Here is a 57671-nt window from a genome sequence, read left to right on the forward strand (position 1 = left end):
ACACCTAAAATAACTTTACGACCAGCAGGTGCTGACATGAGTAGATGCTGTAAATTATTAGCAAATACATCAATCGCATCCGCCTCAGCAGTCAGACGCTTTTCAGTCAATAAGCGATGTTCGATATGCGGACGCCATTTATCTTTCCATAAGCTGCTAGCAGCTTCTGCTAAAAACTCACGGCGCTCAGCTGGCGCTTTAGAATCGACATCGAAATGACTAATGATTTTTTCGATAAAAGGGGCATCTTCGCCTTCGATTTTGAGACCTAAGACGTTTTCTTGGCGACCGCGTAGCATCGCTAATAGACGATGGTTGGGCAGACGCGCAAGGCTTTCGCTATGCTCAAAGTAATCTTTGAACTTCTCGCCTACTTCACGCTTCTCGTCACTGGCCACGTTCGATACGATACTAGCCGTTTTAGCAAAACCATTACGCAGACCATCAAGCAAATCCAATGCCTGTGTCCACTCATCGACGATGATAGCTTGGACACCAGCCAGTTGCTTTTCAAGATCACTGAAGTCAACTTCAATCTCATTGCCGCTATCGTCAGAGATACTAGATGGCGCTTGATAGTCAGCCAGTGCATCTGTTGGCGTGATCCCTTGCGTCAAGACCGCTTGCGCAGCAACATCGAGACCAGCGGCGCGTGCTTTGGCAGCCGGTGAACGGCGACGCGGACGGTATGGCAGGTAGATGTCTTCAAGCTCAAGCTTAGACGTCGCATTATCAATACGGGTCTGCAACTCGTCTGTCAAATTGCCTTGTGTGCTGAGAAGCTCAGTAATTTTGAGGCGACGTGTTGCCATATCGCGCTCATAATTGAGCGATTTTTCTAAAGCACGTAGCTGCGCATCGTCAAGATTTTGCGTCTTTTCTTTGCGATAACGTGCAATAAACGGGACAGTGGCCCCTTCATCGTAGAGTTTGACAAACGCATTGACTTGAGCAGTCTTAATGCCAAGCGCGCGAGCAAGTTTGTCGTGAATATTCGCGTGTGTGGTTGCATCTAGGCCCTGTGTATTTGTCGAGGGTTGAGACGCCGTTAAGGTATCAGTGCTACTCATATCCGTATCAATCGTTGAGAAATGTAGTTTGGCATTATAGCAAAAGCTGCATGAATAAAAATCCTTTTTATATCTTCATTACTTATCATAGTCTTTATCGCTCAAATAATAGTCTTTATGGTTTAAGTTTTCATATAAACTAGCGTTAATCGCTACGTTAAACAAACGCATACAGCATTTATGTCTATGGATGATGCAATTGCCTGTCCAATCTTATACACTAAAGCTATAAGATTAAAAATATCAATCTTCCTCAAACCCTTCAATAAAGGTATGAATGGTCAGATTTGCTCTAAAAACGGTTTTTGTTACTATTACTTTTTTAGAATTTTTGACCGTAGCATTTTTGATTTTGTGTTATAAGTATTTAGTGGGATGGATACCACATAAATTGACTGTTAAATAGATTGATATGAACTCATAACAACCACTACCCTCAAGATGGTACTAGTATCTAATGTGTCGATTATCAATAACAATCATAATTTTTGACAATATAGTGGCTCTTGGCAATGACAATCTTTGGTAACAACAGTTTTTGGTAACAACACTATTCATTAAAGGATATCTGCATGACTGATAATAAAAGCACCGATAGCATGACCCAACGTATTTTAGTCGTCGATGATGATGCACGCCTACGTTCTTTATTACAGCGTTTTCTAGAAGATGATGGCTTTGTAGTACGGACGGCTCACGATGCCAGTCAAATGGACAAACTAATGCAGCGTGAATTGTTTTCTTTAGTAGTATTGGATTTGATGCTACCAGGAGAAGACGGTATCAGTATTTGTAGACGTCTACGTGATGACAACGGTGATATTCCAATCATCATGCTGACCGCCAAAGGTGGCGATGCGGATCGTATTGCCGGTTTGGAGGCAGGCGCTGATGATTACTTGCCAAAGCCCTTTAACCCAAAAGAGCTATTAGCACGTATCAAAGCGGTATTGCGTCGTCAAAACCGCGAGCTGCCAGGTGCACCAAGCTATCAGCTAGAAGTGGTTGAGTTTGGACCATGGACGCTTGATTTATCGACGCGTACACTTAAACGTGACGGCAACGTCGTGACATTGACGACAGGAGAGTTTTCTGTCTTAAAGGCCCTCGTACAGCATCCGCGCGAACCATTGACGCGTGATAAGCTTATGAATCTTGCACGTGGCCGTGAATGGGGCGCGATGGAGCGCTCAATCGATGTTCAAGTATCGCGCTTGCGCCGCCTAATAGAAGACAACCCATCACAGGCCCGTTATATTCAAACAGTTTGGGGTGTGGGCTATGTCTTTGTTCCTGATGAGTCAGAGTCGGATGCTGAAGCTGAAAACGGATAAAAGCTAAGCGCTTAGGAACTATGATGACAGACGATAACTCTTTTCCTCATAAATCTGGCGTTCGTACAGACCACCATTCAGCTACTCTAGATAAGCATAAAAGTGCTCATCGTGATAATGAAGATTCAGAGTCGAGTCATTCTTCATCAGAACACAGTCTGACTGCTGTACTTGAGCAATTAGACCCTGATAAAGATGCGGGCAAGGTAGATATCGGCGATATCATGGATACGCTTAACTCTAAAGGCTTTGGATCTTTAATATTTGCCCCCGCTCTCATTGCTATCATGCCAACAGGCGGCATCCCTGGGGTGCCGACAGTTTGCGGTGTTATAATTATTTTGATTAGTATTCAGATGCTCTTTGGTAAAGAGAGACCTTGGTTACCACAATTTGTTGATAATATCTCTTTTGATGAGGACAAACTGCACAAAGGTGTGAACATTGCATCAAAAGCCACAAGGTGGATCGACAAAGTCGTTAAACCCAGACTTAAGTCGCTAACCTCTAATAAGGCAAAAAAGGTAGCGGCAGCCCTTTGTATTTTTGCTGCCCTTGCTATGATTCCTCTTGAGCTCATACCTTTCGCGGTTATGATACCTGCGGCTTCTGTCATTTTATTTGCCATCGCTTTGATTACAGAAGATGGGTATGTGTTTTTAGCTGGCTTACTGTTGAATCTGGCCACTATTTATTTTTTAATTACTCAAGTACTTTTATAAAAAAACCAACCGCATCGGGTTGGTTTTTTATGATAAACATAACATAAGATTATTAGCGCAGTTGACTGTCTTTACTACCACGGCGATTAAATAGCTCTGCCGCTTTGGCATCTTGTTCAAGCTCCGTCTGACAGCCGACACAATGCTGAACACCAGGTACAGCTATACGCCGCGCTTGTGGAATTGGGCTACCACACTCATCACAAAACTCAGCGCTATCGCCTGTAGGTATAGCACTTCTGACACGATCTAATGCATCATTCACAGTTGCATCCATCTGTTCGTGCTCAGCACCATCTCTTGACCAGCCACCTGCCATAACTTATCCTTTCTTATTTAATAAAAGTCTTTAAGAACAAATAGATGGGGCTAAACAGCCTTGTTTTCAATACTGAAGAAAATAAAGCCAGTTATTATGCGTTTCAATCTTTTGGTTGTAATGCCACAACTTGACCGCGTACACCAATGCTGTCATCGCTCATCAGACAGACATAACCTGCCATGATATCCTCAGGTGTTTTAAGACTCATCGGGCTTTCACCCGGAAAAGCATGCGCGCGCATATTGGTACGCGTACCACCTGGATTGATACAGTTAAAGCGTAAACGAGTCGTGTTTTGCGTTTCTTGAGTGAAGATATCACTCATGCCTTCTACGGCTTGTTTTGAGAGCGCATATGCACCCCAAAATGCGCGTGGATATGTACCGACAGTACTGGAGGTAAAGACAATAGATCCATTAGCAGCGTCTTTAAGTAACGGTAATAGTGCTTGAGTGAGCATAAAGGTGGCGGTAAAGTTGACCTGCATCACCTTGGCAAAGGTATCGACATCGTACATCTCAAGCGGTGTCAGCTCGCCTAATATCCCTGCATTATGTAGTATGCCATCAAGTTGACCGATTTCTTTGACGATCAAACCTTCTAATTGCTGCATTTCAGAATAAGTGGCTTTCTCTAAATCCATCGGTAGCATTGCAGGTTGTTTACCGCCCAAGCTCTCGATCTCATCATAGACAGTTTCAAGCTTACTGGTAGTACGACCAAGTAATAGTACCGTTGCGCCATAGCGCGCATAGGTCAAAGCAGCGATACGTCCGATACCATCCCCTGCCCCTGTCACTAAGATGGTTTTACCATTTAGACAATTATCCTGCGGCTCAAAAGTACGAATATCATCATGGCTTAGAGGTTGATTCACATTGTCGCTCATAGGTTCGTCCACTACTTATCTATTTATAATAAAGTTTATGTTTGGAATATCTCAGACTGGTTGGATATCACTGACCAGAAATATCCAAACCAATACGCTTAAATTATATATATTCAAACTTGCTGGGGGATAATAACAATTTGCTCAATTGCTTGGGCGTATCGATAATATGGTCTGCGCCCCAGCTTTTTAAGTTGTTTTGATCTTCAGGAGGGATATACCCATAAGCGGCCAAAATCGTCGACATACCAGCAGCCCTACCAGCGTCTATGTCACGTATATGATCGCCTACATAAACCACGCAACCAGCAGCGCCACGGGGTATTCCAAGCTTTTCTAGGGCCATATACATCGGCTCTGGATCCGGCTTACTGCGTGAGACGTCATCGGGACATACCAAAACAGCACAGCGCTCATCCAATTGCATTACTTTGAGCAGTTGCTCTGATAAGTAACGCGGTTTATTAGTTACAATACCCCAAGGCACGCCTTTTTCTTCAAGCGCTACTAGTACCGTTTCCAACTCATCGAACACGCAGCTATCGACACAAATATCTGTCTCATAATCATCCAAAAACTGCTGACGAAAAGCCAGTAAGGCGTCTTCGCTCATCTCGATTTGATCATTATAACGTAGCATCAGCTGCACCATGGCCGATGCACCAGCAGAAACTTGCTCACGAATCTGGGCCTCAGGCGGGGCTTGCCAATTGTTTTGGGCACTCATCTTACCAATAATACGTACAAAATCTGCTGCAGTATCAATGAGCGTACCGTCTAAATCAAATAAAACAGCTTTTACAAATTGAGTCATATCGTCTGCTCTTATTAAAATTTATCTTCAATCAGTGGCTTTTGAACAGCCAACATATAATTAACATCGACATTTTGTGCCAACCAATAGCGTTTGGTTAATGGATTGTAATGTAACCCGATGATATCTTGACGACGAAAGCCTGAGTTTAATGCCATTTTATCAAGCTCAGCTGGGGTAATAAATTTTGCATAGTCATGGGTGCCACGATCTAGCAGGCGCAATACATACTCTGCTCCAATGATCGCAAACAAGTAAGATTTTGGATTGCGATTGAGGGTAGAGAGCACACAGACACCGCCTGGGGCCAGCAGATCATAACATGCTTGTACAATTGCACTAGGATCTGGTACATGCTCGAGCATCTCCATGCAGGTCACGACATCGAACTGACCTGCATGAGTGGCTGCTAAGCTCTCAACGGGTACATGCTGATAACGTAAACAGTCTTCTAAATGGCTTTGCTCTGCATGTAAGCTGGCCGCTTTTAAGTTTTCAGTACCCAAATCGATACCAGTGACATCAGCGCCGCGACGTGCCATCGATTCGGCTAATATGCCGCCCCCGCAGCCAACATCCAATACTTTTTTACCACTCAGACCCATCTCAGCCGTTTTCTTTGCGTCATGACTTTGATTACCGTCTTGATTGCTATTTTGATAGCCACGTTTGACGTTTTCTTCTATCCAATTAAGACGTAGCGGATTAATATGGTGCAACGTTGCAAATGCACCCGTACTATCCCACCATTCATTAGCAAGTTTATTAAACTTATCGACTTCGCTTGGATCGACATTGGTAGACGCGTTCCTCTGTGTATGCGTGGCTTCTACTTCGGTCATATCCGTATTATCTGGGATGTCGTTTGTCATCGTATCTGACTGAAGATCGTTAGATGAAGGGGGAATGGCTGAGCTCATGAGGTTTCCTTTAGTGTCATTACTTATCTATTATGCATTACTTATCTGTTGTGCGTTGTTACGCGCTGTCATGGGCTTTATGGTAGCATGAGCGCGCGCATTTTGCGTAAGGACATCGTGACCGATTATGAGGGGTATTGTTAACTTATGCCAAGTGAAATATGTCTCTCAATCATGGATTGACAGGTCAAAAACAACTGTTTAATTTGTTTATAGGTAAGGTTGCATAAATAATGTCTAACAGCTTTACAACGGTAGATTAAGAATCCGGTTCACAAACAGCCCTATTTTACGTTATGATAAGCAGCTTGCGCCTCGCGCTTTCTCAGCAAACATCGTCATTAAAAATTCAAACATTTATTCCCAAAGGAAGACGTATGAAACGTGTCATCACATTGACTGGTCTGGCTATTGCCATTGGAATCGCCAATATGGGCGCACAAGCAGCCGATTATGTCGCAGGAAAGGACTACCGTGTCCTAGATAACCCAGAGAAAATCAGCGGTGATGCTATTATCGTACGCGAATTCTTTTGGTATGGTTGCCCTCATTGTAACGTCCTTAATCCGCATATGGAAAAATGGGCTAAGACCAAAGACAAAGACGTGGCTTTCTTTAAGACGCCAGCTGCGCTAAATCCAGTTTGGGAAGCCAGTGCACGCGGTTTTTATGCCGCTCAGCTATTGGGTTATGAAGACAAAACCCACGATGCTTTGTTTGACGCTGTCCACAAAGACGGCAAGCAGCTGTTTGATCAAGCTTCACTAAGCAAATGGTACGCTACAAAAGGTGTTGATCAAAAGAAGTTTAATAGCTTATATAACTCATTTGCAGTAGGCACCAAAATCGGCCGCTCACAAGCGGGTGCTAAGCGCTATCAACTCTCTGGTGTACCAGCAGTAGTTGTGCAAGGCAAATATGTGGTAACGGGTGAAGGTGCAACCGTTCCTAAAGTAGTCGATTATTTGGTAGATAAAGTTCGCGCTGAAAAAAAATAGTTTAGTGAGCACCAATTACTATTGACAATAAAAAAGCCAATCGTTAACGATTGGCTTTTTTATGTTTAGTTGTTTTGTCTTAAAGAATTAAGTTTACGAAAAAAGAGCTTGTTTATGGATAAGCTTGTAACGGTACAAGCTCTAGAAAGTTAGACTGCGTGTCGAGCAAGCTCTTATCAGGTGTCAGTCTCTTTTCCCACGTTTGTATCGAACGCTTCACGATCTTTTTCTTTGAACGCTTTGAATTCCTCAAACGCTCTGAATTGTTTGAAGCGTTCAAACCTTTCAAACGCTTTGAACGCTTCAAACTCTTGGAACGCTTTAATAGACTCTTCTTCTTTGCTTTTTTCAATTTCTATCATCGCTTGAGTGCCCTCAAAGGCATATTGGTATAATGCTTTTATATCGGGTCTATTGCCGATACGCTGTGTACGTGGACGTTCAGGTGCATCAGTTTGTTCAGCGCCTGTCGCACGTAAGCACTGGCGTATTTGGGTAGGTGTTAGGATTGCACTACCGCGGGCACGCGCCATACCTTGCAATGAGGCCACGGCTCCAACCACAATAGGTGATGCAGACGACGTGCCTGAAAAAGTATCTGTGTACCAAACGTCCTCGTCTAAACCGCTTTGTAGATCACCATAGCCACACGTCGTCACTTCACGACCCCAGCCTTGTGCATCGATCAGTGCGCCGTAGTTTGAAAAACCCAATCTTGATCTATCTGGTCCATGATCGCGTCCATGAGTACCAGGCGGCGGTGCTCCTGCGCCAACGAAAATAGCGCCAGAATCTCGATTTGATCGGCGAAAAGAATTACGCCAACTACTTGGAAAATTGTTTGGTCGCACCTCATAGATATCATCATCCAGATTTTCAGCACCATTGCCAGCCGCTTCGACCACGATGATGCCACGACGAGTTGCCGCTAAAATAGCAGCATAGTCATCCTCCCACCACTCAATGGCAATATATCCTTTTTGATCTTCTCGAGCTTGAAAGTCATAGCGTGGCCCTGGACGATGAAGCTCTAGCAACAACACGTCACCGCTTCGTAACCGCGCTGTTGCACTGCGGATCGCAGCTGCCGATCCCATACTACCAAAGATTGACACTGCTGATGCCATAGCCTGATCACTGATGCCAGATACCCCAAATCGATTGTGATCACCAGAATATATGCCTAACACTGCCGTACCGTGATTGCGCCAGCCAAGATCTGGTGATTGAGTGCCACCAACTACGCCGCCTTGGAGTTGGCGTAAGTCTTCGTGAGTGAAGCGCCATGCTCCTTCAATATCAATGATGCGAACATTCTGTCCTCGGCCACCTTCACGTGCGTGCGCCCATTGGGCATTCACCCCTACAGGGCTGGGTTCTAAATAAAGTTGGTGCGACACAAAGTCTGGGGTCACAAGAGCAGGTACTTCATCCTGTATAGCGGCATTTTGTTCATCTAGCATCACAGGAGGTTCAGCACCAGGTTTTACATAAGAGGCTTCAACTCGGCTCAAACTGGCCATTGCCTCAGCAGCTTCTTGCGCCCTTTCTTGATCCACTTCCAGCTTATAAAATCGACACAGATTCGGCATCGGTATATCTGCCACGCCTTCAGCAGACTCGGCCATCATCTGTTGCTCAACTCTCTCCTCTGTACTGCCAAACATAGGAACCATATTAGCTTGATATGTATCTAATACTTTTTTTATATCAGATACTGGTTCTGCTGTGGTGGTCTCAAGACGCCCATCGGAGGCACGCAGTCCCACATCAGGCTGCATAATAACAATCGTCTCACGTGGGGCTGCAAGCGCTTTTTTTCCTGAACTATTTATCATAATTATCACTCCTATTAAGACAAAAATTGCTTAGCAAGGACTACTTAGGGAGGAACGTCAGTTGGCTTTTTATAGCAGGTATCAACGAACGTTAGCTCTAAAAGCTCGACAATCAATGTATTTACCTGTTCCTTATCAGGAACCAGCAAAGCTGCATACCGTAAAGCTTCCGCATCAGTGTCTATAGGAGGTTGTACGGTTACGTTGTGATCAGCGGCCCATTCTTTTAGCATCACAAAGGCGTGATACATTGGCTCATCAAAAGATGGATCCGGTACTGGATTCAAAATCACAGTTACTATTATAGGTTCAGCCAATGATAATACTCCTACCTGATGTATAAGGAACGATTAATAAAAGAAACGATGTTAACGTAACTGTACTTATCCAAAAAATAAATACACCTTAATATCATATAGATAGCATAGAAAATACCATAAGGCGAGATATGACTTGTAAACAACTTACTTAACCTACAATAAATATGTTGTTAGCAACACCGATAATAGTTCTTAAATTGTCCGACATAAAACGTACGGTTTAATATTTTTCCTTTATAAAATTCATTTTATATAAACGATATATAGCAAAAAGCCGACTAAACTTAGTCGGCTTTTATATCTTATGATTAGATATTTAATATTTTAGCTGCGTTAAAATCGCAACTTCTCGGATGTAACTGGCCAGATCTTGTTCTGACTCTACTAGTAGCTCGTCATCTTGCATGTGTTTGGCGTACTCAATCCAAAGCAGCAGTTGATATAAGCTGTTGCGCTCTGAGGCTTTGTACTGTTTTACAAACTGCTTGAGCGTACCTTCGTCGTTAATATTAAGCCTACCCCGCCAGCTTTCAATTTTAGCAATCTGCTCGTTAGGAAAAAAAGCATCAAACAATGCTTTTACCAGTTCATGGCGGTTTTCTTCGCTAATGAGTTTACCAACACGTTTGGTCTGGCGATTGCGGGCATTTGCACTGCTAATATCTGCCAATGCCATCAATTCAGCCATAAAGTAGTCACTAGCTGGTAGGTTTTTGAGTTGCTTTTTCGATAAGCTAGCAAGCGGTATTGATAATTCTTGCAAGCGTTCATGAGCTTTTTTAAGTTCAGTACGCGAGACGCGCATGTCCTGTTCTGACCAATCAATCATACAAGCTTTCCAAAATAATAAATAAAAATGAGAGATGGCTGGCAACCATTTGTACCAGCACAATTTTTATACTACATCATACATATCGCCTATCTGCTAATAGAACAGCGGCAATAAAGCTACCAACGGCGCTTTTCACGATGCTTTGCGGCCACTACCAAACCTTGAGGTAGACTCTTTGCAAGATAACGTTGCAGCTTATCGGTGATAAAAACAGAACGATGCTTGCCGCCCGTACAGCCAATAGCAACTGTCACCGTATGGCGATTGTTATGTAAAAAATCTGGCAACCAACGATCCAAAAATTTTGCAATATCGTCAGTCATCTCGGCGACCTCTGGATAATCAGCGAAGAACTCATCAACCTCTGGATCAAGACCAGTTGCGGTACGCAGCTCAGGGTTCCAATGCGGGTTTGGTAAAATTCTTACATCAAATATAAAATCGGCATCGATAGGACTGCCATATTTAAAGCCAAAAGATAGCAGATTGATCACAATCTTATTGTCTGCACCAATATGATCTCGCAGGCGCTCTTTTAGCTGATGAATGTTTAATTTACTCGTATCAATCTTTATATCAGCATAGCTGGCAATAGGCTCTAGTAACTCTTCTTCTTTTTTGATAGCAGCAGGCAGATTGTATGTCGGATAAGTAGAGCTTTCATACTCTTGTGCCATTAGAGGATGTACGCGGCGAGTGGCGTTAAAGCGTGCCACTAAAATAGTGTCCTGCGCGGTCACGTAGATTACTTTGACCGTCTGTTCGCCATAGGTTTGCTTAAGCATCTTATGAATAGAGGCAAAATTGCTTAAATCTGCGCGTGGAGTGCGGATATCGACACCAAGGGCAATACGGCGAATACTGCTCTCACCAACTAATTTATCGACGGCACTTGGTACCAAAGACAGGGGTAAATTGTCGATAGAATAATAGCCCAAATCTTCTAAAATATTTAATACCGAGGTCTTACCCGACCCTGAACGACCTGACACCACCAGAATACTGACGCTGTCATCTTGCGACTTGTCTGTTACTACTGGTCCTGACGTTACTTTGTTGTCTTGATTTGTCCCTATTGCTTCCATGATCCCACCATCCTAGTTTGTTCAATCACTGATGCATACGTTGTATAGTCGATACCAAATAAAATCGATACGTTGTAACATGATGCGTAACTGGTATAAATTCTTTCTGCTTGCTGTGTCTACGCTGACAGAGGCTGCAAAAAATTTATACCAGTCTCGCTGTATTGTTTTTATAGCGAATTGACCATATCTTATCGTCTACTTTGTCTACGAGCATGTTAAGCGTTTTCTGTCTTTTAGGTATTACCACACGTTGTGAATCCATCATTAAAACTACTCATTAATAGTGACAAACTCGTTATCTAATAGACGGGCTCTTCCCAACCAAGCGGCAACTAAAATAATAAACCGTTTTTCAACTATCTCGGAGCCTTCAGCAGTAGTTATTGAGACTAGCTGATCCGTTTTTATCTCTAGATAATCAATCGTGAATCCAGCATCAGTAAGGTACATGCGTGTCTCTGCCAATAATGCTTGCATCCTTTGTTGACTTAGCTTGCCAGTTGCTAGCTGCTGAGCCAAACGTTGGAGCGCTTGATGTAGTACCGACGCAATGTGACGCTCAGCGCTAGTTAAATACTGATTGCGCGAGGACAACGCCAAACCATCATCAGCACGGATAATGGGCGCGCCTATGATTTCGATCGGATAACTTAAGTCACGTACCAATTGCTTAATAATTGCCAACTGTTGATAGTCTTTTTGTCCAAATACTGCCAAATCGGGTTGGATAATATTAAACAGTTTAGATACCACAATCCCAACACCATCGAAGTGACCAGGACGCGACTGACCACACAATTGATTGGCAATAGCACCCGCAAGCACACAGGTCGGAGGCGGCAATACGGGATACATCTCATCAATACTCGGCGCAAAGATATAATCAGCATCGACTGATGTCAGCTTGGCAACGTCACTATCAAGTGTGCGTGGATAACTGTCAAAATCCTCTCCTTCCCCAAACTGAGTAGGATTGACAAAGATACTCACGATTACAATATCAGCATGCTGTTTAGCAAGCGTTACTAGCTCAAGATGACCTTTATGCAAATTGCCCATCGTTGGCACTAAAGCAATGCGCTGCTGCCCGCGATGGGTCTGTAAAGCAGTACGCATCGCTGAGATATGATGGTAAATGATTGGCATTATTAAATATTCTTCTTTATAAACATAAAAAGATGAGCGTAAAAAGCTAGAGCATACCTTAACTAAACTGGTGCTGCTCTGCTGGAAAACTGCTTTCGCGTACTGACTGCTGATAAAGCGCAAAAGCGCCTTCAATACTATGCGCCGTATTGCGCTCATCAGTCAAAAAGTCATGCACAAAACGCGGCACACGGCCATGTGCCATACCTAGCATATCATGCATGACCAATACCTGACCGTCTGTATCTGCGCCTGCACCGATTCCGATCACCGGCACTGCAACCGCTTGGGTGACTGCTTTGGCAAGCTCAGCTGGAACACACTCTAGTACAAGTAGCGCTGCACCTGCAGCGACGACTGCTTTGGCATCAGACAACAGTTTATCGGCTGCTGCATCACCGCGACCTTGGATTTTGTAGCCACCAAAAACATTGACTGATTGCGGGGTCAAACCAAGATGGACACAAGTTGGCGTGCCTGCTTGCGCTAATGTGGCGACCAACTCACAAAGCTCATCGCCGCCTTCAATCTTAATGACATGTGCCCCTGCTTGCATAAGTCTGCGACTATTGGCTACTGCGTCTGGCAGCGTCACATAGCTCATAAACGGCAAGTCAGCCAATATCAGGGCGCTATTGTTACTCTGCGCGACATTAGCCGTATGATATACCATATCGTCGACGGTAACTGGCAGTGTTGAGTCGTGACCTTGGACGACCATGCCCAAGCTATCACCTATCAAGATAGTATCAATCTGCGCCTTGTCCATCATGCGTGCAAACATTGAGTCATAACACGTCAGACATGTGAACTTAGTACCGTCTTTTTTAAACTTATTTAACGTAGATAACGTCGTCATATGACCCTCGATTAATCTGCAATGCTTTTAACTTACTAGTAATTGTTATTCTGCTTGTGATCAAAAAACTTAGCAATTTCTTAATATATAGTCATCCTAAACACAAAAAACACAAAAATTGTGATGCGCTATTGGGATAATTTTTCCTTGCTTGCTGTGCCTACGCAGACAGAGGCTGCGCAAAATTTATCCCAATAGCGCTATATTTACTTTATAGTTGATTCAATTCAATAATAAATTAACTATAGTAGCTTTAAATCTGTCCAATCTTTACTTTGTGGATAAGCATCTATCGACTTGCCGGCAACTACTAGCTCTGGAGCTAGCTCTCGTAGCGGTATTAAGACAAAATTACGTTCAAGCAGTCCAGCATGCGGTATGGTTAATTGCGGCTCTGCAATTTGCGCTTCACCATACAATAAAATATCGACATCAAGACTACGTTCACCCCAACGTCGTATGCGCGCACGCTTAGCTTGCTCTTCTAGCTGCTGACAAAATGCGAGCAACGCAAAAGGTGGCAACGTTGTCTCAAAACCAGCGACCGCATTAACAAAGTCGGGCTGATCTTGTGGTCCCATAGGCGCTGAGGCGTAGAATGAAGAAACACGAACGTCATATATTTGCTGATGTGCACGCATCAGTGCAAGTGCTTGCTGCAAATGCTCTATAGGTGAACCTAATTCATTAGCCAGATTGCTACCCAAGCCTACATAGGAAGTTACCCAATGGGCGTTGCCCGTATCGTTATTCATATTAGACATTATCGGTACTAGGCTGACGGCGGCGACGCTTCGATGGGACAGGCCCTTTATTATCAATCACTTTACCAGAATTAACCTTGCCGTTAGCAGCTTGACTGGTTTTATCAGACTTTGCTTCTGCAGTTTTAGCTGGTTTTCTCGCTTTCACAGGCGTAGTTGCTTTATTAGTACTTGCCTTGTTTTCTGACTTGTTTCCTGCCGTAGCTTCGGCATGCTTTACCGTTTTCTCAACTTTAGTATTAGCTTTTCCATTAGACTGAGTTGCTGGCTTAGGCGCTTTTTTGGCGTACTTAGGGGCAGTTTTTGATACAGGCTCATTATTAGCGCTGTTAGCAACGCTAGGCTCACGGCGGCGACGCTTATGCGGTATCGGCTCGTTATTCATACTGACAAGCGCAGGCGATCTTGCTATCGTTTGAGTGGCCTTTTCTTTAGAGGTAGAAGGTGATGGTTTGTCTTCTAAGTGCTCTGACTGATGCGCTTCCTTATTAGCCGATGCATTTTTAGCGACGGTCTTTTTTTGCTCAGGCTGTTGATGAGGCTTAGTCTTATCTCCAGCCGTCTTATGCTTATCGCTACCTGATAGCTGCTTTTGTAATGGCGGCACGACGCTTTGGTGTTCGATGACGAACAACGGCGCAGGTTGGGCGTTTTGCTGCTTATCCGACATTTGCTTATTGCTACTGGCAAGAGACAGTTTTTGTAACTGAGCAAGCTCATCAGTGGCTTGCTTTAATGGCTGCGTAACATCAGTTTTACCTTTATGGCTATCAGACTGCGTAGCTTTAGCAGACTGACTTGTCGCACGGCGGCGACGTGCTGGAATAGTTGATGAATCATTTACCATTGTCTGGTCACTACTACGGTCTTCGGCACTGCTACTGGATCTACCATTAACCTTGCTGTCCGACACGCTTTTTTGATTGGACGTCCATTTGTCAGCGGTATCTGCTGCTGACTTTTGACGATTGCGCCCGCGACCACGCTGAGATTTTTTGTAAGCGCCGCGGCGAATACTTTCATCAAAGTCATCGATCGCTTGCTGCTGCTGACGCTCAGATAGAGTCTGATAAGTCTGCCACCAGTCGCCCATACCATTGGTCGACTCTGATAATGGATGCTCAGCATCCCCGCACTGCTCACGCAATAACAAAAAGTCAAAACCAGCACGAAAGCGTGGATGTTCAGAAAGCTGAACGATTTGCTTGTTGCGCGGAGCAGCAAGCTTTGGCTGCAATATCCAAATATCACGGATAAATTGCTCAGCAAACTTTGGAATCGCAGTCTTAATACGTTGGCGATCAATAACCTTACCAGCCGCATACATCTGTGCTTCTGCAAAAGGCATGTTACGCTTTTTGGCTTTTTCTAGCTGATGTAAGTAGTTTTCCCATAATAGAGCTGCATAGAAAAATGCGGGATTGATGCTTTTGCCCGCTGCAATGCGTTTATCGGTATTGATGGCGACTTGTTTGACTAAAGCGCTTGGCTCAGATGGCGGATAGATAACCAAGCTGTCAATCGCACCCGATTCAAACAATAGCGGCAACAATGGTACTAAGTAGCCGCCAGTAAACATCTTTTGCGTTTCATCATAGAGACGATGCGGTGATATTTGCTCAAGCAATGCCCAATTATCATCGTGAAACTGCTGAGACAACTCTTCGTCAAACTCAAAGCCCAATTTGGCTTTGAAGCGTAACGCGCGCAATAACCTTACCGGATCTTCTTCGATACGAACTGGCGCATGACCTAATAGGCGAATGATTTTATTATCAATGTCTTCCAGCGCTCCGCAAAAATCATGAACCACGCCTTTAAGTGGCTGATAATAAAGTGCATTAATAGAAAAATCACGACGAGAGAAGTCTTGTTTGATATCGCCCCAGACATTGTCACGCAAGATCATACCATCCTGATTGGTATTGGCGTCACTCGTTGGTGGCCCGCGAAAAGTAGCCACTTCAATCAACTCGCGCCCGGAGTACACATGCGCCAACTGAAAGCGGCGACCGATAATGCGACAACGCTTACCAAAAACGTCTTTGATCTCATGCGGTTTGGCATCGGTGACCGCATCAAAGTCCTTTGGGCGCAGACCTAGCAAGGTATCGCGCACGCCGCCACCAACGATATAAGCATCGAACCCAGCTCGGGTTAATGTGGCAATCACTTCAGTAATGGAATTGGGTAATTCAGATTTATTTAGCTCTAATTGCTTGGCGGCACGCTCGGCCATGCATCTACTCCTCGCCGGTATTCTTTAACCACCACTGACGAACACAGCGTTTGTCAGGCGGATGTAACTACTAGTTTAACAAATTTTGTGCGTGGTAGGTGCGTTATGACATTTACTTACGTGCTATTTTGTCAATATTAGGGTTAATTAAAGCAAAATAATGCTATTAATCTTGCACCCTTAAACGACTTCGATTTTTCTCAACCGTTTTTGCGCCGATACCTTTGACCTTTGCTAGCTCATCAACGCTTTTAAAATCGCCAAACATGTCACGATATAAAATAATCGCTTGGGCTTTACTACTACCGATACCGTTTAGTGAAACCAGCTCACCTTCAGAGGCACGATTGATATTCACTGTCGTTTGCTCGCGCGCTTGTGTTTTAGCATTTTCCTGCGCCAACAGGTACTTATAAGCGCTTTGTGGGTTATCAAAACAAGGCGCTGCATTTGCACTACTGGCTATTATAGTAACCAAAATAAAGCCCAAAGTAGCGATCATTAATAAACGAACGAATGGGGCTTTGTGATAAGTACTCATAACGATCTTTCATGTCGTTTCGCTGCATCCCATAGTGCATCCATTTCTGTTATATCACTATCTTCCAAATGCTTACCAACCGCAGCCAGTTGTTCTTCAATATAACCAAAACGCGACTTAAATTTATGCACGCAAGTAAGGGTCGCTGTCTCAGCGTCAAGGTTTAATTTGCGCGCGACGTTGACTAGGGCAAACATGCAATCGCCCAGCTCTTTTTCAATCTCTCTAGTATTGGCTTCAATTTCAAATTTGGATTTCTCTATCAGCTCAGACTTTAACTCACTAATCTCTTCTTCAAGTTTTTCAAAAGCGCCTGCTACGCCTTCCCAATCAAAGCCTAACTTTGACGCCTGCTTTTGTACCTCTTGCGCTTGCATCAAAGCACTTCCTGCTTTGATATTATCCAAACGACGCTTTAATTTGCCCCGTGCCTCGCGCGCTTGCTGCTCCTCCAATTTAATCTCATTCCAGCGCGCTTTAACCGCCGCTTCGTCTGTTAGGGTTTCAGCCTCAAATACGTGCGGATGACGGCGAATCAGCTTCTCTTGTAGAGTGGTAATGACATCGCCCATATCGAAACGCCCTTGCTCAGCATACATCTGGCAATGAAAGACGACTTGTAGCAGCACATCGCCAAGCTCACCTTTGATATCTTCGTCATCATCGCTTTGTACCGCCTCGCCTAGCTCATAGGCTTCTTCAATGGCATAGGGAATGAGGCTATGATTGCTTTGTTTTTTATCCCACGGACAGTCAGCGCGCAATCTTGCCATCAGTGCTAACAAGTCATCAAGTTGCCCACTCGCTTCTGGAGTGCCTTGTACAGTTGTGGGAGGCAGAACTTGAAGATTCTTATCTAAACTGTCTTGGGGTTTTATGTCTTGACGGCTCATAACAGATACTCTTATCTTTTTATTATTGCTTATATTTACTACTCATTATCTAATGGCTCAACCCATTAAATTTGTTAGCGTAGTTAGCGTAGGCTGGATTTTTAACCCAGATTTGAGATTTTGCAAAATTACAATGCTGGGTTAAAAACCCAGCCTACAACTTTTATTTATTGTTGAATAGAATGACGTTAATTTCATAACGATTTTGTCATTAGTGTAGCATTGAATGCTTATTAGCTTATAATTGTGCTATCTACTTCGTTATTTTACCACTGCTTTAGCGCAAGGAATCTTGTCATTATGTCTACTTCTGCGACCACTAGCTACCAGCCAGCAACTGAATTTCATTCTATTACGATTAGCTCATTTAAAGCTTATGATATTCGCGGTGAGCTTGGGGTCAATCTTGATGAAGATATCGCTTACCGTATCGGGCGTGCTTTTGCACAGATTTTATATCAGCGTTATAACGCAGCAGCCGATCAGCAAGATAGCGATTTGACAGACTTACAACCTGCTATCGTTATCGGTAGTGATATTCGCCACTCAAGCGAGCAATTAAAACAAGCGACCCTCAAGGGTATTATCGACGCAGGTGTCGATGTCATCGATTTGGGTATGACGGGGACAGAAGAGGTATATTTTGCGACCAGTCACTACCAAGCGCTCGGCGGTATCGAAGTCACGGCCAGCCACAACCCTATTAACTATAATGGGCTAAAACTGGTAAAAGAGCATTCAAAACCCATCAGTGCTGATGAGGGTCTGGCAGAGATTCAAGCATTAGCAGAGACGGGACAATTTACCACGGCGCATCAGGCAGGAAAATTGCAGTTATTAGACGATAAAAGCGCCTATGTTGATCACGTTATAAGCTTTATCGATACTGACAAACTCAAACCACTTAAACTGGTTATCAACTCTGGTAATGGCAGTGCAGGCCCTGTCGTTGATCTATTAGTTGATAAACTGGCACAAGCTGGCGCACCGATTGAAGTCATCAAACTGCATCATACCCCCGATGGCAGCTTCCCCAATGGCATCCCCAACCCAATGATTGAAGCCAATAGAGTCGCTACCCAGCAAGCTGTCTTAGAAAACAAAGCCGACCTCGGTATTGCTTTTGATGGGGATTTTGATCGTTGTTTTTTATTCGATGAGAATGGCGAATTTATTGATGGCAGCTACGTCGTTGGCATGCTGGCACAAGCATTTTTGAATAAGTATCAACACCAAGAACAAGGCGAATCCATCGTCTATGATCCACGAGTAATTTACAATACCGAAGCAGTTATCGAAGCACATAATGGCAAGGCGGTCATCAGTAAGTCGGGGCACTCATTTATCAAGCAAGTCATGCGCGAATCGGGCGCAGTCTATGGGGGTGAGATGTCCGCGCATCACTATTTTCGCGACTTTTTCTATTGTGACAGCGGCATGATTCCATGGCTATTAACCATTGAGCTATTATCCACTACTGGCAAGACGCTATCAGAGTTGGTCACAGGCTATATTCACGCGTATCCTAGCTCAGGTGAGCTTAATTTTCGTCTGACTACCCATGATGCGCCGACTATCATTCGTGCTATCGAAGATAAGTTTGACGCTCAAAATCCGAGCAAGTCGATGCTTGATGGTTTAAGTCTTAACTTCGGTGACTGGCGTTTGAATCTACGCGCTTCCAACACCGAACCGCTTATTAGGCTTAATATCGAAACCCATGGTGATAAGTCGTTGTTAGCCGATAAGGTACGAGAAATAAAGGCATGGCTGAGCGAGCAAGGCGCGGTGTTGGCTTAAAACTTTGTCCACACAAAATAAAATCTTGGTTATAAGTTTATAGAAAAAGCGTTTGTTCCTATCTATAGTCAGTCCTATATAAAAGCGGTACAAAAATTACAACGCATGACTGGGTTAATTTTTTCTTGCTTGTAGTGCCTACGCAGACAGAGGCTACGCAAAATTTACTCCAGTAGTGCTGTATTTATCTTATAGTCGATCTACTATGTATGAATAAACGCTGATTATTTAGCGCGGCCAATACCTATATAATCACCGATCAGATTATCCATCTGGGTAAAGGTTAAAGCGTTTTGCGTATCAAATATAGGTTGCGCGGTTTTGTTGATTTGACTGATATCCAAATCCTTGTCCAATGGCCAGCTCATGATAAACAAGGCTTGAGTATCATCAAGTCTTGTATAAGGATCTTCAACTAGCGTTAATAAAGGCTGCTTGCCGTATAGTGTCTCTAATTCAGTCTGCGCCTTTTCGCTGTAGATAATCGTCTGAATATTATACGACCATAGCAATGCTAACAGTGGATGAATCGCTGATCCTACGGTGCGACCGGACCCTGACTTGTAGCTACCGCCCCAGATCATCACGGTCTTATTATCGATAAAACCATCGAAATATTGCCAGAACTTACGAAATATCAGCTCTTTTTGGTCTTCATTGATATCGAGCACTGACTGTAGCATCGGCATATCCACGCGGCTCGCCTGCCCCGATTGCTGTAGCTGTAATAGCTCCGTCGGTAGTGTATTACCACCAAAGCCCCAGCCTGCTTGCAAATAGCTACTCCCAACGCGCTCATCTAATCCCATGATGTGACTGACTTGCTGAATGTCGACGTCGTGACTATCAGCAAGGCGCGACATCTCATTCATAAAGCTTACTCGCGTCGCCAGCATACTCATGATGCTACTGCGGGCAAACTCTATCGTTGCAATATCGGCACTATGATTGACACGAGCTTGTTGCATCAAAGGCTGTAGCGCACTTAGATGCTGACGGCTACTGTCCGCTGTCTTTTCGCCAAGCAGCCATAGTGACGGTGTCAACATCGAGCTATAGGCAGCGCCATCTTGCAAAAACACAAAGGGTATGTAATATACCCATGCACGTTGCAAGCGCTGGGCAAGCGCTGAGATATGCCCTAATTGCTCAATACTACTCATGATAATCGGTAACGCTTGCTGGCGACTTTGATTAAACGCAGTCACCCAGCTCTCCTCCACCCATACTGACTTTATACTGTCCAAAAACAGCCAATAAAGCGCCACTTTTGAGCGTGGTTCACTGTCATCACTGGCGGACTCATAAGTATGCAATAACTGATGAGCACTACTTGGCAACGCTTGACTGATAATCTGCTCTTGCTGATCATACATCTGCCATAGCGCCTGCAAATGCCGCTCAAAGCCATATTGCTGCAACTGCTGCTCTAGCATCCCTAAGTCTGCATATAAGTGGACAGTCTGACCCAAGCTTGCCAGCACTACGGCACTGGTAATGGCCTCGATACCGTGACCAACGATAACGCAAACTGCAGGATTTTTGGATTGATGAAGCAGTTGAGCTGACATAGAGTGACCTTCAATATTTTTATGTTAATAACATTATCTGATTCACATTAAGAGAAGCGCTTGATATGTTGTAAGAGCTGATCAGTAGAGGTATCAAATAGAGCACTACCCTCTTGCTGCATTGCATGATGCACCGACTCAGCCATCTGCTTACCCATCTCAACGCCCCATTGATCGAACGGATTAATATCCCAAATACTGGCCATCACATAGACTTTATGCTCATACAGTGCAATCAGCGCCCCCAAGCTATGCGGCGTCAGCTCATCGATAAGTAGCGTCGTCGATGGCTGGTTGCCATGATAGTACTTGTATTTGTCCGCTTCAGACATGATATGGGCCGTAGCATCAGTGATAGTATCTTCAATCGCAGCGTTACCAAAGGCCAGTACGCGGCTTTGTGCCAGACAGTTGGCCAATGACAGCTCATGCTGCTGTTGCAATGAGGCATTGTGGACCTTATCGTCATAACGACGGACGCAGGCGATAAAGTCGCAAGAGACCTGCTGCGTCCCTTGGTGTAGTAGCTGATAAAATGCATGCTGCGCATTGGAGCCAATCTCGCCCCATAGTATCGGACAGGTATCATAATCAATATGATCGCCGTGCTGGGTGACCGACTTGCCATTACTCTCCATCTCAAGCTGGGTTAAGTAGCTTGGCAAATAGTTTAAGCGCCCATCATAAGGCAATACTGTATGCGCATTTACCCGCAAAAAAGTACTGTTCCAAACAGCAAGTAAACCTAATAATACTGGTAAGTTTCGGGCAAATTCCGCCTGCGCAAAGTGCTCATCCATACTATGAGCACCCGCCAATAAACCTTTAAAGCCAGACATACCAATACGAATCGCAATCGCCAGTCCAATCGCCGACCATAGCGAAAATCGACCACCGACCCATTCCCAAAGCTGCAACTGATGCTCAGGATGGATACCCCAAGCACTCATCTTCTCACCATTAGCCGATATACCGATAAAGTGGCGACGTAATACGCTACCCTCTGTCCCATCACGGCGCTTGGCAGTAGCAAGTAGCCATGATAATGCCGTCTTCGCATTGGATAACGTATCAACGGTACCAAAAGATTTAGAAGAAATGATAAATAAAGTGGTCTCAGGATTTAAATGCTTGAGCAAATTATCAAGATGAGTTCCATCCATATTGGAAACAAAGTGCACTTCGATATCCGTATCTGCCCACTCATCAAGTGCAGTCGTCGCCATCAGTGGCCCAAGATCAGAGCCGCCAACGCCGATATTGACGACATCGGTAATCGCCTTACCCGAAAACCCGCGCCACGTACCGCTACGGACCCGCTCAGATAACCTAGCAACCTGCGCCAGACTATGATGCACATCTGCCACCACATCTTGCTCATCGACTTGTAGCGTTGCAGTCTCAGGCAGGCGTAACGCGGTATGTAGGGCGGCACGCTGTTCACTGGTATTGACCATCGCCCCTTGTAATAGTGCTTTGATACGAGCTGATAAATCACAGCTCTTTGCTAGATGTAGCAGATTGGATAACACCGTCTCATCGATACGCTGCTTGCTATAGTCCATATAGAGCGCACCAGCCTGCGTGCTAAAGCGTGTGGCACGCTCATAATCTTGAGCAAACAAGGCGGTAAGCGACCACGGCTGATCTGCTAGGCTTTGCAACTGCTGCCAATACTTAGAGCGGCGCGCGCTATTATAGGCGTTATCATCCTTGATATTATTCATTAGTGATATTACCCGTCAGTTATTTAGCATCTGCTAGTTGCTGCTCAGCAAAATAGATAAATGCCTGCATATATGAGCGCATATCACCTGCATCATAGCTATCGCCGCGCATAGTCGTCACATTGACCCCGTATTCGTTAATAAGTGCATCAATCGCATCAGTCAGCTGAATCTCACCGCCGACCGAGGCTGTGGTATTGGCTAGATAATCAAAGATTTGATTGCTAAATACATAACGACCAACCACCGCTAAGTTGGATGGCGCATCGTCTAAGCTCGGCTTTTCTACAAATCCCGCCACTGCAAAACTAGCATTACTATCTTTTGTAGCAGACTTATCATTGATATCTTTGGCATCATCATTCTTTAACTTAGCGATACCGTACTTATGCACGTCCTCATCAGCGACTTTATCTACCAATATTTGCGAATGCTTATCCTTAGCAAAGGCATCAATCATAAAGGCTAAATTATCAGTGGTCATATCAGTGGTAAAGGGGTCGAGGACCACATCCGGTAATAGGACAGCAAAATCATGCGCGCCTATAATGGGACGCGCGGCCAACACCGCATGGCCCAACCCTAGCGGCTTACCCTGACGGATCATCGATACGGTCACATCGTCTGGTAGCCAGTTTAAGCTATCGGCAAGCTCGTCTTTACCTTTATAACGCAGTTGATTATCGAGCTCGGCATTGATATCGAAGTAGTTTTCAATTGCGCTTTTTTGTGCATGCCCGACTAAGACAATATGTTTAATACCGGCAGCGATGGCCTCCTCAACGACATAATGAATGGCTGGGCGATTGCCAAGCGGCAGCAGCTCTTTTGGTACGGATTTAGATAGCGGTAGCATACGGGTGCCGAAGCCTGCGACGGGGATGACGGCGTGGGTGATATTGGGCATGTTTGAATAATCCTATTAGCACTTATAATAATATGCGTAATCTACTTATTGTGGAAATAATTTAAAATACAGGAGCTATAGCGTATCATAATAAAATTTACCCGCTATCAAAAGATAGGTTGTATCAGCCCATGAATTTTAACCAATATATTCAACCGCTTCTGTCAGGCTATTGTATTCATTATAAACGCTCGCCACAGCGCTTAGCATTAGTAGTCGGTATGCAGCCGTGGCAGGATATGGTTGGAGACTGGGTATTTGAGCCAGCGCATATACAGATACAGCGGCATTTTAGTAAACGCTACTTTAACCTATGGTTAAAACCCTTTATCAAACTTGTAAATCCTGTCATTTATATATGGGGATATAAAGCGCCTGAATACTTTATTGACTATATACGAGAACAAGGCCTAGATATTTTCTTTTTAGAAGATGGTTTTATCCGCTCAGGCCCTAACGATGACAGCAGTACGCCGCCATTATCTATCGTCATGGACAGCCAAGCGCCCTACTTTGATACGACACGGCCGAACGATTTAACAGATTTAATCGCTAACTTCGACTTTGATCAAGACGGTTATAATGGGGAATTGGCACAGGAGATGCTAAATTATTACATCTCGCATCGAGTGAGCAAATATAATCATCAGCCCTATGTGGATGTGCAGCCTATCTATGGGGTTAAGAATAAGAAGCGAGTATTGGTATTAGGACAGGTACCTCATGATGATTCATTAAAGTACGGTGGCAGTGAGGGTATTACGCTGCTTGATGTGGTCAACAAGGCCATTGAAGAAAATCCTGAGGCCCAAATTATCGTGAAACCGCACCCGATGACGCTGGATGATCCGTCTATCGTCAGTGCGCTGACTGAACTAGATTGCCTTATCCTCACTCAGTCTATTCATTTAGTCGACGCGTTAGAGACAGTCGATCATGTCTATACGATTACTTCATTAGGTGGATTTGAGGCGTTACTTAGAGGCAAGAAGGTCACCGTATTAGGGCGACCTTTTTATTATCAGCTCTTAGAGACTAATAGCAACAGTACTTTAAAGAAAAGACAAACAGTTATATTTTATTTAATTCTTAAATACAACTTTAATATCACAAACCTTGCTGCGAAATAGTTCAATTATATAGATGGCTTTAAAATGCTAGCACTAAGCTAAAAACTCATTATAAAGCCTTATAGCATTAATCAGTAGAGCTTGCTGTCTATCCTCTCTATCAGAATGTAGAGGCAACATCGACAAAAATAACAAAACTGTTAATGGCATTATCGATTTAACCTCTATACCATTAAAAGACTTTGTAAGAAAGAAATGCTGAAACTCTTCTATTTCGGATGATAACTCAAAGCTTAGGTTGTACTGATAATCTTCTATAACTTCTAATTTATATCGATTGGCAATAATATGGTCATACAATCCTATCACAGAGTGAGTTAACTTAGCTATGTCGTACCTCTGATCACCATATATTGTAAAATTTCCATGAAAGTCCATCCCTCTTGGGTCAATCAACTTAATGTCATTTATTCTGGAGTCATACAAAATATTACTAAAGCAAAGATCACCGTGTAACACCGAGCTCTGTGTCGGTAAAGCTAATATTTTATCAATGCATCTAGAAATAATACTATTTAGTGAAGGTGACTCCTGATTGTTTACGACAAAAGACTTATCTAAATCGATATTATTTGAAGAGCTATACTTCATAATTCGTTGACAAGTCTTATCTACTACTAAATTCGTAAAACTTTTGTTGATGCTACCTAACAACTTTGGGTCGATTTCGACTTGACTACTTGAGCTGATAAAAGCTGCTATTTTGTTAATAATATTTACCCATTGATTATGATGTAATTTGCCATGCACGAAGAGTTCATTTAATGGCAAGTTAGGTAGATATTCTAAAGCATACGAAAATCCCTCTTCAGAAGTTCCTGAGTCTATTAGATGTGGAGTAAAACGCTTTAACTCGGCAGGTAAGCTCTCAAACCAATAAGCCTCTGCTTCTATCTTAGATGAGAAACTTCCACTTTTATATATGACATTTTCTATCATTCTTATCTCGTTGAAAGCCCTTTCTGTAGTCATCTCACCACGAGTTTTGAAGAAAGAGTTAATATGTCCGCAGTCATACCATTTATCAAATACAACTTCAGTTAACTCATATAGATCATGGTACTCGTGAACCGATTTAGTAAAATCTCCTCTATTAATCGCTAACAGTCTAATCAGTTTAGATACGTTAGAAAAGGAAAAGAAACCACACCATACTTTAAAGCTATTCTCACTAAGATTTAACGTACTAGCAGCTTCCCAGTTGTAAAGCTCATTGGTATAGCCGATACCTATACAATCTCCTTTTATACATTGCAAGCCTCTGATTAGAGTATCACCGTGAAGGAATCTTATCGGCTCTGATCTATATCGGGTATCAATTGTATTGAGCACATATAATATATTTTCGCCCAACGAGAAGTCGCTAGGTACTTGGATAAGATCGACTTCTAATTCCTCTAACAATAATTGCTCACTTCTATTTAGTAGATAGCTATCTGGTAATGATAAGACTATAGGTTCATTAATCTCATTTTTCAAAACTTGAACTTGGTGTTCTAATAATTTTTTATTCCCTATAGGCAGAAAACAAGGAGGTATTTTTCCGACCTCTGCTTGAAACTCTGGTATAACATATGCCCCTGAGTTTATAATAATCACAGCTTTTCCCCACTCATAATTCTTCTATACTCTTCAGGTGTTCCTGCTACCTGAGTAACTTCTTCATCAATTATCTGACCTTTTATTTTATAGCCTTCTTGAATCAAATAATTATACAGCGGGGCAACATACAACTCTCCAGCTTCTAACTTGTTATTCTCTAGCGAATCTTTATAAGCTTCATTAAACAATGATGTATTACTAAAGTAATAAAGCCCATTACTTGCGTATTGACTTATCCGTCTTTTCTCTGCAGTACTAGTTACAATATTACTCATATCTAACTTAGCGAAAGACCAATGATCCCCTTCTGCAATAAAAAGCTCTAAATACCCATCACATTGATTTATCCAATCAGGTTTAAGATAGTCTTTTCGTTGAGAATCAATATTAAAAATTAAGATATCCGAGTCAAACCTTTCAGGCAACTCTTTTAAACCAAGAGATACCGTTTCAGCCTGTCCTTTAGTCTCACGATCTAAAACACAAATATGGAAACTCTCAATGCCCATCCGCAAACATTCTCTATGAACAAAACTCGGAGTATCGTAAATATCTCTTACTATAAAAAGAAAGTAATCTTTCGAAAAATAGCATTTAAAAGAACTTAGAGACCATGCAAACATGCTTTCATTTTCTATAGGTAACTGGTATTTAGGAACGTTAAAGCCAGAGTCAAAAAAACGACTACTTAAACCAGCCATTGGTATAACAAAAGTACTCACATTATGTCTCCTTATTGTTATTGATTAGCTGGGTAATCTCTGTATAACTTAGTTCTGTAAATTCATTGGGTCTTATAGCCTTGTCGTCTATGTAAAACCCCTCAAATCCACACCAAGGTTTACCAGTATATAGTTCATCATACGGAACTTCGTGTTTGTTAAGCCAATCTATTATTATAGGTAGAGTATTTGCATTAATCTTACCAGTATTCCCTTCATACGTTCTCATGTTTCTACTGGTAGAAATAATAACCTCAAAACCAAGCGCTTTATACTCTTTCATTTTCTTAATTAACAGATGGTTAGGGGCAGCGTTAGGGTAATCGCCATTAGTAGTAAAGCTAATAGTATCATCGAGGTCAAATATTAATCTTTTCATTAGAGCTCCATATAATATTTAATTTTTTATCGACTAAAGGTGTTTAGAATTCAACACCAAAAGCTTCGAATATTCTATAGTCAGTATCATCAAACCCTCTACTTTTTGCATCCTCTAGCATTCCATCAATCAATAATCCCCTATCAACTACATCTAACTCTAGATAATCGCCATGTTCAACATATTTAGATCTATAAACCTGCCCGCCAGAACTAACTATTTGATAATCAATTGGAGAATGCGCTCTGAATCTTCCACAACCATACATTGTATTTGGCTGATTCTGATATAGGCTCAGGTTCTCAAACATTCTTAAGTACTGACCCATAATAATTCTATTTCCAACGGCTATTCTATCCCCACAATCATAAGAACGAAGAACATCTGCGGAGACAGCCTGTTTGCCTTCAAGCTCACTCATGATGCTAGCTATATCTATACTAATCTCCATATCAGGTCTTACTTTGATAATATACTCATAGCTTTCTTGTAGCCTATCTTCTTCTTCACAGAGAGTTTGGTAACCACAATAATTCATATAAAACATTTTAAGCTGGTTATTAAATGCATTATTAGACATCTTATTAAGCTTATATTCTTTAAAAACCTTATTTAATTCACTATCAGCCTCAGAATAAGTTCGAACATTCTTGATTGAATAATTAGTTCCTTCTGATATCCATTTATTTTTCTTAATTAGGCTGTCCTTAACAACAGATCCTTCTAAAAGTAACTTTTCGATGGATGGGTAACGCTGATACAGATGACTACCTAAGACTCCCTCATGAGAGAACAACTTAACAATATCCTGATCAAATATGCGGTAATAAGGTTTCGTAACCACATTATAGGGTATTTTAAATCCTTTCTTTTCCCAACATGAAATAAACACATCAAACTCGTACTCATCACTATTACTGAAATTTAGTTGGCCATTTTTTGTACCTCTAATTTGGCCCGCAATAATGACACCTACTTTCTTCTTACGTATGGGCCGTATTCTAGTATTCTGCTTAGTACTTCGAAGTAATAGCGTACTCGGATGGTCTTCTAGCGAATGTCTCGTACTCTCATCAAGAAAGGTATCTTCTACCTCTAAATTGTTAATGTTATAGTAGTTAAATAAGTGTAATAAATTATATTTAGCAGTATCGATATCATACATATCGTGTTGATATGCATTATAAGCTTTCTTGTAAAGTTCAGGATCGTAGCCTTTAAGAGTTGACATGTAAATTCTTATAAATAACCTTAAATACCAAGGATGCTTAAAATCAGCCAAATATAAGTTAAATAGATTAATTAACTTATTAGCATCTAATTCGTAGTTTTTACGCCTTTTACCATCCATTGTTTTCACTACATGTGAAAATATTTCTATATATGGAGATTTGAATGATTTTGGTAAATTAGTTGATTCAACTAGCTCAAAATAATTCTTTACTTCATCAGATTCAATACTAGAAGATAGCAACTTTACTTTATAAACTAACCCACGCTCAATATACCTAAATATATTACTACTAAGTAAATTCTCGATCAGCTCATCGTTACTTAGATATTTATATTTTCCAAATAGGACTTGGTAATAGGCTAAGTGTGAGTTTGATTCGAATTTTTGAAACGCTAGCCTCAATACCTCGTCGTACACGTCAACTCTTCTGTGCGAAAAAGATAAATCAAGAAAATATATATAATCATTGAAATGAGCTTCTCTACTATTTAAATACTCAAATAATCTTATAGCTGACTCACCTTTTTTTATTAAATCAGTAAATAAAACTAAGTTACGATCCTCTCTATCGACTTTATTGATATCAGAAAAGACCTGGATATTGTTATTATTGGCTCTCAACAAATCTTGCATCTGAGTTCTCAAAAGCTCTTTCATATAATCCTGATTGTTCATAAACCTCTCCAAAACAAATAATTTTTAATTTTTTAAATTTGAGTATAAAAATTGGTAAGCAAGATATACAAAAATAGTAGCTTTGACGTAATACCAATGACTCTTATTATATTCATCTTTTCTTATAACAGACAAGCTAATTGATATATAAATTTTTAAAGAATTTATGATTTTAATACTTAGGAATAAGTAAAAAAATGATGTAGGAATAAAATACTAAATCATTTTTTAGAATAGTACTAACATAAAACAGCTTTAGAACAAGAATCAGTTCAGTGTAGTCGATCCACTATAAGATAAGTACAGTTTTATTGGTATCAATTTTTCGAAACCTCTAAAATGTGAAGCGTACAGCAAGCAATAAAAATTTATATCGGTAGTCGGTAGAGCGTTATAACATTTATATTTATTTTATTTAGGGGTAAATATACTATTAGCCGTAGATACTTGAAAATAAAGTTGAATGGTTAATTATTTACGTTTACTCAAGAAAAAATATATTATCGAACTTCTCTAAGATTTTAGTATGAGACTTAATCATTTCAACTCCCTTCTTATTATTTTTATTATCCAATAGATTTTTAGTAAGAATATAAGCGATGGACATGGATTTACATTCTGGCGCTATTAAAGGCGAATAAACTAAAGCAGAAGAAGTTATACCAATTATACCCTGTACTTTCGATAACCTAATAACCTCCTCTATTAAAAAATCAGATTCCTTTATAACTTTAATTCTTCCCTTAGTTTCTCTTTCCAAATCTAGAAAACCTTTCATTACAAGCTCAGGTTCTTTTTTTGGGTGTAGCTTAACGAAAATATTTGATTCAGTAGATTCTATTAAATTTAATAAAGTTGTTTTTATGATGCGTAAATACTCATTTGTATTGACTCTAAATTTCTGACTAAGATATATATAGTCTTTAGGTTTGATATTATATTTATCAATAATTGATAAAGCATATCTTTTTTCGTCTTGAGTTGGTTTTTCAAAAGAAAGATAATAATTACTCTGACTCACTTTAAATGTTTTTTTTGTTAAGTCAGGAAAGCTCGTAAAAGATTCATCAAAATCAACAAACGGTTTATAAAAGCTTTTGAAATTTGAATTTGGATAAATATTTACTATTTTACTTTGAACTTCGGGACTGAAACATACCATCTTAGCTAACCTCTTAGCCTCAGTTACAAATTCTTTAGTCAATTTGTATTTTTTATACATTCTTTTAAAAACTTCAGTTTGACTCAAAGTCTCTCTAGAGAGCTTTCTCACTAGATCAAAATCGACTGAACCATTAGGTTCATAATTTTCATTTTCTTCAAGCCTATAAGTCCCTAGACCTTCTTCTATTAAAATAAGCTTAACTTTGTTGCGTTTGGCTATATTTGCTAGAATGGCATAATGAAATTGGAAGCTGTTTAAGTAAAGAGTTCTAGGATTAATTGCCTTTAAAATCTTTCTATAATTTGCTTCAATAAGCTTAATATTACTAAATAAGATGCTATTTGGATTAACCGGTAGCTTGTGAAATAGCACACCATCGAATGCATTTAAATTAAACATACCATGTATCAATTGTGGCACCGTTAGGTTTGCATCGGTATAAACTACCAATAAAAAACTATTTGTAATATTCATCTTCTCAATCAATCCTGTTACGTGTTTAAGCTGACCAAGATTTGATATAACAAACAAATTGCTTACATAATTTATATTTTCATGAGGTAAATCCTCTATATTTAAGTACGTTTTAGGTCTATATACTTTTAAACTCATACAAAATTCACCCTGGAAGTGGATTAACTATAAAAAATAACAACTTATTCTCAATATTACTATAATTTCATTAAATTTCTAAACACCACATATAGATCGATTAATAAATTATGGGATATACATAGATGGATTTCTATACTTGGATTTAAAGCTATCACGGATATGTATAAATAATAAAAACCTTACTGTACATTGTAGTAAATTTAGGTTTAGATAAGTATGCTTAAGCTTGTTTTTTTCTGAAATCCACAAGACAAAAATTAAAACCTTTATTATTTAACCTCTTGAATCAAAAGTAATCAATTAATTATTATACATTTCTTAATAAGTCTTTAGAGTCTAATGCTTTCAGATACCGCATTACCGCTTTCTTGTGCATTAAGTTTTTTTCGATATTCAAATGTTTTTCAAATTAACCATTATAAATTTAAAAATTGATCCTACAGGTATTTATAAATTTATCCACCCTTTCTTTCCTACTTCAAGTCAGTATCTATAAACACCCTTAACTATTATAATATAGTCAAGCTCACTTAAAAGTGTTATAAATTAATTATAAAACCAAATTGTTATTATAAAGACCATGACTTACTCACCAGATTTTCGTAGACAAGTTCTTAAAAGTATAGGTGACGGTATGAGCTATGTTCAAGCGGCTGAATTCTATAGTCTCAGCCCAACCATCATATAAAACTGGTCGAGACATGTTCATAGCAAAACAACAAGACAAACCAAACCAAACCCTATAAAAATACTAGATGATGTGCTACTTAATGATATCAAGGAACATCCTAATGATTAGCAGTACGAAAAAGCTCGTCGTTTAAACTGTAGTAAAACAGGCATTTACCATGCCTTAAAGCGCCTTGGTATCAGTCAAAAAAAACCTTAAAGTATCCAAAAGCGTGCCTAATAAAAAGAGCGGCGTATCACATTAAGTTAAATAGCTTCACACAGCAAGGCTACCCTATTGTATATATGGACGAGAGTGGCTTTGAGGCGAGGACTATTCGTCCTTAAGGCTATATATCGATAGGTAAATCTTGTATTGATCGCTATAACTGGCAAGCAAAAAGCGTGCTAATTTCATCGGTGCTCTCTATGAAAAGATGCTGTTTGCGCTTGATTACTTTAAGCACAACATTAACAGCAGCATATTCTACCACTGGTATAAATACACGTTAATTCCAAGTCTTAAAACCAAATGCGTGATTGTCATGGGTAATGCCCGTTTTCATAAAAATAAATGTATTAAAAACTACTTAATAGACATGGACATCGTATTCTATGGCTACCACCGTACAGCCCTGATTTAAATCCCATTGAAAAGAAGTAGGCACAAGCGAAGTTTCTACACCAAGATTGGATAGAAAATGATTTGCCTAAACTGTTTTATCATATGGATCGTATCCCTTTTATTCTGTATTGACTATATATCTGAATGTTGAATATTTAAATACTCTAAAGACTTTTGTAATTTCTTTATCTTATTTTTATTATAGATTAGAAATACTATCTTTGGATTATAAATTATGAGTCTAGAAAGTAATAACTTTATATAATAATATCCTCTCGACTCAACCCTAAGAAGGTTATTTTTTTTTAGCTTGAGGATGTCTACTTTTTCTCTTGGAATGAGAATACGTTTTCTAGCCCAACCACTATTTATTTTTCTAGTATTTTCTTTAAGTATATAACTAGTTAACTTTAAATTACTCTTGTGATAGTATTCTTTACTATCGAAATCCTGAAATGTTTTTCCGATTATTAAACTGATTTTATCGTAAACTACACCTTCCACAAGAGCTGAAGATGAGATACTCAAAAAGTACTTAGATTTCAAAATATCATCAGAGTCTAGGTCAGAAATAACTGTCACGTTATCATAACTGTTTAAAGTCGACCTTAATTCTATGAAATAATTATCTGAAGTGTTATCTCTAGCTTTATATTTAAATCTTACTTCAGGGTTGGATACTATTATTTTCTTTAGCAACTCTTTCCATCTTATTTCATCTTCAGCACTAGAGAGAATTTCTGTTTGTTCAAATATTATTGCACTCTCTTTTGGACTATTATTATTCACTACATGCGAGCATAATTTTAAGTTCAACCAACTCATTCCATAAGCTATACCATTATCTCTACATCCAAGAGCTTTACAAATCTTTTTGTATAGTTGGTAGTCCGCCTTTGAGTTCAACCAAACTTGGTCTGCATTTACTCTACTTATAAAGGCATCTAATTGATAATGACTAACGATACCAGGAAATATCGAAATTACCTTAGTTTGTGTACTGGCTAACCTACTAATAACATGATTTAGAAGGTATCCCCCCAAACAAGCAACGACATAATCATAGTCGACCAGAGAATCCAAATTGTCTTTTTGAAGATACAATATTTCTTTGAAATTTTTTGGATGATAAATTGCATCAATACCTATAAACACAGGTTGGCAATTATATTGTGCGCATACCCTTAAGGCTGTCGATTTGACAGCCTTAAAATGAGAGTCTCTTTTAAATAGAAAAGCAATTTTCAATGTCTAGCTCACTTGATTTTTTTTGAGCTGCTCACCTTTGCCAATATTAGTTTGAGCAGTTTTACCAATTAATGATTCATATTGGTCAACTAAGAAGTCTCCAGTTCCAGGACGACGTACCCATAAATTCTCTTCGGTAAAGGTTTCACCTTCCTCGATATCCTTATAAGCGACTACAGAAGCGAAAGCAAAATCAATTGTTGATTTTTCTTCAGCAACTGCACCCTTAGAACCGCCACGAGCTTTTGCAATAGCCTTGCTACCTTTAATAAGCTCGGCCATCCCATCAGAGTCCATAGAACAATTGATATCTGGACCCGCGCGATCGAAACTATCCGTGAAATGACGCTCTAGTACGCTAGCTCCTAATGCTACTGCTCCTAAGCATGCATAATTATCTACACAGTGGTCAGACAGCCCAATCACAGCATTAGGGAACGCCTCTTCCAATTCGGTCAATGCACCTAAACGTACCAATTCGTATGGAGTCGGATATACGTTCGTGCAATGTAAAAGTGAATATGGTACTTTTGCAGATTCCAATATTTCGACAGACTTTCGAATACTTTCAATACTATTCATACCAGTGGATAAGATAATAGGCTTACCAAATGAGGCAACAAGTTTGATAAGTGGATAGTTGTTACATTCACCCGACCCTATTTTATAAGCTTCTACACCCATACGTTTGAGACGGTAGGCTGCTTCTCTTGAAAAAGGAGTACTAATGAATATCATCCCTTTAGACTCAATATACTCTTTAAGAGCAGTTTCATCTTCTTCGTTCAGCGCACACCTTTCCATGATTTCATAGATAGACACGTCTGCATTACCTGGAATTACAGATTTCGCTTCTTCAGACATCTCATCTTCTACTACGTGTGTTTGATGTTTTACCATCTCTGCACCAGCTCTATGAGCTGCGTCTACCATTTCTTTAGCAACGTCTAAAGAGCCTTCGTGATTAATTCCAATTTCCGCAATAACTAACGGTTCAAAATCATAGCCGATATCGCGATTTCCGATTTTAAAGCTTGGTTTCATAATGTTCTACCTTTAATAATTAAGTTGGCTCTATCTAAATCTGCATGACTATCAATATCAATAGACTCCTCTTCATCCATTGCAATAAATTTTACAGGTTGGCAGAAAAAGGACTCATTTTTAATCAAGTTTTTGAAAGAAACGATATAAACAGCTCCATTGATACGTAATGCTTTTGGTAATAACTGTCTTGGAGCCTCTAAATCTGAAATATCCCTTATGGGAACCATTTGACCATCAACATCTTGAACGACAACTTTGTAAGGGTGATGTTCACATTCAGTCACCGATACTACAGAATTTACAGAGATATCGCTTTCGTATTCATCTATACAAGCCTCTATATTTTCAACTTCACGTAATGGACTAGTAGGCTGTAAAAGAATACATATTTCATTAGAAAGCTGCATCTCACAATATATATCTTTCAAAACTTCAATAGTTTTTGCACTGTCTGATGATGTAAGTTCTCGTCTTTCATGAACTTCAGCATCGTGTAGTAATGCTTCTTCCATTATATTTTTAGAATCTGTAGATACGATCACTCTACTAATGCTAGGTATAGATTTGGCTGACTTTATAGCTCTGGCTAATAGAGAAGTACCATCGACTAACTGTAAATTTTTATCTTTTATACCCTTTGAACCACCGCGCGCTGGTATAACTGCAATATATGTCATAGTTACTTAACCCCAGATTCATAGATCCACAAAAACTTTTTGAACTGGGATATCCCACATTCTTTTACTAACGATATGAGACTCAAATAGCTCAGTACTATTTCCCTTACCAAACCAAGTAGATTTCTCAACATCAAGTGTGTCAATCTTCGTAAGAGATTGCTTAATATCTTCTTCTGAATAAGCACAATCCAACACTGAAGGACCTCTAAAGCGAGAGTTTTGACGAGTACCTATATTTATACTTGGTAAGCCATAGAAAGGAGCTTCTCTTACTCCGGCACTTGAATTACCTATAATAAACTCCGAATTTTTCAGTAGAACTAAGAAGAACTCAAAGTTGATGGAAGGAAATATTCTAAAACTTGGATTGTCTTCATACGTTTCGATAACATCTAACAACTTCAAACTACCAGGATCATTATTTGGGTAGATAACTATATAGTTTCTACCTGAGCTATCAAGAACTCTAAATAGATTCTCAGCATATAGTTTAATATCTTTTTCTTCACTGGTTACAGGATGGAACATCACAATACCGTAGTTTTCGTAGTCAATTTCGTAATGTTTTTTTGCTGCTTTTAGACTAGGTAAACTTGCAGAGTCCATAATATCTAAATCAGGAGAACCTATAATAAAGATAGCATTATTATTTTCACCCATTTGAATCAGTCTTTGCTTAGCTTCGTCATTAGCAACCATATGAATATGAGAAAGCTTAGTAATAGAATGTCTTATTGAGTCATCGATAGTTCCTGATAACTCACCACCTTCTATATGACATACTCGAATATGATTAAGAGCTCCTACTGTAGCTCCAGCCAACGCTTCTATACGATCTCCATGTACAACGATCATATCAGGTTCGATAGAATTTACTAACCTTGAGATGATACTAATAGTATTAGACAATATAGAGCACATGGGCTCATCAATATGTTGGTTTGAGATAAGATAACTATTCTTATATTTCTGCTTTTTTACTTCATTGAAAGTTGAACCATATAGCTTCATCATATGCATCCCTGTTACTAAGACGTGAAGCTCAAAACCTTCCATACTTTCAACTTTATCCATTAAGCTTTTTATTTTACCGAAATCTGCTCTAGTACCTGTTACAAACAATATTTTCTTCATATACAAATTTCGTCCGATTTTGAATAAAAAACACCTCATTGTAGGGTTGTAGTAAAGTTTTTTCAAGGTGTTAATTTAGGGGGTAGAAGGGATCAAATCTACGTTGTTTACTCGTTTATTTACTTTTATCAATGTAAGCTTTAACTGATAAGCCTTACAAAATATTCATAATAGTAAATATATTTATGATCGGCCCTAAAACTTAACCAAAAATATTTGATTTTTAGAATAAAAAACCGATTATCGCCATAATTGTTTACTTTATCCAAGTTATCATAACAATACCTTAGTACGATAGCTTGGTAAGCTCTACTCGTAGCGATATTAAGATCTATTAAACATATTCTTTTTATCGACTAAAAAAAACACCCCAATATAGGAGTGTTTCTTCTAATAATATTTTATGCCTATATATCAGAACTAGATCTGTATTACCAACCAGTAACTTCTTTTAACTTATCACCGATTTTAGCTGGATCGCGAGTATACGCGATGCCTGCATCTTCAAAGGCTTTGAATTTCTCTTCAGCAGTACCTTGACCACCAGAGATGATAGCGCCAGCATGACCCATACGCTTGCCTTCAGGAGCCGTTACACCAGCGATGTAACCAACGACTGGCTTAGTCACGTTTTCTTTGATATAAGCAGCTGCTTCTTCTTCAGCCGTACCACCGATCTCACCGATTAGTACGATAGCTTCGGTTTGTGGATCGTCTTGGAACAGTTTTAGCGCGTCGATCTGGTTCATACCAGGGATAGGATCACCGCCGATACCGATACAGGTTGACTGACCAAAGCCAAGCTTCGTCGTTTGCGCAACCGCTTCATACGTTAGCGTACCAGAGCGTGAGATGATACCGACTTTACCTGGCTGATGGATATGGCCTGGCATGATACCGATTTTGCACTGGCCTGGCGTGATGACACCTGGGCAGTTAGGGCCAACCATACGTACATCATCTGCTTCTTCGATATAACGCTTTGCTTTTAGCATATCGATCGTCGGTACGCCTTCAGTGATCACAACGATAAGCTTTACGCCTGCATCGACAGCTTCTACGATAGAATCTAGTACGAATGGTGCTGGTACATAGATAACTGATGCATCAGCTTGAGTCGCTTCCATCGCTTCCGCCATGGTGTTAAATACTGGTAGGCCTAAGTGCGTTTGCCCGCCTTTACCTGGCGTGACACCGCCAACGACTTTAGTACCGTATTCGATGGCTTGCTCAGAGTGGAACGTACCGTTTTTACCAGTGAAACCTTGTACCAATACTTTGGTATCTTTATCAATTAATACACTCATTGTTTTTTCCTTGTATTCGGTTGTCTTGTAATAGCAGCTTGTAAACTGATATATCGTTGAATATTAACGATTCATCATCACTAAAACTGCTATTACGCTTTGACTACTATATTCAAGACTCTATATATAGAGAATTATGCTTGAACTGCGTCGACAATTTTTTGTGCTGCATCTGCAAGGCCCTGAGCTGACGTCAGCTTCAGACCAGACTCTTCTAGGATCTGCAAGCCTAATTCAGCGTTGTTACCTTCTAGACGTACTACGACTGGTACTTGTACATCAACTTCTTTGACTGCTGCGATGATCGCTTCTGCAATCATGTCACAGCGTACGATACCGCCAAAGATGTTGATTAGAACGCCTTCGACACTGCTGTCTTCTAAAATGATTTTGAACGCTTCAACCACACGGTCTTTAGTTGCGCCGCCGCCAACGTCTAGGAAGTTAGCAGGCTTGCCGCCATACAATTTGATGATGTCCATAGTCGCCATAGCCAGACCAGCACCGTTGACCATACAACCGATGTTGCCTTCTAGGGCCACATAGTTTAGATCAAATTCAGCCGCTTTTAGCTCACGCTCGTTTTCTTGCGTTTTGTCTTGTAGTGCTGCGATTTTTGGTAGACGATATAGTGCGTTTGAGTCGATACCGATTTTGCCATCAACACAAACGATCTCGCCGTTTTCACGAACTGCTAGCGGGTTGACTTCAAGTAAGGCAAAATCATTTTCGACGAATGCTTGATAAGCGCCAGTCATGATTTTTACAAACTGGTTGATTTGTTTACCTTCTAAACCCAACTGAAACGCGACATCACGCGCTTGGTAAGGCATTAGACCTACCAATGGATCTACGCTCACTTTAAAGATTTTTTCTGGCGTCTCATTAGCGACTTCTTCGATATCGACACCGCCTTCAGTTGATGCCATAAAGGTAACGCGGCGCGTAGAACGATCGACAACTGCGCCAAGATATAGCTCAGTTTGTACTGGGTACATATCTTCTGCAACCAATACGAAGTTGACTGGTTGACCATCAGCGTCAGTTTGGAAGGTTACTAGATTAGTACCGATAAGCTCATCAGCGACTTGCTTAGCTTCTTCACGAGTCTTAACCAGCTTTACACCACCAGCTTTACCGCGACCACCAGCATGGACCTGTGCTTTGATAACGGCGATATCCGTTGGGGTTTTATCAAAGGCAGCTGCTGCTTCGTCGCCACTATGGGCAATGATGCCTTCTTGAATTGGCAAACCGTAGCTTTTTAATAGCTCTTTTGCTTGATACTCATGTAAATTCATTGATTGTATCCTTTATTTTTTACAATTAATAAAAAGTGAAAATAAGTGCACGATAATATTTATATAGTGCACTTATAGCCGTAGCTCCAGTGGTTATAACGCTTATCGTTATAACCCTTATCATAAGCATAGTCATCATGATCATCATAGTTATCATAGTCATGACGTCTACTGTACTACGGTCAATTTATACCTTAATACCTACTCGGTAAACGTTAGCGATTACTTACGTTTTTTACGCTGAATGGCGTGAATAGCACGGCCATCGGCTGATAGTGCCGCTTCGTGTACGGCTTCTGATATCGTTGGATGCGCAAACGTCATTAGCTGCAAGTCTTCAACACTAGAAACAAACTCCATCGCAATCATACCTTGATGGACGATATCACCAGCACCAGCTGAGATAGCATGCATGCCTAATAGGCGGTCTGTTTTTGCATCAGCAACGACTTTGATAGAGCCTTGCGCTTCACTTTGCGCAAGAGCACGGCCGTTAGCAGCTAGGTTAAATGAACCAGTTTTGACTTCATAGCCTGCTTCAGTCGCTTCTTGTTCAGTCAAACCAACCCATGCGATTTCTGGATGCGTATAGATAACGTTGATAATAGTATCATAGTTGACTTGTGCTTTTTCACCATGGATACGCTCAACCGCCATCATGCCCTCTTCCATTGCTTTATGCGCCAGCATAGGACCACGGACTAAATCACCGATTGCATATACACCATCAAGATTGGTTTTACATTGGTCATTCACGTCAATCAGACCACGTTCAGTCAAGGTAACACCGCTGTCATCACCCAGTAGTTTTTCAGAGTAAGCACGGCGGCCAACACAAACGATGAGCTTATCAAAACGCTCCTCGCTCGATTCGCCTTTGTTTTCACTAGTGACGACGACTTCATCTCCTTGTACTTCAGCATTGGTGACTTTGGTATCGACACGGATATCAAGGCCTTGCTTTTTAAACATCTTACGAGATTCTTTAGCGATGTCTTTATCAGCAGCGGCTAAAAATTCAGGTAGCGCTTCGTATACAACCACTTCACTACCTAAGCGACGCCATACAGAGCCAAGCTCAAGGCCGATAACACCAGCACCGATAACGCCTAAACGTTTAGGCACTTCAGTGAAATCAAGCGCGCCTGTTGAGTCAACGATACGATCGCCGTCAGTTTTGGCGACTGGAATCTCGATAGGCACAGAGCCTGCTGCCAAAATAACGTTTTTTGCAGTGATGGTGGTCTCAGATTCATCTTCTAAAGCGACAAACTTAACTTTTTTGTCACCACCTTTACCGTCAACTAACGTGCCCCAGCCTTGTAGCCAGTCAACGCCGTTACCTTTTAATAATGCTGCTACACCGCCAGTCAACTGCTTAACAATACCTTCTTTACGCTCTATCATTTGCTCGATGTTGATAGAGACGTCGCCTGTACTAATGCCATGCTCATCAAGATCATGTTTAGTCGCTTCATAACGATGCGAGCTGTCAAGGAGTGCTTTTGATGGGATACAACCGACGTTTAAGCACGTACCGCCAAGAGCAGGCTCGCCTTTATAAACGCGTTTTTCGATACAAGCCACACTCATACCCAGCTGTCCTGCACGGATAGCTGCTTCATAACCACCGGGACCGCCGCCAATGACGACCAAATCATAATTGTCTTTCATAGTCCGTTCCTATTTCAAATTTTATACTATGCCTAAAAGCTTGAGTAACCAGAAAAACCGGTGCAAACGCTACCTATTAGTAGACTAAGCAAGTTTGACATGGCCAATCATATTTTTTAGGTTTGGTATTCGTTATCGTTTAAGCTATTAAGCAATTTATTAATAACAAACGTAATCAGCCAGCAGATAACCGTATAGTCAATACACTACTTCAGTATCTTATGCCGTATAACGCTGATGTGTAACCGTGAGAATTGCAGAATAACTGGGAGAGCTTTTGTCACAAAGCTAAAAAAGCTTGTATCGGTGATTACCAATACAAGCTTAAACACTTATAGATCTAATAGTAATAATGATGGATCTTCAACGAGCTCTTTGATAGTCACTAAGAACTGTACCGCCTCTTTACCATCAATCATACGGTGGTCGTAAGACAGCGCCAGATACATCATCGGTAGGATTTCAACTTTGCCATCAACAGCCATTGGGCGATCATTGATAGCATGCATACCTAAAATAGCCGTTTGCGGCGGATTCAAGATAGGCGTTGACATCAGTGAGCCAAAGACACCGCCGTTTGAGATAGTGAACGTACCACCAGTCATCTCATCTAGACCTAATTTGCCTTCTTGTGCTTTACCGCCAAGCTCACGGATTTTGCTTTCGACATCTGCCATGCTCATGCGATCGGTATCACGCAATACTGGCACAACTAGGCCGCGATCTGATGAGACGGCAACACCGATATCATAAAAACCATGATAAACGATATCATCGCCATCTAATGAGGCGTTTACTGCTGGGAAACGTTTTAGCGCTTCGGTAGCGGCGCGTACGAACAATGACATAAAGCCTAGACGTACACCATGACGTTTTTCAAACTTCTCTTTATACTTAGTACGTAAGTCCATCAACGGCTTCATGTTGACTTCGTTAAACGTCGTTAGCATCGCTGTATCTTGTGATGCTGACAATAGACGCTCAGCAACACGCTTACGTAAACGGGTCATTGGTACGCGTTTTTCAGTACGCTCGCCCGTTGACTCAGCGACAGGACGACCACTGTCAGACTTGATAGAGCTATCAGCTTTTAGCTTTGGGCTTGCCATGTCAGTCTTGGTTACTCGGCCGCCGCGACCACTGCCTTCGACTTCTTTAGGATTTACGCCACTTTCTTTGGCAGCTTTACGTACCGCTGGACTTTGATCTTTATGATCGGCTTCATCATGCGGCGCATCTGGACGACTTGGGGTATCGCCATAACCAGTTTCTTTTTGTTGTACTGGTGCAGCAGGTTGATCTGGATCTACGGCTGGCGCTTCATTAGAGCCAGCATCAGAACTGCCACTTGCGCCAGCTTCGAACTCTGCGATTAAGTCAGCTGATTCAACAGTATCATCGACTTGCTTGACGATTTTGGTCACTACACCGTCATCAGGTGCAACGACTTCTAATACTACTTTATCAGTTTCGATCTCTGCTAATAGGTCATCACGATTAACCTGTTGACCTTCAGTGACATGCCATTCAACAATCGTGCCGTCGGCAATCGATTCTGGAAAAACGGGGGCATTGATTTCAGCCATCGATATACTCCTTAGATTTAGATATTACTATTTATTATTACGTCGTGATAGACAGCTATTTCCTATTTAAGGATATGTCATTAATAAAAACATACCCTCATACCTCATTTACTTCTTGATCATATAACCATGTAATAGGAGCTAACTGCTATCGTCTCATTGATTAATCTTATATTGGTGACACTTATTCAGCCAATTTATCCACACTAACACCTAGACTCTCGGCAACCAGTGTTTGCTGCTGCTGAGCATGCAACTTTGGTGAACCAGTCGCTGGCGCTGCACTAGGAGGACGTGCTACTGGATCCATCACTTTCGCTTTAGTCGGATGCGGTACCACAATACGGAACATATGCGGCGCTAAATAATACCAAGCACCTTGGTTCAATGGTTCTTCTTGTGACCAAACGATCTCTTCTAGATTGCTGTATTTTTCTATCTCAGCAATCAAGCGTTTTTCTGGAAGTGGATATAACTGCTCAATACGAACGATGGCCACATGCTCCAGACCCAATGCGCGGCGCTGCTCAAGTAGGTCATAATAAACTTTACCACCGCACAGTACCAAACGTGTGATCTGATCGGCGTTTTGCTGATCAATCTCTGGTAGTACTGTTTCAAATTTGCCGTTAGCAAGCTCTTCTAATTGTGAAGTTGCAAGCTTATGACGTAATAAGCTTTTGGGTGACATCACGATCAAGGGTTTACGAATTGGACGTACTGCTTGACGACGTAGTGCATGATAGATTTGCGCTGGCGTAGTCGGAGTAATGACCTGCATATTGTCTTCAGCACATAACTGTAAAAAGCGCTCAAGACGTGCTGAAGAATGTTCAGGGCCTTGACCTTCATAACCATGTGGTAAGAGCATCGTTAGACCGCAAACACGCTGCCATTTGGTCTCACCACTAGAGATAAACTGGTCGATAACCACCTGCGCACCGTTAACGAAATCGCCAAACTGCGCTTCCCATACAATCAACGCGTTAGGAACTGTCGTTGCATAGCCATACTCAAAGGCTAGTACCGCTTCTTCTGATAGCAATGAGTTGTAGGTGGCAAAACGCGCTTGGGTCTCGCTTATATGCGCAAGTGGCACATACATACTGCCATCGTTGACGTTATAAATTTCGCTATGGCGATGTGAGAAAGTACCGCGGCCAACATCTTCACCAGTGATACGTACTAATACATCATCATTGTCGACAAGAGAAGCATAAGCAAGCGTTTCTGCTGCGCCCCAGTTAAGAGGCTCTTCACCAGTTTGCATCGCTAAACGCTGATCAACAAGCTTTTGCACTTGACGCTGTAGCTTATAACCTTCTGGCATTTTCGCCATGCGGTGACCATACTCTTTTAACTTTTCGATATCGACACTGGTATCCCAATCGTCAACCAAGTCATGACCTAAATACGGTTTCCAGTTAACAAAAAGCGCTTCATCAGGATCGTTGACTAAAGAATTCACCACATAATCACCACGATCTAGCGACTCACGGTATAAGTCCTCGTAGTTTTTGGCTTTTTCTTCATCGATCACACCAGCTTCTACTAATTGCTGTGCATAGAGTGCACGAGTCGTTGGTAACTTTTTGATAACGGCATACATCAATGGCTGAGTTGCAGAAGGCTCATCGGCTTCGTTGTGACCGTTACGGCGATAACAAAACAGATCGATAATAATATCTTTATCAAACTCATGACGGTAATCAAGTGCAAGCTGCGCGGCAAAAACAACCGATTCAGGATCATCACCGTTTACATGTAAAATAGGAGCATGAACCATTTTGGCGACATCGGTACAGTATTCTGTCGAACGCAAATCTTCTTGACGACTGGTCGTAAAGCCAACTTGGTTGTTTATGACAATATGTACCGTACCACCCGTGGTATAAGCACGCGTCTGTGACATCTGAAAAGTCTCTTGCACCACGCCTTGACCAGCAAACGCTGCATCACCATGCACAACAATTGGCAATACTGAGTTGCCATCTTTATCATTATGACGAGCTTGATCATTACGGCGTACTTGACGTGCGCGTACTGAACCTTGTAGTACTGGAGCAACAATCTCAAGGTGCGATGGGTTAAAGGCCAGTGCTAAATGCGCTTCACCGCCTGGTGTCATTACATTAGATGAATAACCATTGTGGTATTTGACATCGCCTGAGCCTTTTTCTGGCTGTACTTTCCCATCAAACTCGTCAAATAGATCAGCAGGATTTTTACCCAAGACGTTAACCAATAAGTTAAGACGTCCACGGTGAGCCATACCGATAACCATCTCTTTGGTACCGTAACTACCAGCACGTTGAATGATTTCGCTAACCGCAGGAATAAAGCTTTCGCCGCCTTCTAAACCAAAACGTTTTACGCCCGTATATTTACGCGCTAAGTACTTCTCTAATCCTTCAGCAGCCGTCAAACGCTCCAAAATAGATAAGCGTTTTTCCTCGTCAAACTTGATATAACCTAGATTGGTCTCGAGATACTTTTCCATCCAACGTTTTTCGGTACTGGTGGTCACGTGCATGTACTCTACACCGATATGACGGCAATAGACGCGCTCCATAATTTCGATAATTTCACGCAATGGCGCTTCTTTTTTACCGATATTAAGATCGCTAGTAGGATATACAGTATCGAGATCGGCTTCTGATAAGCCATGGTAAGCGAGGGTCAAATCTTCGACTTCAGCGCGCGGATGCAGCTCTAAAGGATCAAGCTGTGCACGGCGATGACCACGACGACGATACGCCGAAATCAATTGCTGGACAGCCATCTGTTTAGGGTCTGCACAGTCTTCTGGGGTGCTTGTAGTTGTATTGTCAGAGGCGGGGCCAACTTTATTGGCTGTCTGATTACGGGCAAGCAATAAGAATTGATCTTTAATGGCATTATGCTTGGCATCGTTAGGAGATTGGTACTGCTTAAAATAATCTTGCCAATCCGTATCGACACTGTCTGGGTCGCTTAAAAACTGCTCATAAAGGGATTCGATATAAAGGGCATTGTCAGCGGCAAGTTCAGTATGTTCTACGCCGGCTGCTTCTTTCGTTATACTATTCATAATAATCGTCTATTTGATAGATAAATGAATGGAATCGTGCTTATTATTGTGTGTTCTATTATACGCTAAGCTTTTAAAAAAGTTGGTATACATCATGAAATACTATTTACTAGTTATTACTTATCGATAGTTACTGTTCTTGAGTAATAGTTTGTGAATAATGGTCATTGACTGATTACGCTAAGCGCTACTTATGATCGCTTGATATTATAAATGAGTATGAGCCACGATAATATCAAGTCCAAGCTTCACTGATGTTAGTCACTTAGATAAACAATTGCTTTGCAAAAAATGTTTAAAAACCATTTAAAGTGTCATCTATAACGAGCATACACTGCTGTATAAGGTAACATGCATAAATTACCTGACATAGTTTGTTTGTTCAATACTAAGTATTTACATATTAAATATTAACTATTACTTTTCGAATATTAGTCATCACTTTACGGACATCAGGCGTATATTATTAATGATGGCATGGCTAAAAGTTCGTAGAGAGTTAGTGTAAAGAGTCTATTTTTTAACGTTGTTTAGTAGCGCTATGATAACATTTTTATGAAGCAATATTTATCATAAGTTGCGAAACACCAACTTTATTTATAAGACAGTCTTGATTATGACAGACGTTACTTTCCTAAAAAACTCATAAAGAAACGATTTCTTCGCGCTAAACGAATCTTTAACTTTTACAATCGACAAAATTGTATGATGACCTATCAAATCAACAAGCTTTTTATCATGTATAAATTGTACAGGTAAATAATAGTCAATCTATAATCTCTTACATGCTACCAACGTACTGTACGCATAGACTTACATTAGTTAAGATAAATGACTCTCTTCTTGCTAATCTAGCAATAGAGCATCTTGTGCAATAAAAAAACCGCCTGATTAACAGACGGTGTCTTTGTATGTATAAGAATACCTAGATATTTGGTTAACCAGCTTGATCTAATAATAAATTACGTAGGTTGCCGATCGCTTTAGTAGGGTTTAGACCTTTTGGACAGACCGATACACAGTTCATAATACCGCGGCAACGGAATAGGCTGAACGGATCATCCAAGCGTGCTAGGCGAGCTTGGGTATCAGTATCACGGCTATCAACCACAAAGCGGTTGGCATTAAGTAGTGCTGCTGGTCCTAAGAACTTATCAGGGTTCCACCAAAATGACGGACAGCTGGTAGAACAGCAAGCACATAAGATGCATTCGTACAGACCATTCATCTTTTCACGCTGCTCAGGTGACTGCAAACGCTCGGTTGGCGGCGCTGGCTGCTCATTGATCAAGTACGGATGTACTTTTTCGTATTGCTCATAGAACTGGTTCATATCAACGACTAAGTCACGGACAACAGGTAAGCCCGGCAATGGACGAACAGTAACTTTTTCAGGCAATGTGTTCATGTTAATCAAACAGGCCAAACCATTTTTACCATTAATGTTTACGCCATCAGAACCACAGATGCCTTCGCGACATGAGCGGCGAAAGGTGATGGTTTCATCTTCCTTTTTGAGACGCAATAACACATCAAGCAACATACGATCTGAGTCTTGTAGCTCAATCGTATAAGTCTGCATGCGCGGCGCTGCGTCCACATCAGGATCGTAGCGATAGATTTCGATGGTGCGAGTACCTCGGCTCATAATGCTAAACTCCACACGTAGGTGATGGCGGGCATACAAAATGTGCATCATACCAGCGCTATTGTTCAATTTATATCATAGCACTGGTATAAGCTTGTAGCTAGCGGTCACCTTTTTAATAAATTAATAAGGGATAAAACGGTAATCCTATACGTATACAAGATGCATGTCGTATAAAATTAATAAACGCGAACTTTTGGCTCAACATAATCGACAGTTAGTGGAACTTTACGAACTGGCTTGTAGATAATACGGTTGCCTTCAGAATACCATAGAGTATGCTTCATCCAGTCGTGATCATTACGACCGTTTGGTGCGTAATCATCGTCTTCTGGACGATCGTAGTCAGAGACACTGTGTGCACCGCGGCTCTCATGTCGACTCGCTGCTGATATCATCGTGGCTTTTGCAACTTCATACAGATTAGCGACTTCAAATGCTTCGATACGAGCTGTATTAAATACTTGTGATTTATCAGCCAAATGAATCTGATCAATCTTCTCGCCCAATGCTAGGATTTTCTCTACGCCTTCATCCATCAATGCTTGCGTACGGAATACACTTGCATGCTTTTGCATAGTTGCACGAATCTCATCTGCCACGTCTTGCGCATTGTAGCCTTCTGTAGATTGCTGCAATTTATCCAAACGACGTACCGTAAAGTCTAGTACATGCGGGTCGAGCGGCTTGTAGTTATGATCAGCATGATGATATTCATCAACGATATGCTTACCTGCTGCACGTCCAAATACTAATAAATCAAGCAATGAGTTGGTACCTAAACGGTTGGCACCATGGACACTAACACACGCACACTCACCAATAGCATATAGACCTTTGACGACATCGCCTTTGGCATAAAGACCGTCTTCATCCTTACCCGCTTCTAAATCTGGTACAACCACTTGACCATGAATCGTAGTAGGAATACCGCCCATCATATAATGAATGGTAGGGATAACTGGAATAGGCTCTTTAGTGATATCAACGTTCGCAAAGTTTTTACCAATCTCAAATACCGATGGTAGGCGCTTCATGATGGTATCTACCCCTAAATGCGTCATATCCATAACGATATGATCTGCATTGGGACCACAACCACGACCTTCTTTGATCTCTTGGTCCATAGAGCGCGATACCAGATCACGGGGTGCTAAGTCTTTAACGGTTGGGGCATAACGCTCCATAAAGGCTTCACCGTCTTTATTACGTAAGATTGCCCCTTCACCGCGGCAACCTTCAGTCAACAGCACCCCTGCTCCGTGAACACCCGTTGGATGGAACTGCCAAAACTCCATATCTTGTAATGGAATGCCAGCGCGAACCGCCATACCAATACCGTCACCAGTGTTAATATAAGCGTTGGTAGAAGCGGCAAAAATACGACCAGCACCGCCTGTCGCTAACACCGTAATCGGTGACTGGAACACAGCTACCGCGCCTGTTTCTTGCTCAAGTGCTACCACACCATTGATGTTGCCAGCTTCGTCTTTGATCAAATCAAGTGCAATCCACTCGATAAAGAACTCAGTACCTTGCTGTAAGTTTTTCTGATACAAAGTGTGTAATAGTGCGTGACCAGTACGGTCAGCAGCAGCGCAAGCACGTTGAACCGCTTTTTCACCATAGTTCGACGTATGACCACCAAATGGACGCTGGTAAATCGTGCCATCTTCGTTACGGTCAAATGGCATACCCATGTGCTCAAGCTCATAGACGACTTTTGGCGCTTCACGGCACATATACTCGATAGCGTCTTGATCACCCAACCAATCTGAGCCTTTTACAGTATCATAAAAGTGAAAGTGCCAGTTGTCGTTACTCATGTTACCTAAGCTTGCCCCAATACCGCCCTGCGCTGCAACTGTGTGCGAACGGGTTGGGAATACTTTGGTCAAAACTGCAACCTTCATACCCGCTTCAGCCAAATGTAGTGAAGCACGCATACCTGAACCGCCACCACCGACGATGACTGCATCGTAATTTAAGGTTTTGATGTTACTAATGGTATTATCTTGTCTTGTTGCCATTACGGTTTTCCTAATGCTTGTGAAGTAAATATAAGGAAGTCCAATCAAATATCACGTCAGATTTTTAAGCGTCTTTTGACCATGCTCATCAATCTAGTAATATTTGTAGACCACCTTTAGCCACTTACTAAAATTTGCATATTCTTCATCATACTCAGCTTAGGATGTCTGTCGCTCAATAAGCTTTGTAACGGTGCTCACTACATGATGTCGCGTACTCTATAGTTATGGATACGCCTAATTGACACTGTAAATCCGCCCAATACAATATGATGAATCTAATATGGCCACTGACTGACTGCTTTTAAAGGCGTTAAAAGCAATTAAAGTTAACTATACAGTCTGTCATCGTAGCGTCTAAAAATGAGGTGTCTATAATAATTAAACAGCCACAACACCGAAGCCACTACCCCAAAAGATCATAACTCCCCAGAATAGATAAACTAAAATGGCGATAATCATTAAGGTTTGTAATACCATACGTAGTTTTGGCGCGCTTTCACCCATCTTACCAGAGGTAATATAGTCAGTGAATATGGTCCACATACCGACCCAAGCGTGGCCAGCAAGTGCAAGTACCGCAACCAAACTGAATAGACGCATAGGCAAACTGGTCATAAAGTCAGACCATTCGATAAAAGTCACATCACCATGCATCAAAAAGAAGCCAAGTAACACGACGCTATAGACTGCTAGGACAACGGCACTAATACGCTGGACTACCCAATCACGTGTGCCTGAGCCTGTCAGACCAGTGGCGCTTTTGATTCCTGAATCATTTTTTATCATTAGAACATCACCCATACAAATGACGCGACAATTAGAATCGCTGCAATCACTAAACTGACAACAGACACCATACGTGCTGATTTCAGCTCTTCGTTGTTACCGTTATCAGCAAATAAATGCTTGATACCCATTACAAAATGATATGCAATCGATGCAACGAATATCCATGCTAAAAAGCGAACAAAAACATTATCAAATACGGTTGCAAAGCTTTCAGGTGACGCAAGAGAGGTCTGTAACAACCAAAGCATGACAGGGATTAATAAGAATAGAACAATGCCAGATATACGATGTAGAATTGAAGCTATCGCAATCGGTGAGCGATTAACGGCCATCACTTGGCTCAAAGGCAGATCAATAGGTCGGTTGCTTTTCACAGCGGGCATCCTTTTTGCGGTTATACTCCTGTATCTACTATCAACGCTAAGCAGGAATCTATCCTACCAAACATTTAGCAACACATGAGACGAATAAAGTAAGGAAGAGCTAGCTGACTGTGCTAGTTTACGCTAGGCATTCATATGCATTCAACAGATAAAACATTCACGATTAACTGTCTATATTATTAATACAATGCTTGCTCATCGTCAGTAGTCATAGCACTCATACACGATACTTATATGACGATCACAATTTGCAAGTTGAACACATGGCTATGTTTTAATTAAGTCGATTGTTTTGCTTGAATCAACTATTCTGTCTGTCTAAATTTAAGATACTAGATTCTTTAACCCTACGTATTTTTATTCATATTTTATAGTTGACTGTCTTTTAAGAGGTTCAGTTAACTGGTCTATTTTTAATTGATTCCTTAATAAAAACAGACATTGTCATTTGACTGCCTGCTAAGACACAAACGGTCTTAGAATCAATATAAAAATAGAACAAACAACGCCAATATTGACACTATAAACTATTGTTATAACTATAAATTTACGTATTCAATCAAAAAAAGCACCTTTCGATTCACGATTTAACAAACGCATGTATCTTACTTAACATTCATTAATATATAATCAGCATCAGTCAAATCACGCCATTATAAAATGGCTAGCCGACAATTACAAATTTATCCCTTAAATAGTGAATATAGTGGTTATGTTGACATAAAACCTATCAATGGTAATAAAATTGTCGCAACCTTACTATTTTAGAACCTACCACAAGCAAGCTCAGATTTGACTACTGGTCATGCACTAGATGTTCTTCATCGTATTAATAAAAAACCTAAAACGGTAAAACAAATAAAAAGAGTCAATTTTTATCAAATTAACAGACCCCTTGATACTTTTATAAAAACCTTAAATATGCGCTAAATATGCTAACAGACATATTTTGATACAAAAATTACCTTATATAACTACCCTGAAACCACGTGAATTAGGGATATAGCTGCTAAAACTCTTTTCTAATTATGTCAAATTACTGGTAACATAGCCTCAATCTTAAATCAGTTAAATTCATATTTGTTCATGTAACGTCACAAAATTATGTGTCGTTTGTATTTTTACTCTAACAAGCTAAAACCAATGGAGAGGAAATTATGGCTGATAACATTAAGTCAAATAATGAAGCCACACTAGTAGTAGATGGTAAGGAATACCAACTTCCTATTATTCACGGTACTTTAGGTCGCCCAGTTGTCGATGTTGCTGCTTTACAAGAAGCCGGTTACTGGTCTTATGATCCAGGGTTTAAAGTCACAGCTCCTGTTGAATCAAAAATCACTTTTATTGACGGCGGCAAAGGTGAGTTACTACATCGTGGCTACCCTATTGATGAATTGGCGAACAACGCTGAGTATCTAGAAGTTGCTTATGCTCTTATTCATGGCGACCTACCTAATAAAGAACAAAAAGCAGACTTTTTTGGGAAAATTCGCAAGCATTCAGGTGTTCATGACCAGCTGCGTAAATTCTTTGAAGGCTTTCGCCGTGATGCTCACCCAATGGCAATCATGGTTGGGGTCGTGGGTGCGCTATCAGCGTTTTATCATGAAAGCTTGGATGTCAGTAACGAAGAACATCGTGAAATTACTGCTATTCGTCTGATTGCCAAAATGCCAGCGCTTGCTGCGATGAGTTATAAGTACTCGCAGGGCGAACCATTCATGTATCCACGCAATGACTTTAGCTATGCTGAAAACTTTTTATACATGATGTTTGCCACCCCTGGTGACGTTGACTATAAAGTAAACCCTGTTATTGCCGAAGCAATGGACAAGATCTTTACCTTACATGCTGATCACGAGCAAAACGCTTCAACGTCTACAGTACGCTTAGCAGGTTCTACTGGTGCTAACCCCTACGCTTGTATCGCTGCTGGTATCGCAGCGTTATGGGGCCCATCACATGGCGGCGCCAACGAAGCTGTCCTTGAGATGCTAGATGAGATCGGTACCGTTGAAAACGTACCTGCATTTATGGAAAAAGTAAAAAGCCGTGAAGTGAAGCTAATGGGCTTTGGTCACCGTGTCTATAAAAACTTCGACCCACGCGCTCAAGTACTTAAAAAAGCCTCTGATGAAGTATTAGAAGCTCTAGGTATCAATGATCCTAAGCTTGAATTGGCGATGGAACTTGAAAGAATTGCTCTAGAAGATCCGTTCTTCATCGAGCGTAACTTGTATCCAAACGTTGACTTCTACTCTGGCATTATTTTAAAAGCCATTGGTATTCCAACGTCAATGTTTACCGTGATTTTCTCATTGGCTCGTACTTCTGGTTGGATCAGCCATTGGTTAGAGATGCATAGTGCACCGTTCAAAATCGGTCGCCCACGTCAGTTATATACTGGCGAGACTAAGCGCGATTTTGTCAAAGTTGAAGATCGTAAGTAATCTCTAAGCGCTGCTATAAATAGTAGCGGTTACAGCCATAAAAAATCCCGCCATCGTGCGGGATTTTCTATGGTCATATAAATGATAAGGACAATTACTGAAACTCTTGCAAAGTTTGTTCGTATTTGGCGATTTGCTTATCGTAGTCTTCAATGGTCTCATTAAACTTTGTCATCAAACTTTCAAACTCTTGCTGCTGCGTTAGTTTCATTTGTTGCATATCTTGAGCTTGCTGAGCTTCTATTTGCTGCCATACTTGATGCTGGATAATCAAGCGCGCCAGTGCAGGGCTCTTTACATTGACGCGTTCAGCGATTTCTGCATGCTCAAACAACTGCGGCACTAAAGTGACGATATTAAGTAAGGTATCTGAGTTTTGCGCACTAAGTGCAGTAGCTGCTGGCTGATACAATGCTTGCATGGCTTGCTGATAACGTTCGATGATTTGTTCTTCTGTCAGTACTTCAGGCTTACGCGGCTCAAGACTGATACGCTTTAGTACCTCTAAATCACGCTCTCCTACTTCCGTACTAACGTTTATTTCATTTTCAACATCGTTATTAGATTCATCAATTGCTGTGTCAGAGGCAGTACTAGCAGTAGTGTTGGCACTAGCGTTAGTGTCGTTTTGAGCCGTTGTATTTTCTACTGGTTCAGACGCGCCATCGAGTAATGATGGGCTGATACTGTCGGATGCATCAGCAGCTTTTAGCGCCTCAAACTCTGCTTGCAAGCGTCGCTGCAACCCTTGCATTTGGGTAACATACAATGGCTGAAACTGCTCTATACGTGCTTTAGCAGAATCGCTTAATGGCGCAGGCTTGGTATTTTCAGTATCGGTTTGAGCGTTTGTTTGACTGTCGTCATCCGTTATGGTGGGTTCTGACTGCTGTTGACAGCCAGTCAGTAATAGCGCGCCTGCCAGCATTGCTGCTGCTATACTGGTTGGTTGCAACGAATCTACCCTAGCATTCTTATATTTGGTAGTTTTTTGACCAACTTTATCAACCGCTTTAGGCTTTGAATTCCAAGACTTAAATATCAAGGTACAGCTCCTTTGTTAAAAACAAATATAGCAGATACAACTTATTGTTTATTTCTATGTTGCTAATACTCATTGCCAAGACCATCATATTTTATAATAACCATTATAAGATCTGAGTGGTAGATTAAACTGTGAACGATTTATCGTCTTTAATAACTGGATCTATTGTCAAAAAAGGAATACAAGCTTGTAAATCTTGACAGTCTTTGCCCAGCTGACGACGGACAAAATAGTCCTGTACCATACGTGCTTGTTGTTCGATACCATATTTGAAGAAGGGTTTGCCAAGCTTTAAGTCGTACTTATAACGACGGTTTATAATAGCGCCGCGTACTACTTTTAAACCTTGTTGTAGCTGCCAGACGTGAGTCAGCTCATGAATAAGCCAGCTTTGTTTGCTGATGCTTGTATTACTAAAATCTGCTACCCAGTCCTCAGGGTGAAAGTATATATTTCCGTTGGGACTGACTGCATAATTTTTGAGTACCCACCATGCTGTCTTTAATTGGACTGAATCAAGGTCGATACTGTCACCAAAGACTGAACGCGCAAGCTTGACCTCTCCGCTGCTAAGTTTGCGAGATCGCTTGGCAAACCGACTTGATAAACGTCGCCTGCGACTCAATAACTGTTTTATGGAGTAGGTCATGATTATCTCCATGATTAAAATCTAGCATCTTTGGCCAATTAACCAATAGATGCATGTATAAGTCATACATAGAGCCTATGACTCTAAAATAAAAGCGTACACAACATAATCTATATGCTTTTATGACACAAGAACTATTAAAACCCGTTGCAAACTGTTATTTAACTGACTTTAAATAATGACAGTATTATAACTTGGCTGCTACTTATATGATGTAAAACGAGTATTACACAAACAGTAAATATGAGATAGCAAATGCTTGTCACTGTAGCGAATTTATAGGCAGTTACTTATAAAAATATAGAGAGTCTTATGGCCCTTAATTTTCATGCTGATACGCCACTTGCCCAGCGTATGCGTCCCGCCTCCCTTAATGCAATCATCGGTCAAGCACACTTGTTGGCAAAAGGCGCACCGCTACGGCGTTTGGTCGAGCAAAATCATCTGCCTTCGATTATATTGCATGGAGAGGCAGGTATAGGTAAGACGACGATTGCCATGCTACTAGCGGATACGGTTGGGCGTCCTTTTCACGCTCTCTCAGCGCTTAATACTGGCGTCAAGCAATTACGTGAAGTATTAGACAGCAAGGACTCCTTGAGTTTTGAGTCGCCAGTGGTGTTTATTGATGAGATTCATCGTTTTAATAAAGCTCAGCAAGATGCGTTGTTAGGCGCTGTCGAGTCTGGTGATATCACCTTAATTGGCGCAACGACAGAGAATCCATCATTTAGCGTCAATAATGCCCTACTTTCACGTTGCCAAGTATATCGCTTAGAACCACTTGATACAGAGCAAATCGCGACCGTACTAACACGTGCTATCAAAGAAGATACGGTATTAAAAAACCTAGCTATTGATTTGCAAGCCCAGGATTTTATTAGCCAATTAGCGCATGGCGATGCACGTAAAGCATTGAACTTGTTGGAGCTTGCGGTACAAACTGCTGACCCACAGCAGTCGCCTATTATTGTTAATGATAAGCTGGTCAGCCGTGTGGCGCAAACGGCGTTAGTACGCTACGACAAAGATGGCGAGCAGCATTATGATATTGTCTCAGCGATGATAAAATCCGTACGCGGCTCGGACCCTGATGCTGCGTTATACTGGATGGCGCGGATGCTAGTTGGCGGCGAGCCTGCTGACTTTATTGCCCGGCGTTTGGTCATTTTGGCCAGTGAGGATATTGGCAATGCCAATCCTAATGCGTTATTACTTGCTGATGCTGCGCTGCGTAGTGTGCAATCTATCGGCATGCCAGAAGCGCGCATTATCCTAGGACAGGTCGTGGTCTATCTGGCGACCAGTGCCAAAAGCAATAGTACCTACAATGCCATCAATGCGGCGATGGCGCTGGCAGAAAAAGACGCCTCTCCTGTACCGCTCCATCTACGTAATGGGGTGAGCAAACTTATGCGCGAACAAGGTTATGGTAAAGGTTATACTTATCCGCATAACTACTCCAATCATTACTATCCGCAGACTTACTTGCCTGATAATTTGGTGGGCACACGTTTTTATGAGTATGCAGACAATCAGCGTGAACAACACAGTAAGCAGTTTATGGATTGGCTTAAAAGCCAAGCACCAACGAGTAAGTAACGATAGTCACAGTTTTTGGCCTATCTGCTACAATAGGCAGATAAATCTTATCCCTCCACATATCTATAAATATTGAAGCATTGAGACATCTTATGAGTTTAAATACGATTCCTGAAATTATTGAAGACATCCGTGCTGGAAAAATGGTCATCTTGATGGATGATGAAGACCGCGAAAACGAAGGTGATATTATCATGGCGGCCACGCATGTCCGTCCTGAAGATGTTAACTTTATGATTACTCATGCCCGCGGCTTGGTATGCCTAACCTTGTCACAAGCGCGTTGTCAACAGCTTGCATTACCGCTTATGTCAGATCGTAACGAAGCAAAATTTAGTACCAACTTTACCGTTTCTATCGAAGCGGCGGAAGGCGTGACTACTGGTATTTCTGCAGCGGATCGTGCGCGTACTATTCAAGCAGCAGTGTCATCAGCGGCAAAGCCAGAAGACATCGTCCAGCCTGGACATATTTTCCCAATCATGGCACAAAATGGCGGCGTATTACACCGCGCTGGCCACACCGAAGCTGGCTGTGATTTGGCTCGCCTCGCAGGACTTGAACCTGCCGCCGTTATTGTAGAGATTATCAACGCTGATGGTACGATGGCACGCCGTGATGATCTTGAGGTATTTGCCAAAGAACATGATATAAAAATCGGCACCATCGCTGATCTTATCAACTATCGCATCGCTAATGAGCAGACGGTAGAAGAGATTGAGTCGCATCCATTTGAGACTGAATATGGTACGTTCACTCTGCATCGTTTTCGTGAATTTGGTGCTGATGAGACCCATCTGGCCTTAGTAAAAGGCGATGTTAGCGAAGGCGTCAGTACGGTACGTGTACATGGCTTTCACCCGCTACGTGATTTATTTGCCGCCAAAAATGACACTACAGGACGCGGCGGCTGGAGTGTCCAATCCGCTTTAGAAGAAATCAGTGCTTCAGAGCGTGGGGTGTTGGTTTGGATTGGCAGTCATCAACCTGTCGACTTAGGAGATGCACTAGACAAAGCATCTGAAAATCAATCGCTCTCAACCATCGCTCAGCAGCCTTATCGCAGTATCGGTGTTGGTGCACAGATTTTGCGCCATTTAGGTGTACGCGATATGCACCTCTTATCATCGCCGATGAAGTTCTATGCGTTATCAGGGTTTGAATTGAATGTTATCGATTTTATTCAAGCTCCCACGCAAGAACTAAATAAAGATGGTCAATAATATAGAGCTACTTTTGTAATAGTCTTTCACTGAGACTAGGATAAGCTTTTATAAACACCATCCTAAACAGGCACCCTAATAAAGTTTATTGGGGTGCTTTTTTTCTGGTTGTCTTATCAACTTATAAGTTAAAAAAAGCAAAGATTACAATTGAGGGGTGTGACCAACCTTTTTTTCGAGCGCTAATAAACGCGTGCGCTCCTCTTCCGTCCATGGCAGTTTGGTCTTGCCATCACTGTCCAATCGGACTATCACTGCTTCAGCAGTCGCGACTATGGTTTGTTGCGCGCCGCTATAATAACTATATTCTATTACGATACTGGTTGTGCCCAAACGTTGACAGCGTACCCCTAACAATAAAGTGTCCGGATAAAAAACTGGACGTAAAT

47 protein-coding genes and 1 pseudogene (2 of these 48 running past the window's edge) are annotated in these 57671 nt (G+C 41.3%); 9 read left to right on the forward strand and 39 right to left on the reverse strand.

Going from position 1 to position 57671, the window contains the following annotated elements; genetic code table 11:
* Positions 1 to 1070 carry the 5' portion of a Tex family protein gene (locus tag ACTXGH_RS04715; protein WP_439296076.1) on the reverse strand. The gene continues 1447 nt to the left of window position 1, outside the view, so the window shows 1070 of its 2517 coding nt (coding positions 1-1070); its start codon is at positions 1068 to 1070; its stop codon lies off the left edge, out of view.
* Positions 1071 to 1642: 572 nt separating this feature from the next.
* Here ACTXGH_RS04715 and ompR point away from each other — a divergent pair.
* Together ompR and ACTXGH_RS04725 are read left to right on the forward strand one after the other, a co-directional pair.
* Positions 1643 to 2404, forward strand: coding sequence for an osmolarity response regulator transcription factor OmpR (gene ompR, locus ACTXGH_RS04720; protein ID WP_439262386.1), 762 nt, complete (start codon positions 1643 to 1645; stop codon positions 2402 to 2404).
* A 23-nt stretch (positions 2405 to 2427) separates the two neighbouring features.
* Entirely contained in the window at positions 2428 to 3126 is a 699-nt protein-coding gene (locus ACTXGH_RS04725) for an exopolysaccharide biosynthesis protein (protein ID WP_443561722.1), read from the forward strand.
* Positions 3127 to 3178: 52 nt separating this feature from the next.
* Here ACTXGH_RS04725 and ACTXGH_RS04730 read toward each other — a convergent pair whose 3' ends face one another.
* The 4 genes from ACTXGH_RS04730 to ubiG all read right to left on the reverse strand — a co-directional run bounded on the left by ACTXGH_RS04730 (position 3179) and on the right by ubiG (position 5993).
* Positions 3179 to 3445 carry a DksA/TraR family C4-type zinc finger protein gene (locus ACTXGH_RS04730; protein WP_439296078.1) on the reverse strand — a complete coding sequence of 89 codons (267 nt, stop codon included), beginning with the start codon at positions 3443 to 3445 and terminating at the stop codon, positions 3179 to 3181.
* Between the two features lie 103 nt (positions 3446 to 3548).
* The gene (locus ACTXGH_RS04735) at positions 3549 to 4337 is read right to left on the reverse strand and encodes a YciK family oxidoreductase (protein WP_439296079.1); all 789 of its coding nucleotides are present in this window, start codon (positions 4335 to 4337) and stop codon (positions 3549 to 3551) included.
* 103 nt (positions 4338 to 4440) lie between these two features.
* Positions 4441 to 5151, reverse strand: coding sequence for an HAD family hydrolase (locus ACTXGH_RS04740; RefSeq protein ID WP_439296080.1), 711 nt, complete (start codon positions 5149 to 5151; stop codon positions 4441 to 4443).
* A gap of 14 nt (positions 5152 to 5165) precedes the next feature.
* The gene (ubiG, locus tag ACTXGH_RS04745) at positions 5166 to 5993 is read right to left on the reverse strand and encodes a bifunctional 2-polyprenyl-6-hydroxyphenol methylase/3-demethylubiquinol 3-O-methyltransferase UbiG (RefSeq protein WP_439296213.1); all 828 of its coding nucleotides are present in this window, start codon (positions 5991 to 5993) and stop codon (positions 5166 to 5168) included.
* 455 nt (positions 5994 to 6448) lie between these two features.
* Here ubiG and ACTXGH_RS04750 point away from each other — a divergent pair, with 455 nt between their 5' ends.
* Positions 6449 to 7069, forward strand: coding sequence for a thiol:disulfide interchange protein DsbA/DsbL (locus ACTXGH_RS04750; protein WP_299218608.1), 621 nt, complete (start codon positions 6449 to 6451; stop codon positions 7067 to 7069).
* A 176-nt stretch (positions 7070 to 7245) separates the two neighbouring features.
* On the opposite strand, the gene ACTXGH_RS04755 is transcribed toward ACTXGH_RS04750, so the two are convergent.
* The 10 genes from ACTXGH_RS04755 to mazG all read right to left on the reverse strand — a co-directional run bounded on the left by ACTXGH_RS04755 (position 7246) and on the right by mazG (position 17589).
* Complete coding sequence (locus tag ACTXGH_RS04755; RefSeq protein ID WP_439262395.1) at positions 7246 to 8907, reverse strand: S8 family peptidase; 1662 nt, start codon at positions 8905 to 8907, stop codon at positions 7246 to 7248.
* 44 nt (positions 8908 to 8951) lie between these two features.
* Positions 8952 to 9224 carry a hypothetical protein gene (locus ACTXGH_RS04760; protein WP_299218612.1) on the reverse strand — a complete coding sequence of 91 codons (273 nt, stop codon included), beginning with the start codon at positions 9222 to 9224 and terminating at the stop codon, positions 8952 to 8954.
* Positions 9225 to 9543: 319 nt separating this feature from the next.
* Entirely contained in the window at positions 9544 to 10056 is a 513-nt protein-coding gene (gene yjgA, locus ACTXGH_RS04765; RefSeq protein WP_439262397.1) for a ribosome biogenesis factor YjgA, read from the reverse strand.
* A gap of 119 nt (positions 10057 to 10175) precedes the next feature.
* Positions 10176 to 11135, reverse strand: coding sequence for an RNase adapter RapZ (gene rapZ / locus ACTXGH_RS04770; RefSeq protein ID WP_439262613.1), 960 nt, complete (start codon positions 11133 to 11135; stop codon positions 10176 to 10178).
* A 282-nt stretch (positions 11136 to 11417) separates the two neighbouring features.
* Positions 11418 to 12293: a pantoate--beta-alanine ligase gene (gene panC, locus ACTXGH_RS04775; protein ID WP_439296081.1), complete on the reverse strand. Its 876-nt coding sequence runs from the start codon at positions 12291 to 12293 to the stop codon at positions 11418 to 11420.
* Positions 12294 to 12351: 58 nt separating this feature from the next.
* On the reverse strand, positions 12352 to 13152 hold the full coding sequence (gene panB, locus ACTXGH_RS04780) for a 3-methyl-2-oxobutanoate hydroxymethyltransferase (RefSeq protein ID WP_439296082.1): 801 nt from the start codon (positions 13150 to 13152) through the stop codon (positions 12352 to 12354).
* 242 nt (positions 13153 to 13394) lie between these two features.
* Entirely contained in the window at positions 13395 to 13916 is a 522-nt protein-coding gene (folK, locus tag ACTXGH_RS04785; RefSeq protein WP_439296083.1) for a 2-amino-4-hydroxy-6-hydroxymethyldihydropteridine diphosphokinase, read from the reverse strand.
* Positions 13909 to 16155 (reverse strand): polynucleotide adenylyltransferase PcnB, encoded by a 2247-nt coding sequence (gene pcnB / locus ACTXGH_RS04790; protein WP_439296084.1) that lies wholly within the window; start codon positions 16153 to 16155, stop codon positions 13909 to 13911. The genes folK and pcnB overlap by 8 nt, the downstream gene beginning before the upstream one ends.
* Before the next feature lie 166 nt (positions 16156 to 16321).
* Complete coding sequence (locus ACTXGH_RS04795; protein ID WP_439296085.1) at positions 16322 to 16696, reverse strand: ComEA family DNA-binding protein; 375 nt, start codon at positions 16694 to 16696, stop codon at positions 16322 to 16324.
* Complete coding sequence (mazG, locus tag ACTXGH_RS04800; RefSeq protein WP_439296086.1) at positions 16693 to 17589, reverse strand: nucleoside triphosphate pyrophosphohydrolase; 897 nt, start codon at positions 17587 to 17589, stop codon at positions 16693 to 16695. Before mazG ends, ACTXGH_RS04795 begins: the two co-directional genes overlap by 4 nt.
* Positions 17590 to 17889: 300 nt before the next feature.
* Between mazG and ACTXGH_RS04805 the strand changes: the two genes are divergently transcribed.
* Positions 17890 to 19389, forward strand: coding sequence for a phosphohexomutase domain-containing protein (locus ACTXGH_RS04805; RefSeq protein WP_439296087.1), 1500 nt, complete (start codon positions 17890 to 17892; stop codon positions 19387 to 19389).
* Between the two features lie 224 nt (positions 19390 to 19613).
* Here ACTXGH_RS04805 and ACTXGH_RS04810 read toward each other — a convergent pair whose 3' ends face one another.
* Genes ACTXGH_RS04810 through ACTXGH_RS04820 form a run of 3 tightly spaced genes read right to left on the reverse strand, consistent with a single transcriptional unit; the run spans position 19614 to position 23594 of the window.
* The gene (locus ACTXGH_RS04810; protein ID WP_439296088.1) at positions 19614 to 20960 is read right to left on the reverse strand and encodes a UDP-glucose/GDP-mannose dehydrogenase family protein; all 1347 of its coding nucleotides are present in this window, start codon (positions 20958 to 20960) and stop codon (positions 19614 to 19616) included.
* A 47-nt stretch (positions 20961 to 21007) separates the two neighbouring features.
* The gene (pgi, locus tag ACTXGH_RS04815; RefSeq protein WP_439296089.1) at positions 21008 to 22687 is read right to left on the reverse strand and encodes a glucose-6-phosphate isomerase; all 1680 of its coding nucleotides are present in this window, start codon (positions 22685 to 22687) and stop codon (positions 21008 to 21010) included.
* A 19-nt stretch (positions 22688 to 22706) separates the two neighbouring features.
* Positions 22707 to 23594, reverse strand: coding sequence for a UTP--glucose-1-phosphate uridylyltransferase (locus ACTXGH_RS04820; protein WP_439296090.1), 888 nt, complete (start codon positions 23592 to 23594; stop codon positions 22707 to 22709).
* A 131-nt stretch (positions 23595 to 23725) separates the two neighbouring features.
* Between ACTXGH_RS04820 and ACTXGH_RS04825 the strand changes: the two genes are divergently transcribed.
* Entirely contained in the window at positions 23726 to 24724 is a 999-nt protein-coding gene (locus tag ACTXGH_RS04825) for a capsular polysaccharide export protein, LipB/KpsS family (RefSeq protein WP_439296091.1), read from the forward strand.
* A gap of 33 nt (positions 24725 to 24757) precedes the next feature.
* On the opposite strand, the gene ACTXGH_RS04830 is transcribed toward ACTXGH_RS04825, so the two are convergent.
* The 5 genes from ACTXGH_RS04830 to ACTXGH_RS04850 all read right to left on the reverse strand — a co-directional run bounded on the left by ACTXGH_RS04830 (position 24758) and on the right by ACTXGH_RS04850 (position 31113).
* Complete coding sequence (locus tag ACTXGH_RS04830) at positions 24758 to 26323, reverse strand: hypothetical protein (RefSeq protein WP_439296092.1); 1566 nt, start codon at positions 26321 to 26323, stop codon at positions 24758 to 24760.
* A complete protein-coding gene (locus ACTXGH_RS04835) occupies positions 26320 to 27048 on the reverse strand; it encodes a glycosyltransferase family protein (RefSeq protein ID WP_439296093.1) in 729 nt (242 codons plus the stop codon). The genes ACTXGH_RS04830 and ACTXGH_RS04835 overlap by 4 nt, the downstream gene beginning before the upstream one ends.
* A gap of 1 nt (position 27049) precedes the next feature.
* Positions 27050 to 27427, reverse strand: a complete 378-nt coding sequence (locus ACTXGH_RS04840) for an HAD family hydrolase (RefSeq protein ID WP_439296094.1) — start codon at positions 27425 to 27427, stop codon at positions 27050 to 27052.
* A 43-nt stretch (positions 27428 to 27470) separates the two neighbouring features.
* Complete coding sequence (locus ACTXGH_RS04845) at positions 27471 to 29336, reverse strand: hypothetical protein (RefSeq protein WP_439296095.1); 1866 nt, start codon at positions 29334 to 29336, stop codon at positions 27471 to 27473.
* 481 nt (positions 29337 to 29817) lie between these two features.
* A complete protein-coding gene (locus tag ACTXGH_RS04850; protein WP_439296096.1) occupies positions 29818 to 31113 on the reverse strand; it encodes an alpha-2,8-polysialyltransferase family protein in 1296 nt (431 codons plus the stop codon).
* Between the two features lie 1270 nt (positions 31114 to 32383).
* On the opposite strand from ACTXGH_RS04850, the pseudogene ACTXGH_RS04855 reads away from it, so the two are divergent.
* Positions 32384 to 32449, forward strand: a pseudogene (locus ACTXGH_RS04855) (transposase); the annotation flags it as partial.
* A gap of 93 nt (positions 32450 to 32542) precedes the next feature.
* On the opposite strand, the gene ACTXGH_RS04860 reads toward ACTXGH_RS04855, so the two are convergent.
* The 13 genes from ACTXGH_RS04860 to sdhC all read right to left on the reverse strand — a co-directional run bounded on the left by ACTXGH_RS04860 (position 32543) and on the right by sdhC (position 50310).
* Entirely contained in the window at positions 32543 to 33658 is a 1116-nt protein-coding gene (locus tag ACTXGH_RS04860) for a DUF6716 putative glycosyltransferase (RefSeq protein ID WP_439296097.1), read from the reverse strand.
* Positions 33659 to 33661: 3 nt separating this feature from the next.
* Complete coding sequence (locus ACTXGH_RS04865) at positions 33662 to 34702, reverse strand: N-acetylneuraminate synthase family protein (protein ID WP_439296098.1); 1041 nt, start codon at positions 34700 to 34702, stop codon at positions 33662 to 33664.
* Positions 34699 to 35382, reverse strand: coding sequence for an acylneuraminate cytidylyltransferase family protein (locus ACTXGH_RS04870; RefSeq protein ID WP_439296099.1), 684 nt, complete (start codon positions 35380 to 35382; stop codon positions 34699 to 34701). The genes ACTXGH_RS04865 and ACTXGH_RS04870 overlap by 4 nt, the downstream gene beginning before the upstream one ends.
* 18 nt (positions 35383 to 35400) lie before the next feature.
* Positions 35401 to 36519, reverse strand: a complete 1119-nt coding sequence (neuC, locus tag ACTXGH_RS04875) for a UDP-N-acetylglucosamine 2-epimerase (protein WP_439296100.1) — start codon at positions 36517 to 36519, stop codon at positions 35401 to 35403.
* A 431-nt stretch (positions 36520 to 36950) separates the two neighbouring features.
* Positions 36951 to 37826 (reverse strand): succinate--CoA ligase subunit alpha, encoded by an 876-nt coding sequence (sucD, locus tag ACTXGH_RS04880; RefSeq protein WP_439296101.1) that lies wholly within the window; start codon positions 37824 to 37826, stop codon positions 36951 to 36953.
* A gap of 134 nt (positions 37827 to 37960) precedes the next feature.
* Positions 37961 to 39127, reverse strand: a complete 1167-nt coding sequence (gene sucC, locus ACTXGH_RS04885; RefSeq protein ID WP_439262437.1) for an ADP-forming succinate--CoA ligase subunit beta — start codon at positions 39125 to 39127, stop codon at positions 37961 to 37963.
* A gap of 222 nt (positions 39128 to 39349) precedes the next feature.
* Positions 39350 to 40801: a dihydrolipoyl dehydrogenase gene (gene lpdA, locus ACTXGH_RS04890; protein WP_439296102.1), complete on the reverse strand. Its 1452-nt coding sequence runs from the start codon at positions 40799 to 40801 to the stop codon at positions 39350 to 39352.
* A 332-nt stretch (positions 40802 to 41133) separates the two neighbouring features.
* Positions 41134 to 42387 (reverse strand): 2-oxoglutarate dehydrogenase complex dihydrolipoyllysine-residue succinyltransferase, encoded by a 1254-nt coding sequence (odhB, locus tag ACTXGH_RS04895; RefSeq protein ID WP_439296103.1) that lies wholly within the window; start codon positions 42385 to 42387, stop codon positions 41134 to 41136.
* 184 nt (positions 42388 to 42571) lie between these two features.
* Positions 42572 to 45457 (reverse strand): 2-oxoglutarate dehydrogenase E1 component, encoded by a 2886-nt coding sequence (locus tag ACTXGH_RS04900; RefSeq protein ID WP_439296104.1) that lies wholly within the window; start codon positions 45455 to 45457, stop codon positions 42572 to 42574.
* 937 nt (positions 45458 to 46394) lie between these two features.
* A complete protein-coding gene (locus ACTXGH_RS04905; protein ID WP_439262445.1) occupies positions 46395 to 47105 on the reverse strand; it encodes a succinate dehydrogenase iron-sulfur subunit in 711 nt (236 codons plus the stop codon).
* 179 nt (positions 47106 to 47284) lie between these two features.
* Positions 47285 to 49135: a succinate dehydrogenase flavoprotein subunit gene (sdhA, locus tag ACTXGH_RS04910; RefSeq protein ID WP_439262447.1), complete on the reverse strand. Its 1851-nt coding sequence runs from the start codon at positions 49133 to 49135 to the stop codon at positions 47285 to 47287.
* Between the two features lie 381 nt (positions 49136 to 49516).
* A complete protein-coding gene (gene sdhD / locus ACTXGH_RS04915; RefSeq protein ID WP_439262617.1) occupies positions 49517 to 49903 on the reverse strand; it encodes a succinate dehydrogenase, hydrophobic membrane anchor protein in 387 nt (128 codons plus the stop codon).
* 20 nt (positions 49904 to 49923) lie between these two features.
* On the reverse strand, positions 49924 to 50310 hold the full coding sequence (gene sdhC, locus ACTXGH_RS04920) for a succinate dehydrogenase, cytochrome b556 subunit (RefSeq protein ID WP_075103328.1): 387 nt from the start codon (positions 50308 to 50310) through the stop codon (positions 49924 to 49926).
* A gap of 1157 nt (positions 50311 to 51467) precedes the next feature.
* Between sdhC and gltA the strand changes: the two genes are divergently transcribed.
* On the forward strand, positions 51468 to 52763 hold the full coding sequence (gene gltA, locus ACTXGH_RS04925; RefSeq protein ID WP_439262449.1) for a citrate synthase: 1296 nt from the start codon (positions 51468 to 51470) through the stop codon (positions 52761 to 52763).
* A 94-nt stretch (positions 52764 to 52857) separates the two neighbouring features.
* Here the strand turns inward: gltA and ACTXGH_RS04930 are convergent, their stop codons facing one another.
* Together ACTXGH_RS04930 and ACTXGH_RS04935 are read right to left on the reverse strand one after the other, a co-directional pair.
* Positions 52858 to 53808 carry a hypothetical protein gene (locus tag ACTXGH_RS04930; RefSeq protein ID WP_439296105.1) on the reverse strand — a complete coding sequence of 317 codons (951 nt, stop codon included), beginning with the start codon at positions 53806 to 53808 and terminating at the stop codon, positions 52858 to 52860.
* Between the two features lie 124 nt (positions 53809 to 53932).
* Complete coding sequence (locus ACTXGH_RS04935) at positions 53933 to 54457, reverse strand: type IV secretion protein Rhs (RefSeq protein ID WP_439296106.1); 525 nt, start codon at positions 54455 to 54457, stop codon at positions 53933 to 53935.
* 312 nt (positions 54458 to 54769) lie between these two features.
* On the opposite strand from ACTXGH_RS04935, the gene ACTXGH_RS04940 reads away from it, so the two are divergent.
* Together ACTXGH_RS04940 and ribBA are read left to right on the forward strand one after the other, a co-directional pair.
* Complete coding sequence (locus tag ACTXGH_RS04940; protein WP_439296107.1) at positions 54770 to 56059, forward strand: replication-associated recombination protein A; 1290 nt, start codon at positions 54770 to 54772, stop codon at positions 56057 to 56059.
* Positions 56060 to 56151: 92 nt separating this feature from the next.
* Complete coding sequence (ribBA, locus tag ACTXGH_RS04945; RefSeq protein ID WP_439296108.1) at positions 56152 to 57282, forward strand: bifunctional 3,4-dihydroxy-2-butanone-4-phosphate synthase/GTP cyclohydrolase II; 1131 nt, start codon at positions 56152 to 56154, stop codon at positions 57280 to 57282.
* A gap of 144 nt (positions 57283 to 57426) precedes the next feature.
* On the opposite strand, the gene ACTXGH_RS04950 is transcribed toward ribBA, so the two are convergent.
* Positions 57427 to 57671, reverse strand: partial view of an acyl-CoA thioesterase gene (locus ACTXGH_RS04950; RefSeq protein ID WP_439262458.1) — the final stretch only. 247 nt of this gene lie beyond the right edge of the window; only the last 245 of its 492 coding nucleotides appear in the window; the start codon falls outside the window, past its right edge; it ends in the stop codon at positions 57427 to 57429.

The sequence above is a fragment of the Psychrobacter sp. 1Y10 genome, assembly GCF_052259005.1.
Lineage (GTDB): Bacteria > Pseudomonadota > Gammaproteobacteria > Pseudomonadales > Moraxellaceae > Psychrobacter > Psychrobacter saeujeotis.

Bases quoted from the DNA above. Each gene is read 5' to 3' on its own strand.
- pcnB (WP_439296084.1), bottom strand. From the start codon at position 16,155: ATGGCCGAGCGTGCCGCCAAGCAATTAGAGCTAAATAAATCTGAATTA.
- ACTXGH_RS04805 (WP_439296087.1), top strand. From the start codon at position 17,890: ATGTCTACTTCTGCGACCACTAGCTACCAGCCAGCAACTGAATTTCAT.
- ACTXGH_RS04725 (WP_443561722.1), top strand. From the start codon at position 2,428: ATGACAGACGATAACTCTTTTCCTCATAAATCTGGCGTTCGTACAGAC.
- ACTXGH_RS04940 (WP_439296107.1), top strand. From the start codon at position 54,770: ATGGCCCTTAATTTTCATGCTGATACGCCACTTGCCCAGCGTATGCGT.
- ACTXGH_RS04730 (WP_439296078.1), bottom strand. From the start codon at position 3,445: ATGGCAGGTGGCTGGTCAAGAGATGGTGCTGAGCACGAACAGATGGAT.
- sdhC (WP_075103328.1), bottom strand. From the start codon at position 50,310: ATGCCCGCTGTGAAAAGCAACCGACCTATTGATCTGCCTTTGAGCCAA.
- yjgA (WP_439262397.1), bottom strand. From the start codon at position 10,056: ATGATTGATTGGTCAGAACAGGACATGCGCGTCTCGCGTACTGAACTT.
- panB (WP_439296082.1), bottom strand. From the start codon at position 13,152: ATGACGACGTTATCTACGTTAAATAAGTTTAAAAAAGACGGTACTAAG.
- ACTXGH_RS04795 (WP_439296085.1), bottom strand. From the start codon at position 16,696: ATGAGTACTTATCACAAAGCCCCATTCGTTCGTTTATTAATGATCGCT.
- ACTXGH_RS04825 (WP_439296091.1), top strand. From the start codon at position 23,726: ATGAATTTTAACCAATATATTCAACCGCTTCTGTCAGGCTATTGTATT.
- gltA (WP_439262449.1), top strand. From the start codon at position 51,468: ATGGCTGATAACATTAAGTCAAATAATGAAGCCACACTAGTAGTAGAT.
- ACTXGH_RS04820 (WP_439296090.1), bottom strand. From the start codon at position 23,594: ATGCCCAATATCACCCACGCCGTCATCCCCGTCGCAGGCTTCGGCACC.
- odhB (WP_439296103.1), bottom strand. From the start codon at position 42,387: ATGGCTGAAATCAATGCCCCCGTTTTTCCAGAATCGATTGCCGACGGC.
- ubiG (WP_439296213.1), bottom strand. From the start codon at position 5,993: ATGACCGAAGTAGAAGCCACGCATACACAGAGGAACGCGTCTACCAAT.
- ACTXGH_RS04935 (WP_439296106.1), bottom strand. From the start codon at position 54,457: ATGACCTACTCCATAAAACAGTTATTGAGTCGCAGGCGACGTTTATCA.
- sdhA (WP_439262447.1), bottom strand. From the start codon at position 49,135: ATGGCAACAAGACAAGATAATACCATTAGTAACATCAAAACCTTAAAT.
- ompR (WP_439262386.1), top strand. From the start codon at position 1,643: ATGACTGATAATAAAAGCACCGATAGCATGACCCAACGTATTTTAGTC.
- ACTXGH_RS04840 (WP_439296094.1), bottom strand. From the start codon at position 27,427: ATGAAAAGATTAATATTTGACCTCGATGATACTATTAGCTTTACTACT.
- panC (WP_439296081.1), bottom strand. From the start codon at position 12,293: ATGCCAATCATTTACCATCATATCTCAGCGATGCGTACTGCTTTACAG.
- ACTXGH_RS04865 (WP_439296098.1), bottom strand. From the start codon at position 34,702: ATGAAACCAAGCTTTAAAATCGGAAATCGCGATATCGGCTATGATTTT.
- folK (WP_439296083.1), bottom strand. From the start codon at position 13,916: ATGTCTAATATGAATAACGATACGGGCAACGCCCATTGGGTAACTTCC.
- ACTXGH_RS04845 (WP_439296095.1), bottom strand. From the start codon at position 29,336: ATGAACAATCAGGATTATATGAAAGAGCTTTTGAGAACTCAGATGCAA.
- ribBA (WP_439296108.1), top strand. From the start codon at position 56,152: ATGAGTTTAAATACGATTCCTGAAATTATTGAAGACATCCGTGCTGGA.
- ACTXGH_RS04870 (WP_439296099.1), bottom strand. From the start codon at position 35,382: ATGACATATATTGCAGTTATACCAGCGCGCGGTGGTTCAAAGGGTATA.
- ACTXGH_RS04905 (WP_439262445.1), bottom strand. From the start codon at position 47,105: ATGAGCCGAGGTACTCGCACCATCGAAATCTATCGCTACGATCCTGAT.
- ACTXGH_RS04810 (WP_439296088.1), bottom strand. From the start codon at position 20,960: ATGTCAGCTCAACTGCTTCATCAATCCAAAAATCCTGCAGTTTGCGTT.
- ACTXGH_RS04735 (WP_439296079.1), bottom strand. From the start codon at position 4,337: ATGAGCGACAATGTGAATCAACCTCTAAGCCATGATGATATTCGTACT.
- ACTXGH_RS04900 (WP_439296104.1), bottom strand. From the start codon at position 45,457: ATGAATAGTATAACGAAAGAAGCAGCCGGCGTAGAACATACTGAACTT.
- neuC (WP_439296100.1), bottom strand. From the start codon at position 36,519: ATGAAGAAAATATTGTTTGTAACAGGTACTAGAGCAGATTTCGGTAAA.
- ACTXGH_RS04750 (WP_299218608.1), top strand. From the start codon at position 6,449: ATGAAACGTGTCATCACATTGACTGGTCTGGCTATTGCCATTGGAATC.
- pgi (WP_439296089.1), bottom strand. From the start codon at position 22,687: ATGAATAATATCAAGGATGATAACGCCTATAATAGCGCGCGCCGCTCT.
- ACTXGH_RS04740 (WP_439296080.1), bottom strand. From the start codon at position 5,151: ATGACTCAATTTGTAAAAGCTGTTTTATTTGATTTAGACGGTACGCTC.
- ACTXGH_RS04755 (WP_439262395.1), bottom strand. From the start codon at position 8,907: ATGATAAATAGTTCAGGAAAAAAAGCGCTTGCAGCCCCACGTGAGACG.
- sucC (WP_439262437.1), bottom strand. From the start codon at position 39,127: ATGAATTTACATGAGTATCAAGCAAAAGAGCTATTAAAAAGCTACGGT.
- lpdA (WP_439296102.1), bottom strand. From the start codon at position 40,801: ATGAAAGACAATTATGATTTGGTCGTCATTGGCGGCGGTCCCGGTGGT.
- ACTXGH_RS04850 (WP_439296096.1), bottom strand. From the start codon at position 31,113: ATGAGTTTAAAAGTATATAGACCTAAAACGTACTTAAATATAGAGGAT.
- sucD (WP_439296101.1), bottom strand. From the start codon at position 37,826: ATGAGTGTATTAATTGATAAAGATACCAAAGTATTGGTACAAGGTTTC.
- mazG (WP_439296086.1), bottom strand. From the start codon at position 17,589: ATGAGCCGTCAAGACATAAAACCCCAAGACAGTTTAGATAAGAATCTT.